Origin of the sequence: Streptomyces sp. NPDC052036, from assembly GCF_040680495.1 — a bacterium.
Lineage (GTDB): Bacteria > Actinomycetota > Actinomycetes > Streptomycetales > Streptomycetaceae > Streptomyces.
The window spans coordinates 283,317-339,080 of sequence record NZ_JBFAWW010000004.1 but is presented as its reverse complement, the minus strand read 5'-3'; the positions used below and the strand labels follow the sequence as shown (position 1 = coordinate 339,080).

At 71.8% G+C, this 55,764-nt stretch carries 51 protein-coding genes and 1 riboswitch (2 of these 52 running past the window's edge); of the genes, 27 read left to right on the top strand and 24 right to left on the bottom strand.

Going from position 1 to position 55,764, the window contains the following annotated elements:
* Nucleotides 1–235, bottom strand: partial view of an ABC transporter ATP-binding protein gene (locus AB0L95_RS09815; RefSeq protein ID WP_365159590.1) — the beginning only. The gene continues 563 nt to the left of window position 1, outside the view; only the first 235 of its 798 coding nucleotides appear in the window; its start codon is at nucleotides 233–235; its stop codon lies off the left edge, out of view.
* A 151-nt stretch (nucleotides 236–386) separates the two neighbouring features.
* On the opposite strand from AB0L95_RS09815, the gene AB0L95_RS09810 reads away from it, so the two are divergent.
* A complete protein-coding gene (locus AB0L95_RS09810) occupies nucleotides 387–1,169 on the top strand; it encodes a hypothetical protein (protein ID WP_365159587.1) in 783 nt (260 codons plus the stop codon).
* Nucleotides 1,170–1,244: 75 nt separating this feature from the next.
* Here AB0L95_RS09810 and AB0L95_RS09805 read toward each other — a convergent pair whose 3' ends face one another.
* The 3 genes from AB0L95_RS09805 to AB0L95_RS09795 form a co-directional block, all read right to left on the bottom strand.
* Nucleotides 1,245–1,490 carry a chaplin gene (locus AB0L95_RS09805; RefSeq protein ID WP_365159584.1) on the bottom strand — a complete coding sequence of 82 codons (246 nt, stop codon included), beginning with the start codon at nucleotides 1,488–1,490 and terminating at the stop codon, nucleotides 1,245–1,247.
* 119 nt (nucleotides 1,491–1,609) lie between these two features.
* A complete protein-coding gene (locus AB0L95_RS09800) occupies nucleotides 1,610–2,251 on the bottom strand; it encodes a response regulator transcription factor (protein ID WP_365159581.1) in 642 nt (213 codons plus the stop codon).
* Entirely contained in the window at nucleotides 2,244–3,389 is a 1,146-nt protein-coding gene (locus tag AB0L95_RS09795; RefSeq protein ID WP_365159578.1) for a GAF domain-containing sensor histidine kinase, read from the bottom strand. The genes AB0L95_RS09800 and AB0L95_RS09795 overlap by 8 nt, the downstream gene beginning before the upstream one ends.
* Before the next feature lie 802 nt (nucleotides 3,390–4,191).
* On the opposite strand from AB0L95_RS09795, the gene AB0L95_RS09790 reads away from it, so the two are divergent.
* Nucleotides 4,192–4,911, top strand: coding sequence for a transglycosylase SLT domain-containing protein (locus AB0L95_RS09790; protein WP_365159575.1), 720 nt, complete (start codon nucleotides 4,192–4,194; stop codon nucleotides 4,909–4,911).
* Between the two features lie 87 nt (nucleotides 4,912–4,998).
* Here AB0L95_RS09790 and AB0L95_RS09785 read toward each other — a convergent pair whose 3' ends face one another.
* The gene (locus AB0L95_RS09785; protein WP_365159572.1) at nucleotides 4,999–7,539 is read right to left on the bottom strand and encodes an FHA domain-containing protein; all 2,541 of its coding nucleotides are present in this window, start codon (nucleotides 7,537–7,539) and stop codon (nucleotides 4,999–5,001) included.
* Between the two features lie 240 nt (nucleotides 7,540–7,779).
* Here AB0L95_RS09785 and AB0L95_RS09780 point away from each other — a divergent pair, with 240 nt between their 5' ends.
* On the top strand, nucleotides 7,780–9,552 hold the full coding sequence (locus AB0L95_RS09780) for a streptophobe family protein (RefSeq protein WP_365159569.1): 1,773 nt from the start codon (nucleotides 7,780–7,782) through the stop codon (nucleotides 9,550–9,552).
* A 250-nt stretch (nucleotides 9,553–9,802) separates the two neighbouring features.
* On the top strand, nucleotides 9,803–11,014 hold the full coding sequence (gene serB / locus AB0L95_RS09775) for a phosphoserine phosphatase SerB (protein ID WP_365159566.1): 1,212 nt from the start codon (nucleotides 9,803–9,805) through the stop codon (nucleotides 11,012–11,014).
* Nucleotides 11,015–11,110: 96 nt separating this feature from the next.
* Here serB and AB0L95_RS09770 read toward each other — a convergent pair whose 3' ends face one another.
* From AB0L95_RS09770 to AB0L95_RS09755, 4 genes are all read right to left on the bottom strand, one after another.
* The gene (locus AB0L95_RS09770) at nucleotides 11,111–11,629 is read right to left on the bottom strand and encodes a histidine phosphatase family protein (protein ID WP_365159563.1); all 519 of its coding nucleotides are present in this window, start codon (nucleotides 11,627–11,629) and stop codon (nucleotides 11,111–11,113) included.
* A gap of 229 nt (nucleotides 11,630–11,858) precedes the next feature.
* Nucleotides 11,859–12,077, bottom strand: a complete 219-nt coding sequence (locus AB0L95_RS09765) for a hypothetical protein (protein WP_365159561.1) — start codon at nucleotides 12,075–12,077, stop codon at nucleotides 11,859–11,861.
* 173 nt (nucleotides 12,078–12,250) lie between these two features.
* Nucleotides 12,251–12,367 carry an SGM_5486 family transporter-associated protein gene (locus AB0L95_RS09760; protein ID WP_365159558.1) on the bottom strand — a complete coding sequence of 39 codons (117 nt, stop codon included), beginning with the start codon at nucleotides 12,365–12,367 and terminating at the stop codon, nucleotides 12,251–12,253.
* Nucleotides 12,368–12,537: 170 nt separating this feature from the next.
* On the bottom strand, nucleotides 12,538–13,887 hold the full coding sequence (locus AB0L95_RS09755; protein WP_365159555.1) for a CynX/NimT family MFS transporter: 1,350 nt from the start codon (nucleotides 13,885–13,887) through the stop codon (nucleotides 12,538–12,540).
* Nucleotides 13,888–13,987: 100 nt separating this feature from the next.
* Here AB0L95_RS09755 and AB0L95_RS09750 point away from each other — a divergent pair, with 100 nt between their 5' ends.
* Nucleotides 13,988–14,677, top strand: coding sequence for a FadR/GntR family transcriptional regulator (locus AB0L95_RS09750; RefSeq protein ID WP_365159552.1), 690 nt, complete (start codon nucleotides 13,988–13,990; stop codon nucleotides 14,675–14,677).
* Nucleotides 14,678–14,779: 102 nt separating this feature from the next.
* Here the strand turns inward: AB0L95_RS09750 and fabI are convergent, their stop codons facing one another.
* Complete coding sequence (gene fabI, locus AB0L95_RS09745) at nucleotides 14,780–15,547, bottom strand: enoyl-ACP reductase FabI (RefSeq protein ID WP_311698175.1); 768 nt, start codon at nucleotides 15,545–15,547, stop codon at nucleotides 14,780–14,782.
* 5 nt (nucleotides 15,548–15,552) lie between these two features.
* Nucleotides 15,553–16,257: a 3-oxoacyl-[acyl-carrier-protein] reductase gene (gene fabG, locus AB0L95_RS09740; protein ID WP_365159548.1), complete on the bottom strand. Its 705-nt coding sequence runs from the start codon at nucleotides 16,255–16,257 to the stop codon at nucleotides 15,553–15,555.
* A gap of 270 nt (nucleotides 16,258–16,527) precedes the next feature.
* On the opposite strand from fabG, the gene AB0L95_RS09735 reads away from it, so the two are divergent.
* The 3 genes from AB0L95_RS09735 (at nucleotide 16,528) to tyrS (ending at nucleotide 20,822) form a co-directional block, all read left to right on the top strand.
* Nucleotides 16,528–18,084: a TldD/PmbA family protein gene (locus tag AB0L95_RS09735; RefSeq protein WP_365159545.1), complete on the top strand. Its 1,557-nt coding sequence runs from the start codon at nucleotides 16,528–16,530 to the stop codon at nucleotides 18,082–18,084.
* On the top strand, nucleotides 18,081–19,475 hold the full coding sequence (locus AB0L95_RS09730) for a metallopeptidase TldD-related protein (protein WP_365159542.1): 1,395 nt from the start codon (nucleotides 18,081–18,083) through the stop codon (nucleotides 19,473–19,475). Before AB0L95_RS09735 ends, AB0L95_RS09730 begins: the two co-directional genes overlap by 4 nt.
* Nucleotides 19,476–19,553: 78 nt before the next feature.
* Nucleotides 19,554–20,822, top strand: coding sequence for a tyrosine--tRNA ligase (gene tyrS, locus AB0L95_RS09725; protein WP_365159539.1), 1,269 nt, complete (start codon nucleotides 19,554–19,556; stop codon nucleotides 20,820–20,822).
* 113 nt (nucleotides 20,823–20,935) lie between these two features.
* On the opposite strand, the gene AB0L95_RS09720 is transcribed toward tyrS, so the two are convergent.
* A complete protein-coding gene (locus AB0L95_RS09720; RefSeq protein WP_365159536.1) occupies nucleotides 20,936–21,214 on the bottom strand; it encodes a GlsB/YeaQ/YmgE family stress response membrane protein in 279 nt (92 codons plus the stop codon).
* A 243-nt stretch (nucleotides 21,215–21,457) separates the two neighbouring features.
* Here AB0L95_RS09720 and AB0L95_RS09715 point away from each other — a divergent pair, with 243 nt between their 5' ends.
* Both AB0L95_RS09715 and AB0L95_RS09710 read left to right on the top strand, forming a co-directional pair.
* Nucleotides 21,458–21,862 carry a DUF3099 domain-containing protein gene (locus AB0L95_RS09715; protein ID WP_365159533.1) on the top strand — a complete coding sequence of 135 codons (405 nt, stop codon included), beginning with the start codon at nucleotides 21,458–21,460 and terminating at the stop codon, nucleotides 21,860–21,862.
* A 260-nt stretch (nucleotides 21,863–22,122) separates the two neighbouring features.
* A complete protein-coding gene (locus AB0L95_RS09710; RefSeq protein ID WP_365159530.1) occupies nucleotides 22,123–22,359 on the top strand; it encodes a hypothetical protein in 237 nt (78 codons plus the stop codon).
* Between the two features lies 1 nt (nucleotide 22,360).
* On the opposite strand, the gene moaA is transcribed toward AB0L95_RS09710, so the two are convergent.
* The 3 genes from moaA to AB0L95_RS09695 form a co-directional block, all read right to left on the bottom strand.
* Nucleotides 22,361–23,350: a GTP 3',8-cyclase MoaA gene (moaA, locus tag AB0L95_RS09705; protein ID WP_365159527.1), complete on the bottom strand. Its 990-nt coding sequence runs from the start codon at nucleotides 23,348–23,350 to the stop codon at nucleotides 22,361–22,363.
* Between the two features lie 147 nt (nucleotides 23,351–23,497).
* Entirely contained in the window at nucleotides 23,498–25,117 is a 1,620-nt protein-coding gene (locus AB0L95_RS09700) for a cation acetate symporter (protein ID WP_365159525.1), read from the bottom strand.
* Nucleotides 25,114–25,470, bottom strand: coding sequence for a DUF485 domain-containing protein (locus AB0L95_RS09695; protein WP_311698166.1), 357 nt, complete (start codon nucleotides 25,468–25,470; stop codon nucleotides 25,114–25,116). Before AB0L95_RS09695 ends, AB0L95_RS09700 begins: the two co-directional genes overlap by 4 nt.
* A gap of 298 nt (nucleotides 25,471–25,768) precedes the next feature.
* Here AB0L95_RS09695 and AB0L95_RS09690 point away from each other — a divergent pair, with 298 nt between their 5' ends.
* From AB0L95_RS09690 to AB0L95_RS09680, 3 genes are all read left to right on the top strand, one after another.
* A complete protein-coding gene (locus AB0L95_RS09690; RefSeq protein WP_365159522.1) occupies nucleotides 25,769–27,298 on the top strand; it encodes a S8 family serine peptidase in 1,530 nt (509 codons plus the stop codon).
* Between the two features lie 133 nt (nucleotides 27,299–27,431).
* A complete protein-coding gene (locus tag AB0L95_RS09685) occupies nucleotides 27,432–28,865 on the top strand; it encodes a CoA transferase (protein WP_365159519.1) in 1,434 nt (477 codons plus the stop codon).
* 226 nt (nucleotides 28,866–29,091) lie between these two features.
* Nucleotides 29,092–29,253: a hypothetical protein gene (locus AB0L95_RS09680; protein ID WP_365159516.1), complete on the top strand. Its 162-nt coding sequence runs from the start codon at nucleotides 29,092–29,094 to the stop codon at nucleotides 29,251–29,253.
* Here AB0L95_RS09680 and AB0L95_RS09675 read toward each other — a convergent pair.
* Together AB0L95_RS09675 and AB0L95_RS09670 are read right to left on the bottom strand one after the other, a co-directional pair.
* Nucleotides 29,240–30,286 carry a zinc-dependent alcohol dehydrogenase family protein gene (locus AB0L95_RS09675; protein ID WP_365159514.1) on the bottom strand — a complete coding sequence of 349 codons (1,047 nt, stop codon included), beginning with the start codon at nucleotides 30,284–30,286 and terminating at the stop codon, nucleotides 29,240–29,242. The genes AB0L95_RS09680 and AB0L95_RS09675 overlap by 14 nt on opposite strands.
* A gap of 191 nt (nucleotides 30,287–30,477) precedes the next feature.
* On the bottom strand, nucleotides 30,478–31,188 hold the full coding sequence (locus AB0L95_RS09670; protein ID WP_365159656.1) for a VIT family protein: 711 nt from the start codon (nucleotides 31,186–31,188) through the stop codon (nucleotides 30,478–30,480).
* A 464-nt stretch (nucleotides 31,189–31,652) separates the two neighbouring features.
* Here AB0L95_RS09670 and AB0L95_RS09665 point away from each other — a divergent pair, with 464 nt between their 5' ends.
* The 5 genes from AB0L95_RS09665 to AB0L95_RS09645 all read left to right on the top strand — a co-directional run bounded on the left by AB0L95_RS09665 (nucleotide 31,653) and on the right by AB0L95_RS09645 (nucleotide 36,608).
* Nucleotides 31,653–32,681: a DEDDh family exonuclease gene (locus tag AB0L95_RS09665; RefSeq protein ID WP_365159511.1), complete on the top strand. Its 1,029-nt coding sequence runs from the start codon at nucleotides 31,653–31,655 to the stop codon at nucleotides 32,679–32,681.
* 93 nt (nucleotides 32,682–32,774) lie between these two features.
* Entirely contained in the window at nucleotides 32,775–33,008 is a 234-nt protein-coding gene (locus AB0L95_RS09660; RefSeq protein ID WP_365159508.1) for a hypothetical protein, read from the top strand.
* A gap of 48 nt (nucleotides 33,009–33,056) precedes the next feature.
* The gene (locus AB0L95_RS09655; RefSeq protein ID WP_365159506.1) at nucleotides 33,057–33,845 is read left to right on the top strand and encodes an SURF1 family protein; all 789 of its coding nucleotides are present in this window, start codon (nucleotides 33,057–33,059) and stop codon (nucleotides 33,843–33,845) included.
* A 217-nt stretch (nucleotides 33,846–34,062) separates the two neighbouring features.
* A complete protein-coding gene (locus AB0L95_RS09650) occupies nucleotides 34,063–35,847 on the top strand; it encodes a glycoside hydrolase family 15 protein (protein WP_365159503.1) in 1,785 nt (594 codons plus the stop codon).
* A 5-nt stretch (nucleotides 35,848–35,852) separates the two neighbouring features.
* On the top strand, nucleotides 35,853–36,608 hold the full coding sequence (locus tag AB0L95_RS09645) for an SDR family oxidoreductase (protein ID WP_365159500.1): 756 nt from the start codon (nucleotides 35,853–35,855) through the stop codon (nucleotides 36,606–36,608).
* Nucleotides 36,609–36,755: 147 nt separating this feature from the next.
* On the opposite strand, the gene AB0L95_RS09640 is transcribed toward AB0L95_RS09645, so the two are convergent.
* From AB0L95_RS09640 to AB0L95_RS09630, 3 genes are all read right to left on the bottom strand, one after another.
* The gene (locus AB0L95_RS09640; protein WP_365159497.1) at nucleotides 36,756–37,568 is read right to left on the bottom strand and encodes an enoyl-CoA hydratase/isomerase family protein; all 813 of its coding nucleotides are present in this window, start codon (nucleotides 37,566–37,568) and stop codon (nucleotides 36,756–36,758) included.
* 137 nt (nucleotides 37,569–37,705) lie between these two features.
* Nucleotides 37,706–37,927, bottom strand: a complete 222-nt coding sequence (locus AB0L95_RS09635; protein WP_010987827.1) for a helix-turn-helix domain-containing protein — start codon at nucleotides 37,925–37,927, stop codon at nucleotides 37,706–37,708.
* A gap of 367 nt (nucleotides 37,928–38,294) precedes the next feature.
* Nucleotides 38,295–39,893 carry an ABC-F family ATP-binding cassette domain-containing protein gene (locus AB0L95_RS09630; RefSeq protein ID WP_365159493.1) on the bottom strand — a complete coding sequence of 533 codons (1,599 nt, stop codon included), beginning with the start codon at nucleotides 39,891–39,893 and terminating at the stop codon, nucleotides 38,295–38,297.
* A gap of 325 nt (nucleotides 39,894–40,218) precedes the next feature.
* Here AB0L95_RS09630 and AB0L95_RS09625 point away from each other — a divergent pair, with 325 nt between their 5' ends.
* Nucleotides 40,219–40,647 carry a VOC family protein gene (locus tag AB0L95_RS09625; RefSeq protein ID WP_365159490.1) on the top strand — a complete coding sequence of 143 codons (429 nt, stop codon included), beginning with the start codon at nucleotides 40,219–40,221 and terminating at the stop codon, nucleotides 40,645–40,647.
* A gap of 7 nt (nucleotides 40,648–40,654) precedes the next feature.
* Here AB0L95_RS09625 and AB0L95_RS09620 read toward each other — a convergent pair whose 3' ends face one another.
* From AB0L95_RS09620 to AB0L95_RS09610, 3 genes are all read right to left on the bottom strand, one after another.
* Nucleotides 40,655–42,118, bottom strand: coding sequence for a hypothetical protein (locus AB0L95_RS09620; RefSeq protein WP_365159487.1), 1,464 nt, complete (start codon nucleotides 42,116–42,118; stop codon nucleotides 40,655–40,657).
* Between the two features lie 227 nt (nucleotides 42,119–42,345).
* Nucleotides 42,346–43,473, bottom strand: coding sequence for an alpha/beta fold hydrolase (locus AB0L95_RS09615; RefSeq protein ID WP_365159484.1), 1,128 nt, complete (start codon nucleotides 43,471–43,473; stop codon nucleotides 42,346–42,348).
* 103 nt (nucleotides 43,474–43,576) lie between these two features.
* Nucleotides 43,577–44,290: a class II aldolase/adducin family protein gene (locus AB0L95_RS09610; protein WP_365159481.1), complete on the bottom strand. Its 714-nt coding sequence runs from the start codon at nucleotides 44,288–44,290 to the stop codon at nucleotides 43,577–43,579.
* Between the two features lie 453 nt (nucleotides 44,291–44,743).
* Here AB0L95_RS09610 and AB0L95_RS09605 point away from each other — a divergent pair, with 453 nt between their 5' ends.
* The 4 genes from AB0L95_RS09605 to AB0L95_RS09590 all read left to right on the top strand — a co-directional run bounded on the left by AB0L95_RS09605 (nucleotide 44,744) and on the right by AB0L95_RS09590 (nucleotide 47,867).
* A complete protein-coding gene (locus tag AB0L95_RS09605; RefSeq protein WP_365159478.1) occupies nucleotides 44,744–46,018 on the top strand; it encodes an inorganic phosphate transporter in 1,275 nt (424 codons plus the stop codon).
* 15 nt (nucleotides 46,019–46,033) lie between these two features.
* Nucleotides 46,034–46,246, top strand: a complete 213-nt coding sequence (locus tag AB0L95_RS09600; RefSeq protein ID WP_365159475.1) for a hypothetical protein — start codon at nucleotides 46,034–46,036, stop codon at nucleotides 46,244–46,246.
* Nucleotides 46,247–46,496: 250 nt separating this feature from the next.
* Nucleotides 46,497–47,354: a helix-turn-helix transcriptional regulator gene (locus AB0L95_RS09595; protein ID WP_365159472.1), complete on the top strand. Its 858-nt coding sequence runs from the start codon at nucleotides 46,497–46,499 to the stop codon at nucleotides 47,352–47,354.
* Nucleotides 47,355–47,399: 45 nt separating this feature from the next.
* Nucleotides 47,400–47,867 (top strand): hypothetical protein, encoded by a 468-nt coding sequence (locus AB0L95_RS09590; protein ID WP_365159470.1) that lies wholly within the window; start codon nucleotides 47,400–47,402, stop codon nucleotides 47,865–47,867.
* Between the two features lie 268 nt (nucleotides 47,868–48,135).
* On the opposite strand, the gene AB0L95_RS09585 is transcribed toward AB0L95_RS09590, so the two are convergent.
* The gene (locus AB0L95_RS09585) at nucleotides 48,136–48,597 is read right to left on the bottom strand and encodes a DUF397 domain-containing protein (protein WP_365159467.1); all 462 of its coding nucleotides are present in this window, start codon (nucleotides 48,595–48,597) and stop codon (nucleotides 48,136–48,138) included.
* 103 nt (nucleotides 48,598–48,700) lie between these two features.
* Nucleotides 48,701–48,776: riboswitch (cobalamin riboswitch) on the top strand.
* Nucleotides 48,777–48,896: 120 nt separating this feature from the next.
* Here AB0L95_RS09585 and AB0L95_RS09580 point away from each other — a divergent pair.
* The 4 genes in view from AB0L95_RS09580 to AB0L95_RS09565 are tightly spaced (each overlapping or abutting the next) and all read left to right on the top strand, a layout consistent with a single transcriptional unit that may run on beyond the window.
* Entirely contained in the window at nucleotides 48,897–49,865 is a 969-nt protein-coding gene (locus tag AB0L95_RS09580; protein WP_365159464.1) for a cobalamin biosynthesis protein, read from the top strand.
* On the top strand, nucleotides 49,862–51,370 hold the full coding sequence (locus tag AB0L95_RS09575) for a cobyric acid synthase (protein WP_365159461.1): 1,509 nt from the start codon (nucleotides 49,862–49,864) through the stop codon (nucleotides 51,368–51,370). Before AB0L95_RS09580 ends, AB0L95_RS09575 begins: the two co-directional genes overlap by 4 nt.
* Entirely contained in the window at nucleotides 51,367–55,020 is a 3,654-nt protein-coding gene (cobN, locus tag AB0L95_RS09570; protein WP_365159458.1) for a cobaltochelatase subunit CobN, read from the top strand. Before AB0L95_RS09575 ends, cobN begins: the two co-directional genes overlap by 4 nt.
* Nucleotides 55,017–55,764, top strand: partial view of a putative cobaltochelatase gene (locus tag AB0L95_RS09565; RefSeq protein ID WP_365159455.1) — the start only. The gene runs 1,259 nt beyond the window's last position; the window shows 748 of its 2,007 coding nt (coding positions 1–748); it begins with the start codon at nucleotides 55,017–55,019; the stop codon falls past the right edge of the window. Before cobN ends, AB0L95_RS09565 begins: the two co-directional genes overlap by 4 nt.

Genomic DNA, 55,764 nt, shown 5'->3' with positions numbered 1-55,764 from the left:
GCAGCTCGAAGACGTCGGTGCCGGGCCTGCCGAGGGTCTCGCCGAGGATGGTGGCGGTGCCCTTGGTCGGGTAGAGGTAGCTGGAGGCGACGTTCAGAAGGGTGGTCTTGCCGGCGCCGTTGGGGCCGAGGATGACCCAGCGCTCGCCCTCCTTGACCGACCAGGAGACCTGGTCCACGAGAGCCCGGCCCTCGCGGACCACGGATACGTCCTCCAGCTCCAGAACATCGCTCATGAGCGCGTTGTCTCCCCTTGCAGTGTGGCCGGTGTCGGCTCTCGCGTACGCCTGTGGGCGTGGTCCGCCACGCCGGTGGGCGGGGCCCTCATGAAATCTACGCCACTGGTCGCCCGGCCGATTCCATAGGTCCGGTCCGTAGGGTGGAGGCATGCTCTCGGAACCACGCTCAGGTCGATTGACCGCATGGGGGAATGCCCTGTTGGCCGGATTTGTCTCGCCGGACGACGCCGCGTCCGCCATCGTCGGGGAGGACGCGGTGCACCGGGTGGAGGGGCTGCCGGATGAGTCGGCGCCCGTCGGTCTCACCCTCGCCCTGGGGCGGCTGCGCACGCTCGGGGTGACCGGTCTGCGGGTGGCGCTGCCCGCGCCGGGGCATCCGCTGGGGCTGAGCGGCCCGCCGGAGTTCAACGCGCGGGCGTTGGAGGCCGAGGAGGCGGTGGTCTGTCACGGGGCCGCGTTCGGGCTGGTGCCGGAGGTCCACGAGGCGGGGCCGGACGGCGATGTGCACGTCGAGGTCGTCTGGCACTGTCTGCCGGTGCGGGAGGCGCCGCCTGCCGATGTGCCCTCGCTCGGGGAGGCCGAGCGGGAGCTGGCGGAGGCACTGCGTGAGGCGACGGAGGTGTTGTCGCGGCTGGACGTGGCGGGGTCGGGGCCGGTGGCCGAGGCGGCGATCGACGCGTACCGGGCGCGGGCCGAGCGGGGGCGGGAGGTGCTGGCACCGGGGTATCCGCCGCGGGCGGTGCGGGTGCTGGAGCTGGCCCGGCGCGTGGGGCTGCTGATCTCGGTCGCGTACCAGAACGGGCAGGGGGGCGCGGTGAGCGCCTCCGAGATGGCGGCCCGCACCCAGGCGCTGCGCCCGGTGGAGCGGACGGCCCGGCGGGCTCAGGTGGCGGCGTACAACGCGATCGTGGAGCAGCGCGAGATGCGGTGATCTGTGGTCGCACCCGAAACCGGCCTCCCGGGAGTCCCCAGGAGGCCGGTCAGGAAGAGTGGACCGCCGCCGGACTCAGTGGTTGAGGCCCAGGTTGCCGAAGGCCGGGTTCAGGAGGCCGATCACGTTCACGGTGTTGCCGACCGCGTTGACGGGGATGTGCACCGGGGCCTGGATGACGTTGCCCGACACGACGCCCGGGGAACCCACGGCCCGTCCGCCGGCGTGAGCGCCGTCGTGGGCCGAGGCGAGGCCGGCACTGGCGGCGATCAGTCCACCGGCCACCATGGTGACGGCTGCGGCCTTCTTCAGGTTCTTCACTTCTGAGCCCTCTCCTTGCGATCGCTGCGGCAGACGCCGCAGCACGCCATGGAGAACGGCCGGGATCGACCGAGGATGCGCCACCCGGGGGACATACACCCGACGGTATGAAGATCCGCTCAGCCGTTAACACCGTGGCGGACGGCCCAGAGCGCGGCCTGGGTGCGGTCGGCCAGGTCCAGCTTCATCAGGATGTTGGAGACATGGGTCTTCACCGTCTTCTCCGACAGCACCAGCGCGCGGGCGATCTCCCGGTTGGACCGCCCGTCCGCGATCAGGCCCAGCACCTCCCGCTCCCGCTCCGTGAGCGAGCCGCCCCTGCCCTGTCCGGCGTTGGTCTCCTCCTGGGACAGCAGCGCGCCGGCCACCTCGGACTGAAGGAGGACATGGCCCGCGTGCACGGACCGGATGGCTCCGGCCAGGGCATCGGGGTCCACGTCCTTGTACACATAGCCGGCGGCGCCCGCGCGCAGGGCCGGCACCACCGTGCGCTGCTCGGTGAAGCTGGTGACGATCAGCACGCGCGCGGGGTGGTCCAGTTCGCGGAGCCTGCGGAGGGCGTCGATGCCGTCCATCCCCGGCATCTTGACGTCCATGAGGATGACGTCGGGGGTCAGCTCCTGGGCGCGGGCGACCCCTTCTGCGCCGTCGGAGGCCTCTCCGACGACCTCGATGTCGTCCTGCACCTCGAGGAAGGTGCGCAGTCCCCGGCGGACGACCTGGTGGTCGTCGACGAGCAGCACCTTGATTGTGTCAGCCACCAGGGACCTCCATCTCGATGGTGGTGCCCTTCCCGGGCGCCGATTCCACGGTCAGCATGCCGCCGACCCCGCTCGCCCGGTCGCGCATGGAGACCAGGCCGAGGTGGCGTCCCGCCCGGCGCACCGCCTGGGGCTCGAACCCGCCGCCGTCGTCCGTGACGCGCAGGACGGCGCCCGGGCCGCGCTTCCCCAGGGTCACCTCGACCCGCTCGGCACCGGAGTGCCGCAGGGCGTTGTGCAGGGCTTCCTGGGCGACCCGCAGCAGCGCCTCCTCCTGCGCGGCCGGCAGCGCGCGGACGCCCAGGCTGACGAAGGTCACACGCGCGCTGTGGGCGCGGTCGAGGACCTGGACCTGGGTGCGCAGGGTGTTGACGAGGCCGTCCTCGTCGAGCGCGGCGGGGCGCAGCTCGACCACGGCGGCCCGCAGTTCGTCGGCGGCCTCGGCGGCGAGCGCGGCCACCTGCTGCAGCTCGCCCTTGGCTCGCGCCGGGTCGCGGTGGACCAGGGCCGCCGCCGCCTGGGCGGTGAGCCGCAGGGAGAAGAGCTTCTGGCTGACCGCGTCATGCAGCTCGTGGGCCAGCCGGGAGCGCTCCTCGGCGATGGTCAGTTCCCGGCTGCGCTCGTAGAGGCGGGCGTTGGTGAGCGCGATCGCGGCGTGCTGGGCGAGGATCGAGAGCAGTTCCTCGTCGTCCTCGGTGAAGCCGCAGCCGCCCTCCTGTCTCGGGCACCTCTTGTTGGCCAGGAACAGCGCGCCGATGGTCTCGTCGCCGTTGCGGATGGGCAGGCCGAGGAAGTCCGACATCTGCGGGTGGGCGCCCGGCCAGCCCTCGAAGCGCGGGTCCTCGCGGACGTCGGCGAGCCGTTCCGGCTTCGCCTCGTGCAGCATCGCGGCCAGGATGCCGTGCTGGCGCGGGAGCGGTCCGATGGCCTTCCACTGCTCCTCGGAGACACCGTCCACGACGAACTGGGCGAAGCCCCCGTGGTCGTCCGGGACGCCCAGCGCCGCGTACTCCGCGTCGAGCAGCTCGCGGGCCGAGGCGACGATCGTCTTGAGGACGTCGCGCACCTCCAGATGCCTGCTCATGGCCAGCAGCGCGGAGCTCACCGCGTACAGGCCCGACCGGGGTCCATGGCTCATGACCTCACCGTACCGGCGAGGTGTGACAGGGCGTATCAGCCCGCGGACCACCGTCTTCTACGCCGGTGGGCCTAGGCCGGGCCCAGGCCGAAAGGCGCTGCTTCCTTGTGTCCTCGGCCGAGGCGGGCGGGGGTGCAGAAGCGAGCAGGTATAGAGGTGTGCCTCCCGGAGGGCGTACGGGGCCGCTGAGCCCGCGAGGCGCGAGGGTCCTGCCGCGCCCGTACGACACCGGCCCGCGCCCGTACGACAACCGTTCCGCGCCCGTACGGCGCTCTCGCGCCCGCCGCCGCCCCCAGGCGCTCGCGCGGCCGTAGTACCGGCTGCGATCACCGGGCCGTTCCTCCCCCGCCACGACCGTCCCGGGCGGTGACCGGCGTCCTCTGTATGCGGCCTGCACCGCGTCGGCACAGGCGGCCCGCACAGCCTCCGATCAGCCGCACGGACGCCCGCGATCCGGCCTGGACAGGCCCCTCACATTGAGCGTTGCTCCAGCAACTGGCAGTGAGACACGCCCGGTCTGAATGTGAGGCCGCGCATAGGACCCACATCACGTACGAAGGCGCATAGGAGACAAAGGAGCCCGTGATGAACGGGGCAGACAGGAGAATTTGTCCCGTTTTGCCCCGCCTGTGTCCACTACCGGGGATCGTACGTCACACCTTTGCCTGGCTTTTTTGCGGCAGCTAAGAATGCTCTCGTCGCTCGGCGTCGCAGGCTCCACCCGCGGCGCTTGTGCTGGAAACATCCGTCTTCCGCCGGCACCAGAAGCGACCTCCGCGCTCATACAAAGAGGTCCCTCAACATGCCCAAGAACATCACCGCTCTCCGTGCCCGTAGTCGTGAGCTGACCAAGGCTCACAAGATGTCCATCGCCGGTGTGGCCGCCCTCGGCTGCTGCGCCCTCGCGGTCACCGCCGCGCCCAGCGAGGCACAGAGCAAGGTCCAGGCGGCCCCCGCCGCCTCCGTCCCGGTGAAGCTCGGCAACCAGCCGGCCAAGGAGATCAAGGTCAGCGTGACCGACCAGATGGCTGCTCAGTCCCTGAAGGCCGAGACCATCGCCGCCAAGCAGCAGGCCGCCGTGAAGACGGCGCCCGTGCGGCAGGCCGTCGCGCAGCCGGTGCAGCAGCGTCCGGTCCAGCAGGCCGCCAGCCGGTCCGCGGCGCGCCCGCAGGTCCAGCAGGCCGCTCCGGCACCGAAGAGCTACAACAACCTCGACGGCTGGATCCGCCAGTCGCTCGACATCATGCACAGCAAGGGCATCCCGGGCTCGTACAACGGCCTGTACCGCAACATCATGCGGGAGTCCTCCGGCAACCCGATGGCCATCAACCTCTGGGACATCAACGCCCAGAACGGCATCCCCTCCAAGGGGCTGCTCCAGGTGATCCAGCCGACCTTCAACACGTACCACGTCGAGGGCACGTCCTGGAACATCTACGACCCGGTCGCCAACATCACCGCCGCCTGCAACTACGCGGCGCACCGGTACGGCTCGATGGACAACGTCAACAGCGCGTACTGAGGCCGGCGCGGGGCCTCTTCTCGCCTGAGAACGGAAAAGGGCGGCACCCCTTGAGGGTGCCGCTCTTCCGCGCGTCCCGGGGGACGGTTACTTCCGCATGACCTCCGGCTCATGGCGGCGCAGGAAGCGGGCCACCAGGAGGCCGCAGACCACGCCGAGCACGATCAGGGCGGCCATGTCCAGGGTCCAGGCCGACGCCGTGTGGTTCCACAGCGGGTCCGTGCTGGTCGGGTCGTCCGTGTTCGGGGCGATGTTGTTGAAGTCCAGCGTGGTGCCGGCGGCGCCGACCGCCCAGCGGGACGGCATCAGGTACGAGAACTGGTTGACGCCCATCGCGCCGTTCAGCGTGAACAGGCAGCCGGTGAACACGACCTGGATGATCGCGAACATGACCAGCAGCGGCATCGTCTTCTCGGCGGTCTTCACCAGCGAGGAGATGACCAGGCCGACCATCATCGAGGTGAAGCCCAGCGCCATGACCGGCAGGCACAGCTCGAACAGCGTGGCATGGCCGAGGATCAGGCCCTGGTCCGGGATCTCCCGGCTGGAGAAGCCGATCAGCCCGACCATCAGGCCCTGCAGCACGGTGATCGCGCCAAGCACGACCACCTTGGACATCAGATAGGCCGAGCGGGACAGACCGGTGGCGCGCTCCCGCTCGTAGATGACCCGTTCCTTGATCAGTTCGCGGACGGAGTTGGCGGCACCCGCGAAGCACGCGCCGACCGCGAGGATCAGCAGGACGGTGGTGGCCGTGCCGTTCGGGACGGGCACGCCGGTCTTCGGGCTGACCGGGTTGACCAGCAGGCCCTTGTCGCTGTCGATGAGCAGGCTGACCGCGCCGAGCACCGCCGGCAGGATCACCGTCAGCGCCAGGAAGCCCTTGTCGGAGGCTATGACCGAGACATAGCGCCGGATCAGGGTGCCGAGCTGGGAGAACCAGCCCTGTGGCTTGGCCGGCTTGATCGCCTGCGGCGGCGGCATATGGACCGACTGCGGGGCCACGGCGTCGATCTCCGCAGCGTACATCTGGTAGTGCTGCGAGCCCTTCCAGCGACCCGCCCAGTCGTAGTCGCGGTAGTTCTCGAAGGCGGAGAAGACATCGGCCCAGGATGCGTAGCCGAAGAAGTTCAGCGCCTCCTCCGGCGGGCCGAAGTAGGCGACGGCCCCGCCCGGCGCCATCACCAGGAGCTTGTCGCACAGGGCCAGCTCGGCCACGGAGTGGGTGACGACGAGGACCGTACGGCCGTCGTCGGCGAGCCCCCGCAGCAGCTGCATGACATCGCGGTCCATGCCCGGGTCGAGACCCGAGGTCGGCTCGTCCAGGAAGATCAGTGACGGCTTGGTGAGCAGTTCCAGAGCCACCGAGACACGCTTGCGCTGACCGCCGGAGAGGGAGGTGACCTTCTTCTCCTTGTGCACGTCCAGCTTCAGCTCGCGCAGTACCTCGTCGATACGCGCCTCACGCTCGCCGGCCGTGGTGTCGGCGGGGAAGCGCAGCTTGGCCGCGTACTTCAGGGCCTTCTTGACGGTCAGCTCCCTGTGCAGGATGTCGTCCTGCGGGACCAACCCGATGCGCTGGCGCAGCTCGGCGAACTGCTTGTAGAGGTTCCGGTTGTCGTAGAGGACATCGCCCTGGTTCGCGGGGCGGTAACCGGTGAGCGCCTTGAGCAGCGTCGACTTGCCGGAGCCGGACGGGCCGATGACCGCGATCAGCGACTTCTCCGGGACGCCGAAGGAGACGTCCTTGAGGATCTGCTTGCCGCCGTCGACCGTGACGGTCAGATGGCGGGCGGAGAAGGAGACCTCACCGGTGTCGACGAACTCCTCGAGCCGGTCGCCGACCAGACGGAACGTCGAGTGGCCGACGCCGACGATGTCGTTCGGGCCGAGCAGCGCAGAGCCGCCCTTGCCGATCGGCATACCGTTGACGAACGTGCCGTTGTGCGAGCCCAGGTCGCGGATCTCGAAACGGCCGTCGGGCGTAGCGTGGAACTCGGCGTGGTGACGGGAGACCTGGAGGTCGGAGACGACCAGGTCGTTCTCCAGCGCACGGCCGATGCGCATCACCCGGCCGAGAGCGAACTGGTGGAACGTGGTCGGGCTGCGGTCGCCGTAGACGGGAGGCGCCCCCGCGTCCGCACCGGCGCCCAGCTGCTGCGGGAGGCGGACGGCGGACTGCTGCGGCGTCTGCGGGCTCTGAGCGGGCGCCTGTTGGGGTGCCTGCTGCTGGGATGCCTGCTGTTGCGGGGCCGGCTGGGCCCAGCCGGCCCCCGCGCCCTGGGCCGCGTACGGCTGCTGCTGCGGTCCGGCTTGCGGGGCGGCCACCGCGGCCGCGGCACCGGACAGGTTCAGGCCGGGCCCGTCGGTCGCGTTGCCCAGGTGCACGGTCGTGCCCGCGCCGATCTCCACCTGCTGGATGCGCCGGCCCCCGACGAACGTACCGTTGGTGCTCCCCCGGTCCTCGAGGATCCAACTGCGGCCGTTCCAGCTGATCGTGGCGTGGCGCCAGGAGACCCTGGCGTCCTCGAGCACGATGTCCCCCTGCGGATCACGTCCGAGGGCGTACGGCCTGGACGCGTCGAGCGTCCAGCTGCGTCCATTGAATTCCACTACGAGTTCAGGCACTCCATGCCCCACTGAGTTGTCCCCCGAGTTACCCCCATCACGGGGAGTGTAGGGATGTCGAACATCGTGGGGAACTATTTCAGGCTCAGCGCTCTGACCGAAAGTCGGGCCTTGTGACAGGCGTGAACGGGCGTTTCGGCGCGCGCCGTTGACGGAGCTCAAACCCGGCCGGAGAGTGGTGATCCGACGCGAGGGGGACATCCGCGGTGGAACGCCGCGGGGCGGACCAGGGGGCGGGCGATGGGCGACAAGGCCGCGGAGGGCGGTGGGAGGCTGTCCTGGACGGATCTGCTGCTGTCCGCGATCGCCTCCGTGAGCTGGGCGTTGATCGGCATGGCGGGGACGGCGGCGCTCGGGCTGCATCTGCTCCGGGCGGATACGGACGGCTCGCTCGGGCCGATGACGGCGGCCGTCGTGGCGCTGGGGGCGAACGGGTCGGTCCGGCCGTCCGGGGATGTGTCGGCGTTCGGCCTGAAGGGAGCCGAGGCGACGACCGCCATCGACATCACGCCACTGGGCGTCGGACTGGTGGGTGCGCTGCTGCTGTCCTGGTTCTTCCTGCGGTCCCTGCGGGCGGCGGGAGCGGTGCTCGCCCCGTCGGAACTCCTCGCGCGTGCGGGCGCGGTGCTTGGGTTGTTCGTGGCGATGCTGGGCGGCCTCGCCTGGGTCGGCCACGACGTCGTCACCCTCGACGGGGGCTCGCTCGGGCTGGACGGACTGCCGGGCGGGAGCGGAGGCGGCGTCGATGTCCCGGGGCTCGGGAACATCGGCGGGCTGCTGCCGGACCGGATCGGGGACCTCGTCCGGGCGAAGGCCTCGGTCGGCTTCAGTGTCGAGACGGTGCCCACACTGCTCGGAGGTGCGGCTTGGGCGGCCGGTGTCCTGGTGATCGCGCTGCTCGCGTCCCGGCGCACGCCCCTGCCCCGGGGCTGGGAGGTCGTGCACCGGGTCGTGCGCCCGGCCGCGTCGTCGCTGGTGACGGTGGTGCTGGTCGCCGTGGTCGCCGGTCTCGCGGCGGCGGCGTACGCGGCGGTCGGCGACGACCATCCGGCGCGGATCGCGGGGGCTGCGCTGCTCGGGGCGCCCAACGGGGTGTGGCTGGGGATCCCGCTCGGCCTGTTCGTCCCGTGGGACGGCACGGCGACCGGCGCGCTGGCGACAGTGCTGCCGCACCCGCTGGACCGGCTGCTCGGCGCGCGGCCGCAGCAGCCGGTGACGTTGGAGCGGCTGGCCGGCCTGGACGGCAGGGTGTGGCTGCTGGCGGTCGCCGCGGCGCTCATGATGCTGTTCGCCGGCGTGCTGACCGCGGTGCGTACGCCTCTCGTACGAGCCGGGGATGCCGCGGCCGTACCGGGTACGACCGCCTCTGTCGTACGGGCCCTGGGTCCTCTCGGCTTCGCAGGGCGCTGTGCGCTTCGGCTCGGGATCGCGACGGCGGTGGCGCTGCCGTTCCTCGCCTGGCTGACGGACGTGTCGGTGGACGCCTCGCTGTCCGTGTTCGGATTCGACGCGTTCGGCGCCGGGATCGAACTGCACGGGTACCTCGGCGCGGCACTGTTGCTGGGCGCGGCGTGGGGTGCGGGCGCCGGGGCGGCCGGGGCGCTGCTCGCGTGGGCGACCGGGGCGGCGGGGAGCCGGGCGGCGCCCCGGGCACGGGGTGACACGACGTCGCGGGCGACTGCCGCACCCCCGTTCGCACCACGCCCGGCCGGTCCCTACGTTCCGGGCAACCCCTACCGCCCGCCGAACCCGGACACCAATCCCTATCTACGGCTGCCGGAGCAGCTCCGTGAGCCGGAGGACACACGGCCCGAGCCGCCGGACGGGGGCACGGGGTCCGCCGGGGCCGGCATGTACGGGGCGCCCACGGTGATCGGGCCGTTCGAGCGACCCGCTCCGCCGCCCGGACGTCGTCCCCGGGGGCCGCTGCCGCCCTCGGACCCGGGACCGCCCCCGCCGCCTCCCCCGCCCCCTGCGCCTCCGCCGCCCGAGCGGCCCCGGGGGCGCGGCTGACCGGCCGGCGAGGGCCCGTCTTCCCTGCCGCCCTCCGCGCTCAGGTCCGCGCTCTCCGGCCTCCCCTCCGCCCTCCGGCCCGCACTCCCCGGTCGGTCCGCTGCTCTCCCGTCCGCGCTCCCGCCCGTCCCATCCTGGGTCTTCGTCACCGGGCCAGCCGTTCGTCACCCACCCGCCATCCACTGTTCCGTGTCCGCCAGACGGACCGGGCACGCGGTAGGCACTGGGTGCCGGATACGGTGGAGACACCATGAGCGCTTCGCAGACCACCGACGCCCCGACTCTCCTTGTCAAGATCTTCGGCAAGGACCGGCCCGGCCTGACGGCCGGACTGTTCGACACTCTGGCCGCCTACGGCGTCGACGTCGTCGACATCGAGCAGGTCGTCACCCGGGGCCGGATGGTGCTGTGCGCCCTGGTGACGATGCCGCCGTCCGGGCTGGAGGGTGATCTTCGGGCGACCGTCCACAGCTGGGCGGAGTCCATGAAGATGCAGGCGGAGATCATCTCCGGGATCGGCGACAACCGTCCGCGCGGCCTCGGACGTTCCCTGGTCACCGTGCTCGGCCATCCGCTCACCGCCGAGTCGACGGCTGCCATCGCCGCCCGTATCGCCGACGCCGGCGGCAACATCGACCGTATCTTCCGGCTCGCCAAGTACCCGGTGACGGCCGTCGAGTTCGCGGTGTCCGGTGTGGAGACCGAGCCGCTGCGCACCGCCCTGGCGACCGACGCCGCGGCACTCGGTGTCGATGTCGCCGTCGTCGCGGCCGGTCTGCACCGGCGGGCCCAGCGTCTGGTCGTCATGGACGTGGACTCGACGCTCATCCAGGACGAGGTCATCGAGCTGTTCGCCGCGCACGCCGGGTGCGCGGCGGAGGTCGCCGAGGTGACGGCGGCCGCCATGCGCGGCGAGCTGGACTTCGAGCAGTCGCTGCACGCACGCGTGGCGCTGCTCAAGGGGCTGGACGCGTCGGTGGTCGACAAGGTGCGTGCCGAGGTGCGGCTCACTCCGGGCGCGCGCACCTTGATCCGCACGCTGAAACGACTCGGCTTCCAGGTGGGTGTCGTCTCCGGCGGCTTCACCCAGGTCACGGACGACCTCAAGGAGCGGCTCGGCCTGGACTTCGCGCAGGCCAACACGCTGGAGATCGTCGACGGGAAACTGACCGGCAAGGTCGTCGGCGAGATCGTGGACCGGGCGGGCAAGGCGCGGCTGCTGCGCCGGTTCGCCGCCGAGGCGGGCGTGCCGCTCGCGCAGACCGTGGCGATCGGGGACGGGGCCAACGACCTCGACATGCTGAACGCGGCCGGCCTGGGCGTCGCCTTCAATGCCAAGCCCGTGGTCCGCGAGGCCGCGCACGCCGCGGTGAACTTCCCCTTCCTGGACACCGTCCTGTATCTGCTCGGTGTCACGCGGGAAGAGGTCGAGGCGGCGGACATACACGACGACATCCTCTGAGGGCCGCTGAGCCGCACGGCGTCACCGCAGGCCATGGGGACTCCGCCGGGGGCGGCACCGTCACCGGTGCCGGCCCCCGCTGCCGTCCGTGAGGGGTTACTCGCTCGGCGCCCAGAAGTCGAGCAGGGTGGCCGTGCCCGGCTCCAGTGACTTCCAGGAGCCGTCGAGGGAGAGCACGACGAAGGCGGCGGCGGGGAAGCCACGTCGGCCCATCCGCTCAGCGGCCTCGTCCTCGGCTGTTCCCGAGAGGATCTCGGCGAGACCGTGGATGCCCGGATTGTGGCCGATCAGGACCATGTTCTGGACGTCGTCCGGGGTCTCGTTGAGCACGGCGATCAGCTCGCCGGGCGAGGCGTCGTAGATCCGCTCCTCATAGATGGTTTTCGGCCGGTGCGGAAGCTCCTGGACCGCGAGCTTCCAGGTCTCCCGGGTCCGTGTCGCTGTGGAGCAGAGGGCCAGGTCGAGGGGGATGCCGGTGTCGGCCAGCTTGCGGCCGGCGACGGCCGCGTCCTTGCGGCCTCGGTCTGCGAGAGGCCGCTCATGGTCGGCCACCTGCGGCCAGTCAGCCTTCGCATGCCGGAAGAGGACAATCCTGCGGGGTTCTGCGGAGCTCATGGGTCCCAGCTTTGCATGAAACAGGACAGGGAGCGCAGGGAGTTGACCCCGTCGGAAGCACACCCGCGGCCGGGCGTCCGACCTGGCCCTTCCGGGGCCTACCTCGGCAGACGTGGGCCGTCACCGGCGGGCATCGCAGGCGTCACCGCGCGTGGTAGGTGATCGGAGACGTCACCGCGCGTGGTGGGTGATCGGAGACGTCACCGCGCGTGGTGGGTGATCGGAGACGTCACCGCGCGTGGTGGGTGATCGTCTGCTGGATCCGCTCGACGAGATGGCCGAGGGCCGGGTCACCCCCCGCCCGCGCGTCCGCCGGATTGAGTATCAGCGCCAGCAGGAGCACGAAGGCCAGCGTGGGCAGCGCGAGGGCCCACCAGGGCAGCCGCAGGTCGAGGCCGCCCGTGCCCGTGGGCGCCGGGTGGGGCCGGGGGTGTGCAGGGGCCGACATGGGTGCCTCCGTGGGTCTTCGAACGGTCCGTGGTCCGCTGTTGGCGGCCACATCTCGAAGGTAGGGATTCGGAGGCCCTCAACCCATCCGGTGATCCACCCACTTGACCCTGACACTCACCCCCTAAGGGTTGCGGGGGACAACCCCCGCCCGCGGGCTGGGGACACCCCCCGTCAGGGCGAGGCGATCGTGGCGATGATGGCGATGATCACGAAGATGGCGAAGAACGCGCCGAAGACGAGCAGCATCTTCTTCTGGCCGTTCGGGGGATTCGGGTCGAGCACGGGCATGCGGTCAGTTTCGCACCCCTGCCCCACCCGGCCTCCGGCGGGGTCGCCACCGGTCGGCGGACCCACCGGACCGGTCCGCGCCCTTCCGGGCCACCCCGGCCGACGCGCCGGCGGACCGGAGCTGCTCGGGGTGCGTCCGCCCAGGTCGTCATGGACGCGGCGGCCGTGCCTCAGCGCACCGCCTCGTCCTCCACGATCCGGTCGCGGCCCGCCAGGACGCCCACCGCGACCTGCGGGACCATCAGCCCGGCCATCAGGGCGAGGGGCAGGCCCCAGCCGCCGCTGTGCTGGTAGAGGACGCCCACCAGCAGCGGCCCCGGGATCGACAGCAGATACCCGGTGCTCTGCGCGAAGGCCGACAGTTTGGTCACGCCCGCGCTCGTCCGGGCCCGCATGCCCACCATCGTCAGGGCCAGGGGGAAGGAGCAGTTGGCGATCCCGAGCAGCACAGCCCAGGCCCAGGCGCCGGCCGCCGGGGCCCAGTACAGGCCCGCGTACCCGGCGAGACCGCAGATGCCGAGCACGACCGCGATCGGCCCCTGGTGCGGCAGCCGGGTGGCCAGCCGCGGAATGACGAAGGCGAGGGGCACGCCCATCGCCATGGTGACGGCCAGCAGCACTCCGGCCGTGCCCGCGGACACCCCGGCGTCACGGAAGATCTGCGCCATCCAGCCCATCGTGATGTAGGCGGCCGTGGCCTGGAGCCCGAAGAAGACAGCCAGTGCCCATGCGGTACGGCTCCGGGTGATGCGCAGCCCGTCGGACTCGCCCCGGTCGGTGTCGGCGGTGGGGGCGCTCTGTACGGAACGGGCACCGCGCGGCTGTGCGGAACGGGCACCACGCACGCGGACGAACGGGATCCACGGCAGGACGGCCGCCGCCGACAGCACCGCCCAGAGCGCGAGACCCGGCTGCCAATGACCGCCCAGGGCGTCGGTCAGGGGGACCGTGGCCGCCGCCGCGGCGGACGTGCCGAGGGCGAGCGCCATCGAGTACAGGCCGGTCATCGAACCCACCCGGTCCGGGAACCAGCGCTTGACGATCACCGGCATCAGGACGTTGCTGACGGCGATGCCCATCAGGGCGAGCGCGCTGGCGGCCAGGAAGCCCGCGGTGCTCCCGGTGTAGGGGCGGATCACGAGCCCGGCGGTGATCGCGACCATTCCGGCGCAGACCACGGCGCCCGGGCCGAGGCGGCGGGCCAGTCGGGGGGCCATGACGCCGAAGACGGCGAAGCACAGCGGGGGGACGGAGGTCAGCAGTCCGGCGACGCTGCCGCTCATGCCGAGCCCGTCCCGCACCTCTTCGAGGAGGGCACCGAGGCTGGTGATGGCGGGCCGCAGGTTGAGCGCGGTGAGCACGATGCCGACGACCAGCACCCGCGTCGTCCACGCGTGCGTGCCGGCCGCCCCGCTCACGGGGTGCGCGCCCGCGCCGGCGTGTCCGGGGGCGGAGCCGGGGACCGGTGGGGACATGGGGACGGGTGCGGACGTCGTCGTCCCGGTCTCATCGAAAGCCATAGGGCTCATCATAGAATCATGGGATGAATCAGGGTCCACTTCCCTTGCGTTACGCTCCGGATTCCCCGGCCCCGCAACCAGGCCCGCACGAAGGACCGTCATGCCGCTGAGCCACCCCCGCCGATCCGCGTTGTCCGAACAGGTCATCGCCGAACTGCGGACCCAGATCACCTCGGGCGAATGGCCGGTGGGCTCCCGCATCCCGACCGAGTCCGAGCTGGTCGACCAGCTCGGGGTCGCGCGCAACACGGTCCGTGAGGCCGTCCGCGCGCTCGCGCACAACGGTCTGCTGGACATCCGCCAGGGGTCGGGCACCTATGTGGCGGCGACCAGCGAGCTGGCGGGCGTGATGCACCGGCGGTTCTCCGACGCCGACCCCACCCACATCGCCGAGCTGCGCTCCACCCTGGAGTCGGGTGCCGCCCAGCTGGCCGCCGAGCGGCGCACCGAGCGCGACCTCAAGCAGTTGGACGCGCTTCTGCTGCGTCGCGAGGAGGCCTGGCAGTCCGGGGACGCGGAGGCGTTCGTGACCGCCGACGCCACGTTCCACATGGCCGTGGTGGCGGCGTCGCACAACGACGTCATGACGGCGATGTACGCGGACCTGGGCGAGGTGCTGCGGGACTGGCTGCGCGACGACGTCGGCGGGGAGCTGACGCCGGAGACGTACATGGACCACACGGGGCTGGTGGACGCGATCCGCGCGGGCGACGCGGCCGCGGCGGCCGCGGAGGCGGCGAGCTATCCGTTCATGTGCCGTCCCGGCCGGTCACGGACCGCGAAGGGCTGACCGAACGGGTGATGCCCCGCTTCCCGCGCGCGGCGGGAAGCGGGGCATCGACCTCGTACGACGGGACCTGGGGCCCCACAGGCGACGTTCGCCCGTGACGGATCAGGCGCCGATGGCGTGCAGACCGCCGTCCACGTGGATGATCTCGCCGGTGGTCTTCGGGAACCAGTCGCTCAGCAGGGCGACGATGCCCCGGCCGGCCGGCTCCGGGTCCTTCAGGTCCCACTCCAGCGGAGAGCGGTTGTCCCACACGGAGGCCAGCTCGCCGAAGCCCGGGATGGACTTGGCGGCCATGGAGCCGAGCGGGCCCGCGGAGATCAGGTTGCAGCGGATGTTCTGCTTGCCCAGGTCACGCGCGATGTAGCGGCTGGTGGCCTCCAGGGCGGCCTTGGCCGGGCCCATCCAGTCGTACTGCGGCCAGGCGAACTGCGCGTCGAAGGTGAGGCCGACGACCGAGCCGCCGTTCTGCATCAGCGGCAGGCAGGCCATGGTCAGCGACTTCAGGGAGTACGCCGAGACGTGCATGGCGGTGGCCACGGACTCGAACGGCGTGTTCAGGAAGTTGCCGCCGAGCGCGTCCTGCGGCGCGAAGCCGATGGAGTGGACGACGCCGTCGAGGCCGCCCAGCTCCTCGCCGACGATGTCGGCCAGACGCCCGAGGTGCTCGTCGTTGGTGACGTCGAGCTCGATGACCTTGGTGGGCTTGGGGAGCTTCTTGGCGATGCGCTCGGTCAGCGTGGGCCGCGGAAAGGCGGTCAGGATGATCTCGGCGCCCTGCTCCTGGGCCAGCTTGGCGGCGTGGAAGGCGATGGAGGACTCCATCAGCACACCGGAGATCAGGACGCGCTTGCCCTCGAGAATTCCGCTCATGGTGATCAGTGACCCATTCCCAGTCCGCCGTCAACGGGGATGACGGCTCCAGTGATGTACGAGGCGTCGTCGGAGGCGAGGAACCGCACCGTCGCGGCGATCTCCTCCGGTCGCGCGTACCGGCCGAGCGGTACCTGCGACACGATGTTCTGGCGCTGCTCGTCGGTGAGCACCTTGGTCATGTCGGTGTCGACGAAGCCGGGCGCGACGACGTTGAAGGTGATGTTGCGCGAGCCCAGCTCACGGGCGAGGGAGCGCGCGAAGCCGACCAGGGCGGCCTTGGAGGCGGCGTAGTTCGCCTGCCCCGCGGAACCGAGCAGCCCCACGACCGACGAGATGAGGACGACGCGGCCCTTCTTGGCGCGCAGCATGCCGCGGTTGGCGCGCTTGACGACGCGGAAGGTGCCGGTGAGGTTGGTGTCGATGACCGAGGTGAAATCCTCCTCGGACATCCGCATCAGAAGCTGGTCCTTGGTGACGCCGGCGTTGGCGACGAGGATCTCGACCGGGCCGTGCTGGGCCTCGATCTCCTTGTAGGCCTGCTCCACCTGCTCGGTGTCGGTGATGTCGCACTTGACCGCGAGGAAGCCGGCCGGCGGCTCGCCCGAGCGGTACGTGATCGCGACCTTGTCGCCGGCGTCGGCGAACGCTTGGGCGATGGCGAGGCCGATGCCCCGGTTGCCTCCTGTGACGAGAACCGAGCGGCTCAACGGATCACCCTTTCGATAGCGGTCTGGAACCCCTGCATAGGCAGGCGCCTTCATCGAAAACCTATCGGTCCGGGCCGCCGCGCGGACAATCGGGCACCGACAGTGGCGTCGGGGGCTCGCTGTCGGATCCCTACAGAACCGGCCGCCGCGGGGTGAGCCGGGACGGTCCTGGGAGGCGAAGGTCCGGTCGCCGGACGCAAAGGTGTGGTCCGTACGGTCCCTCGGGAGACATGATCGGATCCGACAGGCCACGACAGCAGGGAGACCTCCGTGCCGCATTCCATCGACGAAGCCTTCACGGCACTGCCGCTGCGGGCCCTGGCCGACGCCGCGCTGGCACGCGCGCGGGCGCTGGGGGCCGAACACGCGGACTTCCGCTTCGAGCGGGTGCGCAGCGCCGCGTGGCGGTTGCGCGACGGCAAGCCCGCCGGATCGTCGGACACGACCGACCTGGGGTACGCGGTACGGGTCGTGCACGGCGGGACCTGGGGGTTCGCCTCGGGGGTCGATCTGACGCTCGACGCCGCCGCCAAGGTCGCCTCGCAGGCGGTGGCGATGGCCAGGCTGTCGGCGCAGGTGATCAAGGCGGCGGGGGCGGAGACGGGGGCACCTTCCACGCCTTTCGGGCAGTGGGGAAGGGTGGAGCTGGCGGCGGAGCCGGTGCACGCGGAGCGGACCTGGGTCTCCTCGTACGAGATCGATCCCTTCACCGTGCCCGACGAGCACAAGACGGGGCTGCTGGCCGACTGGAGCGCGCGGCTGCTCGCGGCCGACGGTGTCGACCATGTGGACGCCTCGCTGCTGACCGTCCACGAGAACAAGTTCTATGCCGATACGGCGGGCACCGTGACGACCCAGCAGCGCGTGCGGCTGCATCCGGAGCTGACCGCGGTCTCGGTCGACGAGTCCACCGGTGAGTTCGACTCGATGCGCACGCTCGCGCCGCCGGCCGGGCGCGGCTGGGAGTATCTGACGGGCACCGGCTGGGACTGGGACGCGGAGCTGGAGCAGATGCCGGAGCTGCTCGCCGAGAAGATGCGCGCGCCGAGTGTGCAGGCGGGTGTGTACGACCTGGTCGTCGACCCGTCCAACCTGTGGCTGACCATTCACGAGTCCATCGGTCATGCCACCGAGCTGGACCGGGCGCTCGGCTACGAGGCCGCGTACGCCGGCACCTCCTTCGCCACCTTCGACCAGCTCGGCAAGCTGCGGTACGGCTCCGAGCTGATGAACGTCACCGGCGACCGCACCGCCGAGCACGGCCTCGCCACGATCGGCTACGACGACGAGGGCGTCGAGGCCCAGTCGTGGGACCTGGTCAAGGACGGCACGCTGGTCGGCTACCAGCTGGACCGGCGCATGGCCCGGCTGACCGGGTTCGAGCGGTCCAACGGATGCGCCTACGCCGACTCGCCCGGGCATGTTCCCGTGCAGCGCATGGCGAATGTGTCGCTCCAGCCGGATCCGGCCGGGCTGTCGACCGAGGACCTGATCGGCAGCGTGGACCGCGGCATCTATGTCGTCGGGGACCGCTCCTGGTCCATCGACATGCAGCGCTACAACTTCCAGTTCACGGGCCAGCGGTTCTTCCGGATCGAGAACGGGCGGATCACCGGCCAGCTGCGCGATGTCGCCTACCAGGCCACGACGACGGACTTCTGGGGTTCGATGGCGGCCGTCGGCGGGCCGGGGACATATGTCCTGGGCGGTGCCTTCAACTGCGGCAAGGCCCAGCCGGGACAGGTCGCCGCGGTCTCGCACGGCTGCCCGTCCGCCCTGTTCAGGGGAGTCAACATTCTCAACACCACGCAGGAGGCCGGTCGATGAGCGCCCGTACGAACAAGCCGCACGAGATCGTCGAGCGCGCCCTCGCGATGTCCCGCGCGGACGGGTGCGTCGTCATCGCCGACGAGCACTCCACGGCCAATCTCCGCTGGGCGGGCAACGCGCTGACCACCAACGGGGTCACGCGCGGGCGCACCCTCACCGTCGTGGCGACCGTGGACGGCGTGCAGGGCACGGCGTCCGGGGTGGTCTCCCGCTCGGCCGTCACCGCGGACGAGCTGGAGCCGCTGGTCCGGGCCGCGGAGGCCGCCGCGCGCGGCGCGGGCCCCGCCGAGGACGCGCAGCCGCTGGTGACGGGGGTGGCGGAATCCCCGGACTTCGCGGAGCCGCCCGTGGAGACCTCCTCCGCCGTGTTCACGGACTTCGCGCCGGCGCTCGGCGAGTCCTTCGCACGCGCGCGTGCGGGCGGCCGCGAGCTGTACGGCTTCGCCAACCACGAACTCGTCTCGACGTACGTCGGTACGTCGACGGGGCTGCGGCTGCGCCACGACCAGCCGAGCGGCACCCTGGAGCTCAACGCCAAGTCCCCGGACCGCATGCGCTCGGCGTGGGCGGGACGTTCGACGCGGGACTTCAAGGACGTCGACCCGACGGCGCTGGACGCCGAGCTGGCGCAGCGGCTGGCCTGGGCGAAGCGCAAGGTGGAGCTGCCCGCCGGCCGGTACGAGACGCTGCTGCCGCCGACCGCGGTCGCGGACCTGCTGATCTACCAGATGTGGTCGTCGACGGCCCGGAACGCGGCCGAGGGCCGCACGGTCTTCAGCAAGCCCGGCGGCGGCACCCGCGTGGGCGAGCGGCTCTCCCGTCTGCCGCTGACCCTGCGCAGCGACCCGCACGAGCCCGGCCTGGAGGCGGCGCCCTTCGTCATCGCGCACTCCTCCGGCGACGACGCGTCGGTCTTCGACAACGGACTGCCGCTGACGGCCACCGAGTGGATCGGCGACGGGGAGCTGAGGCATCTGACGACCACCCGGCACAGCGCGGCCCTGACCGGCCTCCCGCTCGCCCCGGCGATCGGGAACCTGATCCTGGACGGCGGCTCCGACCGCTCCCTGGAGGAGATGGTCGCGGACACCGAGCGCGGGCTGCTGCTGACCTGTCTCTGGTACATCCGCGAGGTCGACCCGGCGACGCTGCTGCTGACCGGCCTGACCCGGGACGGGGTCTATCTCGTGGAGAACGGCGAGGTCACCGGGGAGGTCAACAACTTCCGGTTCAACGAGTCCCCCATCGACCTGCTGGGCCGCGCCGCGGAGGCCGGGCGCACGGAAAAGACGCTGCCGAGGGAGTGGAGCGACTGGTTCACTAGAGCTGCGATGCCGGCCCTGAGGGTGCCGGACTTCAATATGAGCTCTGTCAGCCAGGGCGTATAACCTCGTAGCCGGTGGTCGTTCGACCGCTGCCGACGTCATCCAAGGCCATCCAAGGTCATCCAAGGAGATACGAGAACCGTGACGGACATCGTCGACGAGCTGAAGTGGCGCGGGCTGATCGCCCTCTCCACGGACGAGGACGCATTGCGCAAGGCGTTCGCGGACGGTCCCGTCACGTTCTATTGCGGCTTCGACCCGACCGCGCCCAGCCTGCACCTCGGCAACCTCGTGCAGATCCTGACGATGCGCCGCATCCAGCAGGCGGGCAACCGCCCGCTGGGCCTGGTCGGGGGTGCCACGGGCCTGATCGGCGACCCCAAGCCGACCGCGGAGCGCACGCTGAACGACCCCGAGGTGGTGGCCGGCTGGGTGGCGCGGCTGCGCGGCCAGATCGAGAAGTTCCTCGACTTCGAGGGACCGAACGCCGCGACCATGGTCAACAACCTGGACTGGACCCAGGGCCTGTCGGCCATCGACTTCCTGCGGGACATCGGCAAGCACTTCCGCGTCAACAGGATGATCGCGAAGGAGGCCGTCGCCCGGCGGCTGAACTCCGACGCCGGTATCAGCTACACCGAGTTCAGCTACCAGATCCTGCAGGGCATGGACTTCCTGGAGCTGTTCCGGAGGTACGGCTGCACGCTCCAGACCGGCGGCAGCGACCAGTGGGGCAACCTCACGGCGGGCGCGGACCTGATCCACAAGGTGGAGCCGCACGTCGCGGTGCACGCGCTGGCCACGCCGCTGATCACCAAGGCGGACGGCACCAAGTTCGGCAAGACGGAGTCCGGCACGATCTGGCTCGACCCGGAGCTGACCACGCCGTACGCCTTCTACCAGTTCTGGCTGAACGCCGACGACCGGGACATCTCCAAGTTCCTGCGCATCTTCAGCTTCAGGTCCCGCGAGGAGATCGAGGAGCTGGAGCAGCAGACCGAGGAGCGTCCGCAGGCCCGCGCCGCGCAGCGCGGACTCGCCGAGGAGCTGACGACGCTGGTGCACGGCGCCGACCAGACGGCCGCCGTGATCGCCGCGTCCAAGGCCCTCTTCGGCCAGGGCGAGCTGGCGGACCTCGACGCGAAGACGCTGGCCGCGGCCCTCTCCGAGGTGCCGAACGTGCAGGTGTCCGAGCTGCCGTCGGTCGTGGACCTGTTCGCCGAGGTCGGCCTGGTGGCCAGCAAGTCGGCCGCGCGTCGCACGGTGAAGGAGGGCGGCGCCTACGTGAACAACGCGAAGGTCGTCTCCGAGGACGCGGTGCCCTCCCGGGAGGACCTGCTGCACGGACGCTGGCTGGTGCTGCGCCGCGGCAAGAAGAACCTGGCCGCGATCGAGGTCACGGGCGCCTGAGGCGCTCTCGCGCACAAGGGCCGGGTAGGTGATCCCGGCCGCGGAAGAGGGGCGTTCCCATCGGGGACGCCCCTCTTTCCCGGTGCTTCCGTGTCTTTGGGCTTCCCGTGCCGTCAGGCCCTCTCCCGGTGTCTGCCCTTCGTCGACATGTACGCCATCTCGCCCAGGAAGACGAGGACGACCGCGGCGGCGAGCTGCAGACCGTGGCGGCCCCAGTCGATGCCCCGGGTCTCCGCGATCCCGATGGCGCGGGCCACGGCGTTGCCGACGATGCCGCCGATCATGCCCATGATGGTGGTCAGCCAGAGCGGGCTGTGCTGTCTGCCCGGCAGGATGAGCTTGGCCAGCAGGCCCAGGATGAATCCGACGATGATCGCCCACAACCAGCCCATGGCTGCCTCCTCGTACGGCTCGACGCGAGCGGTAGGCCCAGTCTCGGGCGGTCCGCCATACGGCGCATGTCGGGTGCAGCCGTACGCGCGAGTGCACAGCGCGTACGCCCAGGCAGGGTGCCCCCGGTCTCGTGGCCGACGCAGGCGCGGCGTAACGTGGTGAGTGTTCGGGCTCGGCCCCTGACCGGGTACGGACCAGGTGCGGGCCGGGGAGAGTCCGATGCAGGCGGGTGGTGGAATGTGATGCGGAAGCTGCACAGCGGCGAGCAGGCCCAGGTGTACCGGATCACGGGCGCCCGGCAAGGGCTGGCGGCGGACGTACGCGGCCGGCAGCGTCGCTATGTCATCTCCATGACCATCCGTACGGTCGCGGTGATCCTCGCCGCCACGCTCTGGAACGTCGAGCGGCCGTTCGCCGTCGTCGCGCTGGTCCTGGGGGCGGTCCTGCCCTACGTCGCGGTGGTCATCGCGAACGCGGGCCGGGAGAACGCGCCGTCGCTGCCGTCGTCGTTCGTCAACGTCCCCGTGCGCCCGATGATCACGTCACCCGACGCGGACAAGCACACGGAATCCGTCCCGGAGGACGAGCCGACCGGTGCGGCCGGGCCCTCGGCCGACGTACGGGAAGAGCCGCGCGAGCGGGCCTGAGCCAGGCGGGCCGCCGGATACAGAATTCCGCCCTTCGCGAAGCTCAAGAAAAGCTCAGGACAATCATGTTGTTCCGGTGCCGGGCACCGGGTCACCCGTGACATACTTCGTACGCGCTCCGCATCCCCCGTCGGAGCGAAAGACCGACGCCGGGCAGCTCCCCCCGTGGCTGCTCGGCGTCGCCTTTCTGTGCCGTCGTGCTGTCACGTGTCGACCGGCTCATGGAGCGAGCGCGAAGGCACGTTAAGGTCGGGCATGTGATGCTCCCTGACCCCGATGCCCCCATCTGCTCCGCCAAGGGCTGCCGAGCCGCCGCCGTGTGGGTGCTCGCCTGGAACAACCCGAAGCTGCACACACCGGAGCGCCGCAAGACCTGGCTGGCGTGCGAGGAGCACCGCGAGCACCTGTCGAAGTTCCTGAGCGTACGAGGGTTCCTCAAGGACGTCGTGACGCTCGCGGAGTGGGAGTCCCCCGAGACCAGCCCGTCGGCGGACTGATTCAGCCGCCGATCGCGGACATCGGCCGCTCCGGCTGCAGGAACGAGGGGTCGTCCAGTCCCGAGCCCGCCTTCTTGCCCCACATCGCCAGACGCCAGATGCGGGCGATCTCCTCGTCGGGGGCGCCGGAGCGCAGCGCTTCGCGCAGATCGGTCTCCTCGGTGGCGAACAGACAGGTGCGTATCTGGCCGTCGGCCGTCAGCCGGGTGCGGTCGCAGGCCGCGCAGAAGGGTCGGGTGACCGAGGCGATCACGCCCACGCGATGCGGGCCCCCGTCGACGATCCAGCGCTCGGCCGGAGCGGCGCCGCGCTCCTCGGCGTTCTCGGGGGTCAGCTCGAAGCGGGTGCGCAGGGAGGCGAGGATGTCCGCCGCGGTGACCATGCCCTCGCGCTTCCAGCCGTGCTGGGCATCCAGGGGCATCTGTTCGATGAAGCGCAGCTCGTACCCTTCGCGGACCGCCCAGGCGAGCAGGTCCGGGGCCTCGTCGTCGTTGAGCCCCGGCATCAGGACGGTGTTGACCTTGATCGGGACGAGGTCCGCCTCGTGCGCGGCCCGGAGGCCGTCGAGGACGTCCCGGTGACGGTCCCGGCGGGTGAGCGCCTTGAAGACGTCGGGGCGCAGGGTGTCCAGGGAGACGTTCACCCGGTCCAGGCCCGCCGCTTTCAGGGCCGCGGCGGTGCGCTTGAGACCGATGCCGTTGGTGGTGAGGGACGTCTGGGGCCGGGGGGTCAGCGCGGCGACCCGCTCCACGATGCCGACCAGGCCGGGGCGCAGCAGCGGCTCGCCGCCGGTGAAGCGGACCTCGTCGATCCCGAGCGAGGTGACCGCGATGTCGATCAGGCGGACGATCTCGTCGTCCGTCAGCAGGTCGGGCTTGGCGAGCCACTGCAGGCCCTCCTCGGGCATGCAGTACGTGCACCGTAGATTGCACCGGTCGGTCAGGGAGACCCTCAGGTCGGTGGCCACCCGGCCATAGGTGTCGATGAGCACGGGGCCCCCTCCCTCGTCGCGGATCACTCTTCCGTCATCTGCGAGCCTACGTGACGGCGCCGACAACGGCAGCGGCCCGTCCCACGCGGTGCGCGACGACCGCGTCGCGGATGCGGCTTACTCCGCGACGCGGCCGTCGGCGGGCGGTCAGTGCGCCCCGGTGCCGGTCAGGGACCGTACCTCCAGCTCCGCGAACTTGCCGGGGTCCGGCTGCTCCTTGGACAGGAGCGTGCCGAGCCAGCCCAGCAGGAAGCCGACGGGGATGGAGATGATCCCGGGGTTCTCCAGCGGGAACCACTGGAAGTCGGCGTGCGGGAACATCGACGTCTCCTTTCCGGAGACCACCGGCGAGAACAGCACCAGGCCGACGGCGGTCACGAGGCCGCCGTAGATCGACCACAGGGCACCGGCGGTGGTGAACCTCTTCCAGAAGAGGCTGTAGAGGAGCGTCGGCAGATTGGCGGAGGCGGCGACCGCGAAGGCGAGGGCGACCAGGCCCGCCACGTTCAGGTCGCGTGCGAGGGCTCCCAGGCCGATGGAGACGGCACCGATGCCGACCGTCGCCCAGCGGGCCGCGTTCACCTCCTGCTTCTCGCTCGCCTGCCCCTTCTTGATGACGTTCGCGTAGATGTCGTGCGCGAACGACGAGGACGAGGCGAGGGTCAGGCCCGCGACCACCGCGAGGATCGTGGCGAAGGCGACCGCGGAGATGGAGGCCAGCAGGATCGCCCCCCAGTCGGAGTCCGTGCCTCCCAGGTGCAGGGCGAGCAGGGGCGCCGCCGTGTTGCCCGCCTTGTTGGAGGCGATGATCTCGTCGGGCTTGATCAGGGCGGCGGCGCCGAAGCCGAGGGCGAGGGTCATCAGATAGAAGGCGCCGATGAGGCCGATGGCCCAGTTCACCGACTTCCGGGCGGCCTTGGCGGTGGGCACCGTGTAGAAGCGGATCAGGATGTGCGGCAGGCCCGCGGTGCCGAGGACCAGGGCGATGCCCAGGGAGAGGAAGTCCAGCTTGCTGGTGCCGGTGGCGCCGTACTTCAGTCCGGGCTCCAGGAAGGCCGACCCCTTGCCGCTGTTGCTCGCGGCCTTGCCGAGCAGGTCCGAGAGGTTGAAGTGGAACTTCAGCAGCACCAGAAAGGTCAGCAGCAGGGCGCCCACGATCAGCAGAACGGCCTTGACCATCTGCACCCAGGTGGTGCCCTTCATACCGCCGACGGTGACGTAGACGATCATCAGGAGGCCGACCAGGGCGACGATGCCGACCTTGCCGCCGTCGCTGGTGATGCCGAGGAGCAGGGAGACCAGGACGCCCGCTCCCGCCATCTGGGCCAGCAGGTAGAAGATCGACACCACGATCGTGGAGGTGCCGGCCGCGGTGCGGACCGGGCGCTGGCGCATGCGGTACGCGAGGACGTCGCCCATGGTGTACCGGCCGGAGTTGCGCAGCGGCTCGGCGACCAGCAGCAGGGCCACCAGCCAGGCGACCAGGAAGCCGATGGAGTACAGGAAGCCGTCGTAGCCGAAGAGGGCGATGGCGCCCGCGATCCCGAGGAAGGACGCGGCGGACATGTAGTCGCCGGAGACCGCGAGTCCGTTCTGGAAGGCGGTGAACTGGCGGCCGCCCGCGTAGAAGTCGGCGGCGCTGCGGGTCTGGCGGCCCGCCCAGACGGTGATGACGAGGGTCGCCGCGACGAAGACCGCGAACAGCGTGATGATCAGTGGCCGGTGCTCGCTCGCCGCACCGGCGGCCAGGACGAGGGCCGGGCTCATGCGCCGCCCTCCATCCGGGACTTGATGGCCTCGGCCTTGGGGTCGAGCTGGGCGGCGGCGTGGCGCGAGTACCACCACGCGATCAGGAACGTGGTGAGGAACTGGGCGAGGCCGAGCACCAGGGCGACATTGACGTTGCCGAAGAGCTTGGTGCCCATGAACCCGTCCGCGTAGTTCGACAGCAGCACATAGGCCAGGTACCAGGCGATGAACGCCACGGTCAGCGGAAAGGCGAACGAGCGGTGGGAGCGGCGCAGTTCACCGAACTCGGCGCTCTCCTGGACCGCGATGAACGCGTCGGTGGACGGAAGACCTGTTCCGGTCTTGGAGGGGGGAGGTGCGTCGGTGGCCACGATGTCTCCTCGCATTGCGGACCTCACAGTGACATGGGTCACATCACCAGGTGCGACGGTAACGCTCCGGTGTGTGATCCGACAGGGGGCGGTGACCGCCGGGGTGCCCCCTGCCCGAGGTCACGGCGCGACTCATGGGCCGGTTCAACTCTCTTGGTTTCTTTTTTACGTGGTCCCCGCAATCTCATTGCCCACCGGTCGGGACCCGGATAGCGTCGCCCTGCACCACCCGTCATGTACCTGCCGGGATGCCACCGCGTTCCGGCTCGTTCACGTTTCCGGATGATGTGGAGATCCCATGGCTCATCTGCGTTCCAGACGCCGGCTCGCGCTCGCCGTGCCGGTCGTGCTGTCGCTCACCGCCTCCCTGGGCTTCCTGCCGAGCGCCGCGTCGGCCGCCCCGCGCACCGACACCGTGGTACGGACCGCGGACGGGCCCGAACTCGCCTACGTCGTCAACACCCGGACGGACCGTCACACGCTCGCCTCGGTGCAGCGGGCGATCACCGCTGCGGGCGGCTCGATCGTGGTGACGTACGACAGGATCGGCGTGTTCGTCGTCCACTCCGCGAACCCCGACTTCGCCGAGACGCTCCGTGGTGTGCACGGGGTGCAGTCCGCGGGCGCGACCCGGACCGCCCCGCTGACCGCGGCGGGCACGACGGACGAGGGCGCCGCGCAGTACCTGACGAAGGCGCAGGCGGCGAAGGCCGCGAGCGCCTCGGCGAGCGCGGGCGAGAGCGAGCCCCTCGAAGCCGATCAGTGGGATCTGCGCGCCATCGGCGCCGACAAGGCCGCGAAGATCGACCCCGGCAGCCGCAAGGTCACGGTCGCCGTCATCGACACCGGGGTCGACGACACCCACCCGGACCTCGCCCCGAACTTCTCCGCGTCGCAGTCCGCGAACTGCGTCGGCGGCAAGGCGGACACCTCCTACGGCGCCTGGCGCCCCGCGCAGCCCGACCACTACCACGGCACGCATGTCGCGGGTGAGATCGCGGCGGCCCGCAACGGCATCGGCGTCGCCGGTGTGGCGCCGAACGTCAAGGTCTCCGCGATCAAGGTGGCCGACCCGGTCAGCGAGCTGTTCTACCCCGAGAGCGTCGTCTGCGCGTTCGTGTTCGCCGCCGACCACGGCGTGGAGATCACGAACAACAGCTACTACGTGGACCCGTGGCTCTACAACTGCATGGACGACCCGGACCAGCGGGCCATCGTGGACGCGGTCGACCGGGCCCAGCGGTACGCCCAGCACAAGGGCACCCTCAGCATCGCCTCCGCGGGCAACTCCAACGACGACCTCGACTCCCCCTCCCTGGTCGACGCCTCCAGCCCCGACGACTCCACCGCGACGACCCGCACGGTCGACCCGCACGAGTGCTTCGACGTGCCGACCCAGCTGCCGGGTGTGGTCACGGTCAGCGCGACGGGTGTCACGAAGGCCAAGTCGTACTACTCCAGTTACGGCGACGGCGTGATCGACGTGGCGGCGCCCGGCGGTGACAAGTACCAGATCCCGGACACCCCGTCGAAGGACGGCCGCATCCTCTCCACGATGCCGGGCGGCCAGTACGCCTACCTACAGGGCACCTCGATGGCCTCGCCGCACGTCGCAGGTGTGGCCGCGCTGCTGAAGTCGGCGCATCCGCGGGCGACTCCGGCCCAGCTCCAGGCACTGCTCAAGGCCCAGGCCGACAACCCGGGCTGCCCGGCCGGTCCCTACGACGGCAACGGCGACGGGGTCGTGGACGCCACCTGCGTGGGCGGCAAGCGCGTGAACGGGTTCTACGGCTTCGGCGTCGTCAACGCGCTGCGCGCGGTGAAGTAGCCCCTCGGCCACCCGAGTTCACCGAAGGCCGCGGGCGTCCGCGCCGCCGACGGCAGGCCCCAGTGAAGCCGCTGCACTGGGGCCTGTCCCGGCCCCTCTGGTCATGATCCAGTTCACCGGGCATAGTCCCCCCATGACCGATACAGACGTGGCATGGGCGGCACTGGGCGGGGACCCCGCACTGACGCGCAAGATCTCGAACGTCGTGCGCGAGGGGACGCTGCCTTCGACGCTGCCGGTACGGGAGGTGGCGCGGGCCTGTGTCGGGGCCTGCGCGCTGGCCGCCGCCGAGTGGGGCGCACGGCGGGCCGGGCTGCCGGACGTGCCCGAGGTCCGGGTGGACGACGGAGCCGTGGCCACCGCCTTCCACAGCGAGCGCCAGCTGCGGGTCGACGGCCGCGCCCCGGTCAACTTCGCACCCCTGTCCCGGTTCTGGCGGGCGGCGGACGGCTGGGTGCGCACGCACGCCAACTATCCCCATCACCGCGGACGGCTGCTCGGCGCCCTCGGACTGGCGGCGGACGCGTCCGTGGAAACCGTGGCCGCCGTGATCGCGGAGCGGCCGGCCGTCGAGGTGGAGGACAGCGTGTACGCGGCCGGAGGGCTCGCGGTGGCGTTGCGCACGCCCGGACAGTGGGCGGCGCACGAACAGGCGCGTGCAGTGGCCGCACAACCGTTGGTGGGCCGTGAGCGGCTCGACAAGGCGCCCGTACGTCCCCTCGTCCCGCTCGTACGCCCCGCCGGCGAGCCCCTGCTGCCCGCCGCGGGACTGCGGGTGCTGGACCTCACCCGGGTCATCGCCGGCCCGGTGGCCACCCGCACGCTGGCGCTGCTCGGCGCTGACGTCCTGCGGATCGACAGCCCGCAGCTGCCGGAACTCCCCGATCACCACGCCGACATGAACTTCGGGAAGCGCTCCGCCGTCCTCGACCTGGCGGCGCCCGCTGACCGGCGGGCCTTCGAGGAACTGCTGGCGGAGGCGGACGTGGTCGTCACGGGCTATCGGCCCGGCGCGCTCGACCGCTGGGGGCTCACCGCCGAGCAGCTGGCCGAGCGGCGGCCCGGACTCGTGGTGGCGCAGTTGTCGGCGTGGGGGGCGTACGGGCCCTGGGGCGGGCGGCGGGGCTTCGACAGCCTGGTGCAGGTCGCCACCGGGATCGCGGTGACCGAGGGGTCGGTGGACGAGCCGGGGGCCCTGCCCGCCCAGGCGCTGGATCACGGCTCGGGGTATCTGCTGGCCGCGGCGGTCCTGCGGTCGCTCACCGAGCAGACGGAGGAGGGCGGCACCCGGCTCGTACGGCTGGCACTCGCACGGACGGCGGCCTGGCTGACGGACGGCACGGACCGGGCAGCCGAGGACACCGGGGCCGGGTACGACGGCCCGGAGGCCACGGCCGCTTACGACGGCCCGGAGCCCTGGCTCGCGGAGACCGACAGCGCCCTGGGGCGGCTGCGGTACTCCCTGCCGCCGGTGCACTTCACGGACGGACCGTCCGACTGGACACGGCCGCCCGGGCAGTGGGGACAGGATCCGGTCCGGTGGGCCACGGCGGCGTCGGCGGGCTGAAGGGGCCGGAGAGCGGGACCGGTCGCCGGGCCCCGGGCATCGGGTGAGGGGCGACGAGGGCTACGGGGCGGCGGGGCATACCGCTGCTCCGCCCTGCCTCCGCGCTGCACGGCACGGCACGGGAGAGGAGGGTGCCCACGGAGCGGGCGGGATGCGCCGGATGCCACCGGACACGTTCCTCGACCAGCTGACGTCCACGGCGTAGGGCCGCACCCTGATCGTCGCCGTGCTGCTGATGGCCCTGCTCGCCCTGAGCGCGCGGCGGCGGCTGCGGCGCACATCCGAGACGCTCGGCGCCGCCACCCCCGTGCGGAGATGGCGGCGCCGGGCCGGTCGTCGCGGTGTCCGGCTGCTGCCGGCGCTGCCGTTGCCGATCAGCCGGCCGTGACGAGCACCTTCAGGGCCGTGCGCTGGTCCATCGCCTTGTAGCCCTCGGGCACCCCTTCCAGGCCGACCGTCCGGTCGAAGACCGGCGAAGGGTCGATGGTGCCGTCGAGGACGTCGGGCAGCAGCTCGGGGATGTACGCGCGCACCGGGGCGACACCGCCGCGCAGGGCGAGGTTCCGGTCGAACATGATGCTCAGGTCGAGTCCGGTGCCGCTGCCGTGCGGAACACCGACGAAGCCGATGGCGCCGCCGTCGCGGGCGATGTTCACGGCGGTCCGCATCGACTGCTCGGTACCGACGGCCTCGACGACGGCGTGCGCGCCCTGACCGCGGGTCAGTTCCCGGACGGCCTCCACGGCCTCGTCGCCGCGCTCGGCGACGACGTCGGTGGCGCCGAAGCGGCGGGCGATGTCCGTACGGACCTGGTGGCGGCCCAGTGCGATGATCCGCTCGGCGCCGAGCCGCTTGGCGGCCAGCACGGCGCACAGTCCGACGGCCCCGTCACCGACCACGGCGACCGTGGCCCCCGGGCGGGCGCCCGCGCCGAGGGCGGCGTGGTGGCCGGTGCCCATGACGTCGGAGAGGGTCAGCAGCGCGGACAGCAGACGGTCGTCGGAGGCGGCCTCCTTGGGCAGCCGGACGAGGGTGCCGTCGGCGAAGGGCACGCGCACGGCCTCGCCCTGGCCGCCGTCGTAGCCGACGGAGCCCCAGAAGCCGCCGTGCTCGCAGGAGGTGGTGAGCCCCTCGCGGCAGTAGTCGCAGACGCCGTCGGACCACATGAAGGGCGCGACGACGAGGTCACCGCGCCGGACGCCGGTGACGTCGGAGCCGGTCTCCTCCACGAAGCCGAGGAACTCGTGCCCGATCCGCTGTCCCGGCTGCCGGGACGCCTCACCGCGGTAGGCCCACAGGTCGCTGCCGCAGATGCAGGCCCGCAGCACACGGACGATCGCGTCGGTGGGCTGGTGCACCACGGGCTCGGGCACGTCCTCCACCCGCATGTCGAAGGGGGCGTGGATGGTGGTGGCGCGCATGGCGAGGATCCTTCTCGTGCGATCGTTTCGGGTGCGCTCACAGGGTGGTCGAGCGCACTTCACGGTACGCCGTGACGGTCTTCGGTCGCGCGTCGAGGGGCCTCGGACCAGCGCCGCCGCACGGCGCACGCGGCCGGTGCGGGGCGCGGCTCCCTCACATTCCCGCGGCCCCCTCGCACCCCCGCGCCCCCTCACACCCCCGCGGCGCCCAGCAGCACCCCCGCCGCATAGGTGATCCCCATCGCCAGCGCCCCGCCCGCCACGTTCCGCACCACCGCGTGGCCCGGCCGCGCCGCGCCGAGGCGGGCGCTGGTCCAGCCGGTGATCACCAGGGCGGCCAGGACGGACAGGACCGTCACCGGGAGCCGCCAGGCCATGGGCGGCAGCACGATGGCGAGCAGCGGCAGCAGCGCGCCCACCGTGAAGGCGAGGAAGCTGGCCCACGCCGCGTGCCAGGGGTTCGCCAGTTCGTCGGGGTCGATGCCGAGCTCCACGCGCGCGTGGGCGCGCAACGCGTCCCGTGCCGTCAGCTGGGCGGCGGCCTCACGGGCCACCTCCCGCGTCAGGCCCCGACGCTCCAGCAGTCCGGTCAGCTCCTCCAGCTCCGCCTCCGGCTGCTCCGTCAGCTCCCGCCGCTCCAGGGTCAGCGCCGCCTTCTCCGAGTCCCGCTGCGTCGAGACGGACACGTACTCGCCCGCCGCCATCGACATGGAGCCGGCGAGCAGACCCGCGAGCCCCGCCGTCAGCAGCGCCCCGCGGTCGGTGGTGGCGCCCGCGACGCCGACGACGAGCCCCGCGGTGGAGACGATGCCGTCGTTGGCGCCGAGCACCGCGGCCCGCAGCCAGTTCAGCCGCGAGCCGAGCGCGCCCGCATGGGCCTCGTCGTGTGCCGGGCCGCCCATGGGCGCTCCACCGGGGACCTCATCACTCACGCCGGGAGGGTCTCATTCCGAGCGGGAAGGGACAGCGGGCCACGCCGACGGGCCCGAGGAGGACTCCGGTGCCGTCGTCCGCACCGGCCCCCGGCACGACGAAACGGGCGGCAGCGCACAGGAGTTCAGGGGTCGGTGTGAAGCTCCTCGCCCTCGGCACGCTCTGCCGGCGCCCTGTCGGCCGCCTCCGTAAGGGCGTTGTACGGCCCTCCGAGCACCCTCGGACGGAGGGCTCGACGGGGCCCCCGAGCGACCGTCATGAAAGCCCCACGGAAGGGCAACACGGACAGCGCGTGACGCGCGCCGGTCGGCCGGGGGTGAACTCCGGGGTGGGTCCGCGGGGTTGTGCGCACCCCGCGCGCGGGGTGCGCGACAGGCCCCGCCGGCCCGGGCAGGCACGCTGGTGTCAGTCGCGGCCCGTATCCTCAATGACCATGCTCGAAGACCGTACGACCGCAGGGTCCTCCCCCACACCGTGGCCGGCCGCGTATCCGATGGGTTACGCGGTCGTTGACGTGGAGACCACCGGCCTGGCCCGGGACGACCGGATAATCTCCGCGGCCGTCTACCGGCTGGACGCGCGCGGCGAGGTCGAGGACCACTGGTACACGATGGTCAACCCGGAGCGTGACCCGGGCCCGGTGTGGATCCACGGTCTGACGAGCGAGATGCTCCAAGGCGCCCCGCTCTTCGGGGACATCGCCGAGGAGTTCGGCTCCCGGCTGGCGGACCGGGTGCTCGTCGCGCACAACGCCGTCTTCGACTGGCAGATGATCGCGCGGGAATACGCGCGTGCGCGCAGCGAGGCGCCGGTGCGTCAGCGACTGTGCACCATCGCGCTCTCCAAGGAACTGGGACTTCCGCTGCCCAACCACAAGCTGGAGTCGCTGGCGGCGCACTTCGGCGTGGTCCAGCAGCGCGCCCACCACGCGCTCGACGACGCGCGGGTGCTGGCGGAGGCGTTCCGGCCCAGTCTGCGGGCGGCCGCGGCGGACGGTCTGCGGCTGCCGTTGCAGGAGTGCCGGGCGCTGACCGAATGGGCGGACCGGCCCGCGCCGCTCATCGGACAGCAGCCGGGCGGCTACGGCGGCTACCGGCCCGGCAGCTGGCGCCCCTCCCGCAAAAGGCCCGCATGCCCCTTCCCCAACCCGGGACGGTACGAAGAGGGCAAACCTCTCAAGCAGGGCATGCGGGTCGCCTTCTCCGGGGACACCTCGGTCGACCGGGAGCTGCTGGAGGACCGTGCGACGGAGGCCGGCCTGCATGTCTCGACGAGCCTGTCCCGGCTGACGAGCCTGCTCGTCACCAACGATCCTGACTCGGCCACGTCCAAGGTGGTCAAGGCGCGGCAGTTCGGCACGCCGGTGCTGGACGAGGCGGCGTTCGGCCAGCTGCTGCGAGACGTCGAGCCGGCGGCGGACAGAGCTGCCTCCGCCGCGGGGCGCGGCTCCGGCGGCCGCTGACGGACGGACGGGCGATCGGCGTCCGGGTGATTGCAGCGCGACTCGCCCGCCGCCCGCTCGCCCGCGCCGCGGCGACGGCTCACCCTGTGGCGCATGGCGAGATGCGAAGTATGCGGCAATGACTATGGAATGACTTTCGAGGTGCACGCGCAGGGCGAGGTGCACGTCTTCGACTGCTTCTCCTGTGCGATCCACCGTATGGCGCCGATCTGTGAACACTGTCGTGTGCAGATCATCGGGCAGGGTGTCGAGGCGGAGGGCCACTGGTACTGCGGAGCCCACTGCGCCCGCGCCGAGGGAAAGGCGGGGATCGTCGACCGGGTCTGAGGACACCCCCCTGACGGCTCCCCACGTACCGAGATGTACGGTCGTGGGGTGTACCGCTTCCTGTTGTCCCGGCAATGGGTGATCCTCACCCTTGTCGCCATCGCGCTCATCCCGACGATGATCGACCTGGGCTTCTGGCAGCTGCACCGCCATGAGCACAAGGTCGCGCTGAACAAGGTGATCACCGACTCGCTGGCGGCGACACCTGTCCCGGCCGAATCGCTGACCTCGCCCGGGGCGACGATCCCGCACGACGACCTGTACCGCCGGGTGACGGCCAAGGGCACCTTCGACACCGCCCACGAGGTCGTGGTGCGCCGTCGCACCAACTCCGACGGCGAGGTCGGCTACCACGTCCTGACCCCCTTCGTCCTGGACGACGGGAAGGTCCTCATGGTCAACCGGGGATGGATCCCGGCGAACGGCGCGCAGACCGCCTTCCCCAAGATCCCCGCGCCCGCGCAGGGCGAGACCACCGTCACGGGCCGGCTGATGCCGGACGAGACGACGGCGGAGAGCGGGATCAAGAACGTACAGGGGCTTCCGGACCGCCAGGTCATGCTGATCAGCAGCGGACAGCAGGCACAGAGTCTGGGCAAGCAGGTCCTCGGCGGCTATATCGAGCTGACCTCGCCCGCCCCGAAGGACGGCAGCCCCGAACTGCTGCCCGACCCCGAGCACAGCGACATCGGCCCGCACATGGCCTACGCCATCCAGTGGTGGCTGTTCTCGGCGGGCGTGCCCTTCGGCTGGTTCGTCCTGGCGCGCCGGGAGGCCCGCGACCGCGCCGAGGCGGCCGAGCAGCCGGAGGAGGAACCGGTACCGACACCGGCCTGACCGCGGCACCCGCGCCGGCCTGACCGCGGCACCCGCGCCGGCCTGACCGCCGCACCCGCGCCGGCCTGACCGCCGCACCGACACCAGCCTTACGGCCTACCGGCCACGACGCCTCCGGCCTCCGGCTCGGCCGGCGGAGCCGGAGGCCGGTAGGCCGACAGGGCCACCGGCACGATCAGGCTGATTCGACGCGGGATGCGCCGGGAACCCGCACCCCGTGCACCCCCGGATCGAGGATTACGCGCTCATCGGCGACGAGCAGAGCGCCGCCCTGGTCGGCCGCGACGGCTCCGTCGACTGGTTGTGTCTGCCCCGTTTCGACTCGCCCGCCTGCTTCGCCAGACTGCTCGGCGACGAGGAGAACGGCCACTGGACCATCGCCCCCGAGGGCGCCGGCTCCTGCACCCGCCGCGCCTACCGCCACGACACCCTCGTCCTCGACTCCGAGTGGGACACCCCCGACGGCTCGGTCCGCCTCACCGACTTCATGCCCCAGCGCGACCGCGCCCCCGACCTCGTCCGCCTGATCGAGGGCCTCGAAGGCCGCGTCACCCTGCACGGCCGGCTCCGGCTGCGCTTCGACTACGGATCCATCGTGCCGTGGGTGCGCCGGACCGACAGCGACCGCCTGGCCATCGCGGGACCCGACGCGGTGTGGCTGCGCAGCCACCCGGCGGTGCACACCTGGGGCAAGGACTTCGCCACCCACTCCGAGTTCACCGTCGGCAAGGGCGAGAAGGTCGCCTTCGTCCTCACCTGGCATCCCTCGCACCATCCCCGTCCCCCGCTCATCGACCCGTTCGAGGCGCTGGAGAACAGCGTCGACGACTGGCGGGCCTGGGCGTCCCGATGTCGTTACCGGGGCCCGCACCGGGACGCGGTGGTCCGCTCCCTGATCACCCTCAAGGCCCTCACCCACGAACCCACCGGCGGTATCGTCGCCGCCCCCACCACCTCGCTGCCGGAGTCGCTGGGCGGCGTTCGCAACTGGGACTACCGCTACAGCTGGCTGCGTGACTCGATGCTCACCCTGGAGGCCCTGCTGACGGCCGGTTACCACGAGGAGGCCGAGGCCTGGCGCGACTGGCTGCTGCGCGCGGTGGCCGGCGACCCGGCGGATCTGCAGATCATGTACGGGCTGTCGGGCGAGCGGCGCCTGCCCGAGTACGAGCTGCCCTGGCTGAGCGGATTCCAGGGTTCGGCGCCGGTCCGGATCGGCAACGACGCGGTGCGACAGCTTCAGCTGGACGTGTACGGCGAGGTCATCGACTCGCTGTCGCTGGCCCGGAGCGCGGGCCTGCCGCTCAGGCCGCACATGTGGCGGGTGCAGTGCGCGCTGATGGAGTTCCTGCGCACGGCCTGGCGCGAGCCGGACGCCGGGCTGTGGGAGGTGCGCGGCAAGCGCCGCCACTTCGTGTACTCGAAGGTGATGGCGTGGGTGGCCGCCGACCGGGCCGTCGGCGCCCTGGAGTCCGATCCCGGGCTCGGGGGCGATCTGGACGGCTGGCGGGCCATGCGGGACGAGGTGCACGAGGAGGTGTGCACACGCGGATTCGACCCCGAGCGCAACACGTTCACGCAGTACTACGGCTCGCGCGCGCTCGACGCCTCGCTGCTGCTGCTTTCACGCGTGGGCTTTCTGCCCGCGGACGATCCCCGGATCGTCGGCACCATCGACGCGGTGCGCTCGGAGCTGGCGGTCGACGGCCTCCTGCGCCGGTACAGCACGGAGGACTCCGATGTGGACCCGGTGCCCGGCGGCGAGGGCGCCTTCATCGTCTGCTCGTTCTGGCTGGCCCAGGCCCTGCACCGCGCGGGCCGCACCGACGAGGCCCGCGAACTGTTCGACCGGCTGGTGGGGCTCTGCAACGACGTCGGTCTGCTCGCCGAGGAGTACGACCCGGCGGCCGGCCGCCAGCTCGGGAACTTCCCGCAGGCGTTCAGCCACCTCGGTCTGGTGGGGACCGCCCTCGCCCTCTACGGGGACCGGACGGCAGGATAGGGACCATGGATCTTGGACTGAAAGACCGGGTGTACGTCGTCACCGGCGGCACCCGCGGGCTGGGCAACGCGGCCGCGAGGGAGCTCGCCGCCGACGGGGCGAAGGTCGTCGTCACGGGCCGTGACGAGCAGCGGGCCGCCGAGGCGGCGGCCGAGCTGGGTGCGAACGTGGTGGGGGTGGCCGTCGACAACGCCGACCCGGCGGCGCCCGCCCGGCTGATCTCCGCCGCGCGCGAGCACTTCGGCGGCTTCGACGGCATCCTCATCAGCGTCGGCGGGCCGCCGCCCGGCTATCTCGCCGACAACACGGACGAGCAGTGGACGACGGCCTTCGAGTCGGTGTTCCTGGGCGCGGTACGGCTGGCCCGCGCGGCCGCCGAGGAGCTGGCCGAGGGCGGTGTCATCGGATTCGTGCTGTCCGGTTCCGTGCACGAGCCGATCCCGGGCCTGACCATCTCCAACGGTCTGCGCCCCGGACTCGCGGGCTTCACCAAGTCCATCTCGGACGAGCTGGGCCCGCGCGGTATTCGTGCCGTGGCCCTGCTCCCGGCCCGCATCGACACCGACCGGGTACGCGAGCTGGACGCGCTCTCGGCGGACCCGGAGGCGACCCGGGCGGCGAACGAGGCCCGGATCCCGCTGCGCCGCTACGGCCGCCCGGAGGAGTTCGGCCGTGCCGCCGCGTTCCTGCTGTCACCGGCGGCCTCGTATCTGACGGGCATCATGCTCCCGGTGGACGGCGGCTTCCGGCACGGCTTCTGAGGCGAGCCGCCGCGCCGAACACCGTGATCACGCCGCCCCTCCGCGCCGGCCCGGGGCACACCCGACCGGCCGCCGCCCCCGCGCACCCGCCCGCCGCGTCGACCCGTCCGGTCGGCGGGCGGGCAGCGGAAAGCGGCCGTCGAGGCTTCAGTCGCCGCTGCCGGCCAGGTCCCGCAGGCGGCGGGCCTGCGCGGCCCGCTCGGCGGCGCGCTGCTCCTCGTAGGTCCGCTCCTGCGCCCCGCGCAGCAGTGTCTTGGTCTCGACGACCGCGTTGCGGTCCGCGGCGAGCAGGGCGGACGCCAGGTCGCGTACGGTGCCGTCGAGTTCCTCCCGCGGCACGGAGATGTTCGCGAGCCCGCTGGCCACGGCCTCCTGGGCCAGGACGAAGCGGCCCGTCACACAGATCTCCAGTGCGCGGGCGTACCCGACCAGGCTCACCAGCGGATGCGTGCCGGTGAGGTCCGGGACGAGGCCCAGGCTGGTCTCACGCATGGCGAACTGCACATCGTCCGCGACGACCCGCAGGTCACAGGCGAGCGCGAGCTGGAACCCCGCGCCGATGGCGTGTCCCTGCACGGCGGCGATGGACACGATGTCGTTGCGCCGCCACCAGGTGAACGCCTCCTGGAATCCGGCGATGGCCGCGTCCAGCTCGGTGTCGCTGCTGCGCGCGAGGTCGATGAAGTTCGGCTCGCCGGGGATCCCCTCGGGCGTGAACATCTGGCGGTCCAGCCCCGCCGAGAACGACTTGCCCTCGGCGCGCAGCACCACCACACGGACGGAACCGGGCAGCGCACGTCCGGCCTCCGCCAGCGCCCGCCACAGAGCGGGGCTCTGCGCGTTGCGCTTGTCGGGGTTGGTCAGCGTCACCGTGGCGATCGTGCCGTCGACGGTGAGCCGAACGCCGTCCGTGTCGAGTACCGGGCCGTCCTTGTCGAATTCCGGGTCGAGCGAGGCCATGCGGCGCCTCCGATGGGTGCGGTCAGGAGAGGATGTCGTCCGAGGACATCACATCCGTAAGTGACTGCACAGTAACCACCCGGCCGGTCACCCGACCGACCGGGTGGCCACCGTCGAAGCCGATGAGCCGCCCGGCGTCAGGCCGTCGTGGCCTTCTTGCCCCTTGTCGCCCCGCCACGCCCTCGCAGCGTGACGCCCGACTCGCTGAGCATCCGGTGAACGAAGCCATACGAGCGGCCGGTTTCCTCGGCCAGTGCCCGGATGCTCGCACCGGAGTCGTACTTCTTCTTCAGGTCTGCCGCGAGCTTGTCGCGCGCGGCGCCGGTCACCCGGCTGCCCTTCTTCAGAGTCTCGGCCACCCGTGCCTCCTCATGGGAAGTGCGCTCTGGTCTCCTCATGATCACCCCTCGGGGGCGTGATGGCCACCCATTCGGCAAGGTCCGTGCCACAAGGTTGTGACGGCAGGAGCGCATCCCCACGAGTGGAATCAGGGGTTCCGCCCGGTCGCGTCCGTACGCCCGAACGGGTTCATCCGGGAACCACCAGGTCAGCGACGCACCGCGGCCGAGCCCTTGGGACAAAAGGGCTCGGCCGCGAATTGCGTGTAGGACACACCTCGGTACGAGGAGATCTCACACAGATGATGGATCACGGATCGGCCGAATGATCCATGCGCAGGGGATCATCCGTGCGGTCAACCGGGGCTGACGCCCGCGGGTGCGGGCGTCAGGCGAGGGTGACGAGGTCGGCGTAGCCGGCGCCCCACAGGTCCTCGACGCCGTCGGGCAGCAGGATGATCCGCTCCGGCTGGAGGGCCTCGACCGCGCCCTCGTCGTGGGTGACGAGGACCACGGCGCCCTTGTAGGTGCGCAGCGCGCCGAGGATCTCCTCGCGGCTGGCCGGGTCGAGGTTGTTGGTGGGCTCGTCGAGCAGCAGCACGTTCGCCGACGACACCACGAGGGTGGCGAGGGCGAGACGGGTCTTCTCGCCGCCGGAGAGCACCCCGGCCGGCTTGTCGACGTCGTCGCCGGAGAACAGGAAGGAACCGAGCACCTTGCGGACCTCGACGAGGTCCATGTCGGGGGCGGCGGAGCGCATGTTCTCCAGGACCGTGCGGTCCGCGTCCAGGGTCTCGTGCTCCTGGGCGTAGTAGCCCAGCTTGAGGCCGTGACCGGGCACGACGGCACCCGTGTCCGGCTGCTCCACACCGCCGAGCAGCCGCAGCAGGGTGGTCTTGCCGGCGCCGTTGAGGCCGAGGATGACGACCCGGGAGCCCTTGTCGATGGCCAGGTCGACGTCGGTGAAGATCTCCAGCGAGCCGTACGACTTCGACAGGCCCTCGGCCATCAGCGGGGTCTTGCCGCAGGGCGCGGGCTCCGGGAAGCGGAGCTTGGCGACCTTGTCGGACTGGCGGGCGGCCTCCAGGCCGGCCAGCAGCTTGTCCGCGCGGCGGGCCATGTTCTGCGCGGCGACCGTCTTGGTGGCCTTGGCGCGCATCTTGTCCGCCTGCGCGTTCAGCGCGGCGGCCTTCTTCTCGGCGTTCTGCCGCTCGCGCTTGCGGCGCTTCTCGTCGGCCTCGCGCTGCTGCTGGTAGAGCTTCCAGCCCATGTTGTAGATGTCGATCGCGGCGCGGTTGGCGTCCAGGTAGAACACCTTGTTGACGACCGTGTCGACCAGTTCCACGTCGTGCGAGATCACGATGAAGCCGCCGCGGTAGGTCTTCAGGTAGTCGCGCAGCCAGACGATGGAGTCGGCGTCGAGGTGGTTGGTCGGCTCGTCGAGCAGCAGGGTGTCCGCGTCGGAGAACAGGATGCGGGCCAGCTCGATACGGCGGCGCTGACCGCCGGAGAGCGTGTGCAGGGGCTGGCCGAGCACACGGTCGGGCAGATTGAGCGCGGCGGCGATGGTGGCGGCCTCGGCCTCGGCGGCGTACCCGCCCTTGGTGAGGAACTCCGTCTCCTGGCGCTCGTACTGCTTGAGGGCCTTCTCGCGGGTGGAGCCCTTGCCGACGGCGATGCGCTGTTCGTTCTCGCGCATCTTGCGGATCAGCACGTCGAGGCCGCGCGCGGAGAGGATGCGGTCGCGGGCCAGCACGTCCAGGTCGCCGGTGCGCGGGTCCTGGGGCAGATAGCCGACCTCGCCGGAGCGGGTGACGGTGCCCGAGGCGGGGACGCCGTCGCCGGCGAGGACCTTGGTGAGGGTGGTCTTGCCCGCGCCGTTGCGGCCGACCAGGCCGATGCGGTCGCCCTTGGCGACACGGAAGCTGGCGTTCTCGATGAGGATGCGGGCACCGGCGCGCAGCTCGATACCGGAGGCGGAGATCACGGACAGACTCCAGGACTCGGATTCCCCTGCTCGCAGCATGGGCGGCGTGGGGGAGGGTGGCGGGATGGACGGCTGAGGACGTTCCCGCCGTCTAATGCGCGAGGAGAATGGCCATGGGCCCCAGTCTAACGGTGGCGTGCAAGCGCTTTTTCAGTACGCGGTCCTTCGGCACTGTGATGCTCCTTGCTGTCCGGTCGCCGCCCGGGCCGGGGCGTCGGCCCGGCCCGGGCGGTCCCCCGGCGCGCGGCGGGGCGTTGTCGGCGGCCGGTGCCAGACTGGATGACGGGCCGGGTCTCCGGCCGGGACTGCGGGAGGGGTGAGCGGGATGGCGGGCATGGACGGCAGGCGTCCGAGCATCTACCCGACGCTGCTGTACGCGGACGCGAAGGCGGCGATCAGACAGCTCACGGAGGCGTTCGGCTTCACGGAGCTGTCGGTCTACGAGACCGACGAACACGACGGACAGGCCGGCGCGGTGCTGCACGCCGAGCTGGTGCAGGGCAACGGCGCGGTGATGCTCGGCTCGAAGGGCCGCGGCGGCCCCTTCGACCAGGCCATGAAGGGGGCGGGCCCGAGCGCGGTGTACGTCGTCGTGGACGACGTCGACGCCCACCACCAGCGGGCCGCGGAGCACGGCGCGGAGATCCTGGTGCCCCCGACGGACCAGGATTACGGCTCACGGGAGTACATGGCCCGCGACGCCGAGGGCAACATCTGGAGCTTCGGCACCTACGCCCCCGAGACGGCCGTCTGAGCGGCGGTCAGCTGCCTCCGGTGTGCACCTGGAACGCGGCGCGGCGCACGGCCTTGGCGAGCGCCGGGTCCGGGTGCGCGGCAGCGAGCGCCACCAGGACCTGCACGGTGCGGGGGTGCCCGACCGCGCGGACCTCGTCGAGGAGCGCGGGCACGGTGGCCTGCACCGCGGACTCCAGGTGGCGCACCAGGAGCGGGGCCTCGCCGTGGTCGGCGACGGCCGCGGCGGTGTCGACCCACAGCCAGGTGGCCTCCTCCCGGGTGAGCACCTCATGGGCGTCCTCCGGGTCGGTGCCCTCCTGCTCGGCGAGCCAGATCAGGGCGTAGGGGCGCAGCGTGGTCTCCTCGGCCGCGGTGCGCACATCGGGTTCGGCCGGTGCCCCGACCACACGCAGCGCCTCGAAGGCCAGGCCGCGCAGCAGGGCGTCCTCGCCTCGGGCGGCGTCCAGGAGTTCGGTGACGGCGCTGCCGACGGGCCGGGCGGCGAGCCAGGCACGGTACTCGGCGCGGGCCGCGTTCGGGCGGAGTCCGGCGCAGCCGCGCAGCATGTCCTCCGCGTTCTGCTCGATGTTCCCGGCGGGGCTCTGCGCGGCGACGCAGATCTGCTCCAGCTTGACCCAGACCGCCCAGCTGCCGAGCGGGGTCAGGGTGGCCTGCCCGTCGGCGCAGGTCAGGGCGCCGACGGAGGCGAGCGCGTCCAGGGCCCAGTCGAGCAGAGGGGCGAGCGGGGTGTCCTCGGCCGGCTCCTGGGCGAGGCTCTGGACCGCTGCCGTCCCGGCAACCGCGGGAGTGGCGCGGAGCTGCTCCTCGTAGGGGTGCGCGGCGACGGGCGGGACGTAGTCGATCTCGCACCGTTCGGTGCGCAGCTCGGTGACTCGCTGGTCGAGGAGGTCGAGGAGCTGCTCGACGGGGACGGGCCCCGCGGACAGCTGCAGGAAGGAGAGCACCTGGGGCATGGCCGAGACGACCTCGGCGACAGCCGCGTGCTCGCGGTCCGCGGGCTCGGGGTAGGCGAGCGACCAGGCGTCGAAGAGGGCGACCCAGCCGCGCAGGACCGCCGAGTCGTCGCGGTTCCAGGCGCGCAGCCGCCAGCCGGGGCGGGCGATGTCGCCATGCACCTCGACGAGACCGGCCAGGCGCGCGGTGTCCCAGTCGGCACGCACCTGAGCGACGGTCAGACCGAGATCGGCGGCGGCCCGTTCGGCGGTCGTGTCGGAGAGGGTGCCCTTGCCGTCGGAGGTCGCGCCGTCACGGCCCGGCCCGAGCGAGCTGTCGGCCCAGCGGGCGACACGGGCCGCGCCGGCCAGGCGGGCACGGGCCATTCCGGCCAGCTCCGCGGGCGGGGGTGTGCCCTCGGGGGGCCGAGGGGCGGGGCGGCGCGAGCGGCCCTGGGCCACCGCTCGGGGGGCGGCGGCCAGAGGCCGCGGGCGGACGAGTCGGAGCCTGGAGTCGCGCGGGGTACGGGACGTCACAGGTGCAGTCTTCCGGTTGACGGTCCGAAAACCCAAACGGAATGTCACGGGCGGCGACAGGGCTGGCCAACGCACTGGGTCCGAAAACCGAGTGTGACCCGGGAGCGGCGCCTCAGGAGGGGCTAAGCGGAAGGGCGGCGACCGGGGCGGGGTGAGGTCTCGGGCGGGGCCGGGGTGCCGTCGCGGGCGGTGCGGCGGCGCGGTGGGTGCGGGGTCACACAGCGGGGTCACATCAGCGGGGTCAGGAAGCGCCGCAGGGCCTCTTCGTAGTTCTTGGGGTTCGCGTTCCACATCGCGGCGTGCGGGGCGTCCCGCACGGTGTGCAGGGTGACGAGGTCGGCGCGGCGTTCCGCGAGACGGCGTGAGGGCGCCCAGGGCGCGACGGCGTCGTCGGGGCCGTGGAAGATCAGGGTCGGCACCGAGAGCTGGTGCGGGTCCGCGGGCCCGTGGACGTGGTCGCCGTACAGTCCGGTGCGGCCCTGGGCGGCACGGACGGCCAGCGGCAGCAGTGCGCCCGGGGTGCGACGGGCCGCGGCGAGGGCACGCAGCGTGGCCTCCCAGTTGAGCACCGGCGAGTCCAGGACCAGCCCGGAGATCCGCCCGCGCAGCTCGGAGTACGCGGCGGCACGCAGGGCCATGGTGGCGCCGGTGGACCAGCCGTGCAGCACGACGCGCTCGGCGCCCTGGCGCACGGCATGGCGAATGGCGGCCTCCACATCGCGCCACTCGGTCTCGCCCAGGTGGTTCAGGCCGTCCAGGGGGCGCGGTGCCCCGGGGTCGCCGCGGTAGGCGAGGTCGAGCACCGGGAACTGGTGCCGGCTGAGGAACTCCATGATGTTCATCGGGTGTTCCCGGGTGGCGCCGAGCCCGTGCACGGTGATCACCCAGGTGTCGCGGGCGCCGCGCACGAACCAGGCGGGCAGTGCCCCGAGTTCGCCGGGCACCTCGATGTCGGCGTGGTCGAGGCCGAGGGCGGCGCCCGGGTCGCCGACGTACAGGTTCGGGGTGAGCCATGCCCGGTCGCCGGGTTCCAGCGTGCCCTTGATCACACGTTCGAGACGGCGTACGACGGTGTCGGCGGAGCGGGGGGCGGCGTTCAGCACCGGGCCGACGATGGCGTGGGAGTCGTCGCCGGACAGGCCGTAGACGCCGGGGCGCTGGGAGGACAGGGCGCGGGTGAGCGTGATCTGCCCGGCCGCCGTGGAGTGCACGGTGAGCCGCGGTTCGGTGGGCAGCGGGCGGCCCGGTGGCGCCTTGAGTGCGGCGTTGCTGGCGAAGCGACCGGCGACGACGCCGGCCGCGCCCGCGGCGATGGCTACGGTGGCGGCTGCGGCCGCCGCTTTCACGGTGCGCACTTGTCCAGTCTCCCGTCGGAGGTCGCCCCCGGCCAGCCGGAGGACCGCGCGGGCGCCGTGCGGGGCGCGCGGCGGTGCGGCCCTCCCGACGCGGCCTTCGGGTCTACTGCTGCCCGTACCCCCGCAAGCGCTCCTCAGCCTCCGCCAGCTGCGCCCGGGTGAGGAGGGCCGGGGTGAGGCCGGGCACCGACGACGCCGTCAGCCACACCCGGCACATCCACTCCAGCTGTGCCGTGCGGTCGTACGCCTGGGCGAGCGAGGACCCGTAGGCGATCGTGCCGTGGTTCTGCAGAAGGCACGCGGTGCGGTCCGCGAGGGCGCCGAGCATGTTCTCGGCCAACTCCTCGGTGCCGTAGGTCGCGTAGGGAGCCACCCGGACCGCGCCGCCGAGCGTTCCCGCCATGTAGTGGATCAGCGGCAGCTCCGGTACCAGTGTGGAGACGGCCGTCGCGTGCACGGCGTGGGTGTGGACGACGGCCCGCGCCCCGGTGGCGTGGTAGACGGCCAGGTGCATCGGCAGCTCGCTCGTCGGCCGCAGGGAGCCGAGCACCTGCCGGCCGTCGAGGCCGACCCCCACGACATCGCCGGGCGCCAGTCGCTCGTACGGCACTCCGGTCGGTGTGACCAGCACGGTGTCGCCGACGCGCACGGAGACGTTGCCGGACGTGCCGACGACCAGTCCGTCGGCCACGGTCCGGCGGGCCGTGGCGACCAGCTCGTCCCACGCGCGCGCCACCGCCTCCCCCGTCTCCGCTCCCCCGTGTCCGTCCTCCCGCGCATCCCGTGCGTCCCGTGCGTCGCGTCGCTGTTCCGCCATGCCGCGATCCTCCCAGGCGGGCGTCCGGCCCACCCCCGCCCGGGCGGACCGCAGGCCGTCGGCCGTACGTCCGTGGGGGAGCGCATCGACGTGCGTACGCCGCACTCCGGGATGACCGGCAGGCGACCGGCTTGCGAAGATCGCCCAATATCCTCTGGTTGAATTGTCGAACATGTCGGTATTTCTACGGTGTCCACCTGACGGGTGACCAAAGTCTCTTCAACGGCCCCCGGATCCAGCGGAGAACACCCACCGAGGGCCGGCCGGAAGCCCACCAAGGCTTCCGGAGGCCGATATTCCGGCTTTGTTCGACAACGTGACCGGCGCCACTTCACCCAAACGGAGGAATGGGACCCGGCTTGATACACCCTCAGGTACCTCCCAGTTCATCTTCCGTTCACCCAGGTTGCTTACGGTCAACCAGCCACTGACCTCCCACAGAAGCCTGGGTAAATGGAACACATCACGCTCCTCCTCGGAATCGTGATCGTCACCGCTCTCGTGTTCGATTTCACGAACGGTTTCCACGACACTGCCAACGCGATGGCGACGACCATCTCGACCGGCGCCCTGAGGCCCAAGACGGCGGTGGCGATGTCCGCCACGCTGAACCTCGTCGGCGCCTTCCTCTCCGTCGAGGTCGCCAAGACGATCTCCGGCGGCATCGTCAACGAACAGGGCATACGCGTCGAAGTCATCTTCGCGGCCCTGGTGGGTGCCATCCTCTGGAACCTGCTGACCTGGCTTCTCGGTCTGCCCTCCAGCTCCTCCCACGCCCTCTTCGGAGGTCTGATCGGCGCGGCCGTCTCCTCGGCGGGCTGGTCGGCGGTCAACGGCTCGACCATCATCACCAAGGTCCTGATCCCCGCGGTCGCCGCACCGATCGTGGCGGGACTCGCCGCGCTGCTGGCGACGCGCCTCTCCTACGCCATCGGCAACCGCGCCGACGAGAAGGCGACCGCCAAGGGCTACCGCGCCGGCTCGATCGCCTCGGCCGCCCTGGTCTCCCTGGCGCACGGCACCAATGACGCCCAGAAGACGATGGGCATCATCACCCTCGCGCTCGTCACCGGCGGTGTCATCGCCCCCGGTTCGAACCCTCCCACCTGGGTCATCGTCTCCGCAGGTCTCGCCATCGCGCTCGGCACCTACCTGGGCGGCTGGCGCATCATCCGCACCCTGGGCAAGGGCCTGACCGACCTGGCCCCGCAGCAGGGCTTCGCCGCCCAGACCAGCGCGGCGACCGCCATCCTCGCCTCCTCGCACATCGGCTTCTCGCTCTCCACCACCCAGGTCTGCTCCGGTGCCGTCCTCGGCGCGGGCGTCGGCCGCAAGGGCGGTGTGGTGCGCTGGTCCACCGCGACCCGGATGCTGGTCGCCTGGGTCATGACGCTCCCGGCCGCCGGCCTGGTCGGCGCGGGCGCCGAACTGCTCACCAAGCAGGGCACCTGGGGCACGGTCGCCACCGGTGTGCTGCTGGTCGCCGGCGCCGGTGTCATCTGGACCCTGGCCCGCCGAACGCCGGTCACGGTCGACAACGTCAACGACGTCGAGACGGAGCCCGCGGGCGTCGTCACGACGGCCATCGCCGCGGTGATCCCGCCGCCGGCGGGCCAGCTCACGGCGGACGCCGCGACGGCCCCGGCGACCGGCCCGAAGATCACCATCCCCGCCCAGGCCACCGGCCCTTCCACGGAGGCGGAGCCGACCCGCCCCGCGACGGTTTAAGGAAGCACACCCCTCATGAAGATCGACTGGGCAGCACTCGGCTCCGTCTTCGGCGTCAGCCTCGCGGTCACGGTGGCGCTGGTGAGCCTGTTCACCCTGGGCGTCGTGGGCCTCGCGAAGAAGGAGTCGCCCCGGGGCGGCGGCGCCCTCACGGTCACCGGCGCGTACGCCTGCTTCGCGGCGTGCGCGGCGGCGGTGGCGTACGGGATCTATCTGATCGTCTCCTGACCGGCGCACAACGGCGCCCGCCCGCGCCCTCGCATCAAGCCCCGCAGCGATCCTCGCTGCGGGGCTTGGTCTTTGGTGGGGGATATGCCGGTTTGCTACGTTCTACCCCGCATCGCGACCACGTCGAAAAGACAGGTGTCAGAACGCAGATGTCTGGCCGCCCACGCCCAACTCACCTAGTCTGGAGGGCGAGTTGCTGCTCGACGTCGGCCGCCCGACCACACGAAGACGACGTGTAGCAGGGAGCGACATGGCCAGGGACATCGATCCGAGCCTGAACCGACGCAGGCTCCGTATCGGACTGCGCAAGGCACGCGAGGGAGCCGGTCTCACCCAGCGAGAGGCCGCCGACGCGCTGGAGTGGTCCCTGTCCAAGCTGATCCGGCTGGAGGCCGGGACGGTCAGCCTGAGCGTCACCGACCTGCGCGCGCTGCTCCAGCTGTACGCCGTGACCGACCCCCCTCTGGTGGCCGAACTCGAAGGGGCCGCCCGCGGGTCGAAGGGACCGTCCTGGTGGGCGCCGTACAACGACATGGTGCGTCCGCAGTTCGCCCAGTACCTGGGCTACGAGAGCGCCGCGACCTCGATCCGCTTCTACCACCCCTCCGTCGTCTGCTCGCTGCTGCAGATCGAGGACTACACACTGGCCCAGCTCGCGCCCCGGGAGAACGGGGAGCTGGCCCGTCGCTCGGCGGAGCTGCGCACCACACGGCAGGAGCGGATCTTCGACGGGGACGGCGGCCCGGACGTGCACATCGTCCTGGACGAGGCGGTCGTCCGGCGGGTCATCGGCGGCCCGGGCGTGATGCGCCGGCAGCTGGATCACCTCAAGACGATGTCCCGGCACCCCCGGGTCAGCCTGCGTCTGCTGCCCTTCACGGCCGGCGCGCACTACAGCATGGGCGCCTCCTTCACCCTGCTCGGCTTCACGGACGGCGACGACCTGCTCTACCTCGAAGGCGCCACCGGCAGCGTGGCCAACCGTGACGACCTCGGCCTCACGGCCCGCTACCAGGAGTGCTTCGAGGACATCAGCACCAAGGCGTACGACGGCGACCGGATGATCGAGCTGATCGACGCGGTCAGGGAGAGTCTCGGCAACGGCTGAATCCCGGGAGGGACGGCCCGGGCGGACAACGGGGAGGAAAGGCCCATGGCGGTCCTCGGGTTCCTTGAGTGGTGGAGGCAGTTGCGCGCGTTCCGCTTCCCGGCCCCGGGCGGCCCGCCCGGCTCCCGCGCGGGCTCCGCCGCCCCGGCCGAGGCGGGCCCTCTCGCCGGGGAGGGAGGCTCCCCCGGCGAGGACGGGACAGGCCCGCGGGCGACCCGTCTGCTGCTCGGCACGACGTGCGGCAGCGTGCTGCTGCTCAGCATCGCCGTGTCGGCCCGGGTGGCGCCCAGGCTCGGCCCGGACCCCCTGACGCCCCTGACCGAGACGGTGCTGGGAGCGCTCGGAGCGGCCGTCGTCACCGCCCTCGCCGCACGCGTCGGCAGGGCGCTGCGCGGCCGCTCGGGAGCGGCGCGCGAACCGGGGGTCAGCGGGTCCCCGAGCCCCGTGGACGAACCGTCGCCGCAGCCCGGCCGAGAACGCCGAGAGCGCCGAGAACACGGCGACGTTCCATGACCGGGGTGATGCCCCACCACAGACCGGCGCCGGCCGCCGCGACGATGGTCACCACCAGCCAGACGAGGGCTCGTGCCGTCGACCCCGGCACGAGCAGTGCGGCCAGTGCGCCGACTCCCACCGCGAACACCCCTGTGGTCAGGGAGAAGAGCGTCAGCGGGACCGCCGCCGCCAGTGCGGATCGTGGAGTGCGGGATCCTCCCGCGCGCGCCGGAACTTCCCTGGCCCCGTCCCCCATGCCGGCTCCTCCCGTCCTTCGGACGGACTTTCAGAACGTGTCCACTGCCTGAACTGCCTGGTCATCGAGTCCAGCCAGCAAACCACACCACGCGACACGGCGAAAGGCGAGCACCGGGCCGGTGCGCCGTTTCGAGTCACGCACCAGTACGTGCGCCCCCTCGACGGCCACTTCGACACAGTCGGTGTTGTCACCTTCCGAATGACTGCTCTTTCGCCACACCCGCCCCGACGCCACCCTGCCGACCACACCGACCTCCGTCTCATCAGTCAGCGCACCGACCCGGCGTCCGCACCGCGACGCTCCCGAGCGCCGTGTCCCACCACTGCCGGGGCAGCAAAGGCCGGCCACACCAGGGTCGTCTCCCCGCAACGAATCACCCAATGCCGCTCGTCGGCGCTCTCCGCGTTCGTCCTGCCGCTGCCTTGAGTCTTCCCAGGTTCCGCGCCCGGAAAGAGAACAGAAGGCGCCGATTCGCGCGGCTGACGACATGTCAGCGATGTGGGGCTCGGCACACCGCTGCGTCGCAGGTCAAGAGCAAGTTGACGGGTGTTCGGGGGGCGTGGTGGACTGCCGGGGCCAATACGGCGGCAGGAGAGGAAGCCGGTGCGATTCCGGCGCGGTCCCGCCACTGTCACCGGGGCACCACATGCCCCGGGAGCCAGGAACTCTCGCCGCCGGTCTCGTCGAGCCAGGGCGTGGACACCCTGAGTGAGGACATATCGCCATGCGCGGCTGCCGATTGAGGTCCCGTACCCGGATCCTGCCCTTCCCCACGCTCGGCTGAGCCGATGGGTGCCGATCGCGTCTTCGCGTACGGTGCCGCCACCGGCCTCCTGGGCGACCTGCTGCTCGGCGATCCGCGCCGGGGGCATCCGGTCGCCGCGTTCGGGCGGGCCGCCGGTGCCGTGGAGCGGGTGCTGTGGCGGGACCATCGCGGGTGGGGTGCGCTGCACACCGCCGTGTGCGTGGGGGGTGCGGTGTCGGCCGCGGCGCTCGCCGCCGCGGCCGTGCGTCGCTCCCGTACCGCGTCCGTCGCGCTGACCGCCGCCGCCACCTGGGCCGTCGTCGGGGGGACTTCGCTGGCGCGTGAGGCCCAAACGATCGGGCACGCCCTCACGTCCGGGGATGTCGAGGGTGCCCGTGCGCGGCTGCCGCATCTGTGCGGGCGGGATCCGCAGGCGCTGGACGCCGACGGGATCGCCCGGGCCGTGGTCGAGTCCGTCGCCGAGAACACCTCGGACGCCGTGGTGGGCGCGCTGGTGTGGGGAGCCGTGGGCGGGGTGCCCGGGCTCGTCGGTTTCCGGGCCGTCAACACCCTTGACGCCATGGTCGGCCACAAGTCGCCGCGCCACCGTCGCTACGGCTGGGCCTCGGCGCGTCTCGACGACCTCGCGGGCTGGCCCGGGGCCCGGCTGACCGCACTCCTCGCGGCGACGACGGGCCCGGACCGGCGGGGAGCCCTGCGGGCGTGGCGGGCGGACGCCGGGCGGCATCCGAGCCCCAACGCCGGTCCCGTGGAGGCCTCGTTCGCGGGGGCGCTCGGGGTGCGGCTGGGCGGCACGTTGTCGTACGGGGGGCGCATCGAGCACCGGCCGCTGCTCAATGCGCCTGGGCGCGCCGTGCGCACCGACGACATCGAACGCGCGGTGCGGCTCTCCCGCCGTGTGACCGCGCTCGCCCTGGGTGCCACCGTCGCCGGCCGCCTCCTCGCCCGGCGGTTCACCCGAGGACTCCTCGCGAAGGGACGTACGTCATGAGCGGTGGTCTCCTCGTCGCCGGCACCACCTCCGACGCGGGCAAGAGCGTCGTCACCGCCGGGATCTGCCGCTGGCTGGTGCGGCAGGGAGTCAAGGTCGCGCCCTTCAAGGCACAGAACATGTCCCTCAATTCGTTCGTCACACGCGAGGGCGCCGAGATCGGGCGCGCCCAGGCGATGCAGGCGCAGGCCTGCCGTATCGAGCCGACCGCGCTGATGAACCCGGTGCTGCTCAAGCCGGGCGGTGAGCAGAGCAGCCAGGTCGTGCTGCTCGGCAAGCCGGTCGGCGAGCTGAGCGCGCGCGGTTACCACGGGGGCCGGCAGCAGCGGCTCCTCGGCACGGTCCTCGACTGTCTGGCCGAGTTGCGGGGCACGTATGACGCGGTGATCTGTGAAGGGGCCGGCAGTCCCGCCGAGATCAATCTGCGGCGGACGGACATCGTGAACATGGGCATCGCCCGCAACGCGCGGCTGCCCGTTCTGGTCGTCGGCGACATCGACCGCGGCGGGGTGTTCGCCTCCTTCTTCGGGACCGTCGCCCTGCTCTCCCGCGAGGACCAGGAGCTGATCGCGGGGTTCCTCGTGAACAAGTTCCGCGGGGACGTCTCCCTGCTGGAGCCGGGGCTCGACATGCTGCACGGGCTCACCGGGCGGCGGACGTACGGAGTGCTGCCGTTCCGGCACGGCCTCGGGATCGACGAGGAGGACGGGCTGAGGGTGTCCCTGCGGGGCGCTGTGCGCGAGTCGGCGGTGGCCGCGCCCGTCGGCGAGGACGTGCTGAGGGTCGCCGTGTGCGCGATCCCGCTCATGTCCAACTTCACCGATGTCGACGCGCTCGCGGCCGAACCGGGCGTCGTCGTGCGGTTCGTGGACCGGCCCGAGGAACTGGCCGACGCCGATCTCGTCGTCGTCCCGGGGACCCGGGGCACCGTCAGGGCCCTGGAGTGGCTGCGCGAGCGCGGTCTCGCGCAGGCCCTTGCCCGCAGGGCCGCCGAGGGGCGCCCGATCCTCGGCATCTGCGGCGGCTTCCAGATCCTCGGCGAGCACATCGAGGACGAGGTGGAGAGCCGCAGGGGTCAGGTGGACGGGCTCGGAGTGCTGCCGGTACGGGTGCGGTTCGCCCGCGAGAAGACCCTGACCCGTCCGGTCGGCGAGGCGCTCGGCGAGCATGTCGAGGGCTACGAGATCCACCACGGTGTCGCCGAGGTGACGGGCGGCGAGCCCTTCCTGGACGGCTGCCGGGTCGACCAGAGCTGGGGCACGCACTGGCACGGCTCCCTGGAGTCGGACGGTTTCCGGCGGGCGTTCCTGCGCGAGGTGGCGGCCGCCGCGGGCCGCCGGTTCGTGCCGGCCGCCGACACGTCGTTCGCCGCGCTGCGCGAGGAACAGCTCGACCGGCTCGGCGACCTGATCGAACAGCACGCGGACACGGACGCGCTGTGGCGGCTCATCGAGTCGGGCGCGCCGCAAGGACTGCCTTACATTCCACCGGGAGCGCCCGCATGAGCACAGTGTTGTTGTTGTCGACCGCCGACACCGATCTGCTGGCGGCCCGTGCCTCCGGCGCGCCCTACCGGATCGGCAACCCCGCCCGCTTGGATGCCGCGGAGGAGCTGCCGGGGCTGATCGAGGGCGCGGACATCGCCGTGGTACGGCTGCTGGGCGGAAAGCGCGCCTGGGAGGACGGGCTCGCCACGCTCAGGGCCTCGGGCATCCCGACCGTCCTGCTCGGCGGAGAGAGTGTGCCGGACGCCGAGTTGATGGCCGAGTCGTCTGTGCCGGCGGGCGTGGTGGCGGAGGCGCTGCGGTATCTGGTCGAGGGCGGTCCCGCCAACCTCACCGAACTGGCCCGCTTCCTGTCCGACACCGTACTGCTGACCGGCGAGGGCTTCACCGAGCCGCAGAAGATGCCCGAGTACGGCGCCCACGGGCAGCGTGCGTGTGCCGAGGGCCGTCCCACCGTGGGCGTGCTCTTCTACCGCGCGCATGAACTCAGCGGGAACACCGCCTTCGTGGACACGCTGTGCGACGCGATCGAGGAGCGGGGCGCCAACGCCCTTGCGGTGTACTGCGGTTCGCTGCGCGACGCCGATCCGGGGCTGTACGAGCTGCTCGCGAAGTCCGACGTGCTCGTGGCCACCGTTCTCGCCGCGGGCGGCACGCACGCCTCGCAGGCGTCGGCGGGCGGCGACGAGGAGGCCTGGGACATCGGGGCGCTCGCCGACCTGGACGTTCCCGTGCTCCAGGGCCTGTGCCTGACCTCCTCGCGCGCCGCGTGGGAGGAGTCCGACGCCGCGCTCTCCCCCATGGACGCGGCGATGCAGGTGGCGATCCCGGAGTTCGACGGTCGCCTCGTCACGGTCCCCTTCTCCTTCAAGGAGCACGGTCCGGACGATGTGCCGGTGTATGTCGCCGACCCGGAGCGGGCCGCGCGCGTCGCCGGAATCGCCGTGCGGCACGCCCGGCTGAAGCACAAGCCGAACGCCGAGAAGAAGCTCGCGCTCGTCTTCACCGCCTACCCGACCAAGCACTCGCGGGTCGGCAACGCGGTCGGCCTGGACACGCCCGCGTCGGCCGTACGGGTGCTGGACGCGCTCCGCGACGCCGGGTACGGCCTCACCGAGTACCCGGCGGGCGGCGACGAGCTGATCCACCGGCTCATCGGGGCCGGCGGCCACGACGTGGAGTGGCTGACGGAGGAGCAGCTGGCCGCTGCGCCCGCGCGGGTGCCGCTGGCCGACTACCGGGCGTGGTTCGACGCCCTCGAACCCGAGCTGCGGGACGCGATGCTCCAGGCCTGGGGCGAGCCGCCGGGCTCGCTGTACGTCGACGGCGACGACATCGTCCTCGCCTCTTTGCAGTTCGGGAACGTCGTCGTGATGATCCAGCCGCCGCGCGGCTTCGGCGAGAACCCGATCGCGATCTACCACGACCCCGACATGCCGCCGTCGCACCACTACATGGCGGCGTACCGGTGGCTGGAGAACTCGTTCGGCGCCGACGCGATCGTCCACATGGGCAAGCACGGCACCATGGAGTGGCTGCCGGGCAAGGGCCTCGGGCTGTCGCGCGGGTGCGCGCCGGACGCCGTCCTCGGCGAACTGCCCCTGATCTACCCGTTCATCGTCAACGACCCCGGCGAGGGCACCCAGGCCAAGCGGCGCGGGCACGCCACGGTCGTCGACCACCTCGTGCCGCCGATGGCGCGCGCCGACACCTATGGCGACCTGGCCAAGCTGGAGCAGCTCCTCGACGAGTACGCCCTCGTCTCCGACCTGGACCCGGCCAAGGCGCCCGCCGTACGGGCCCAGATCTGGACCCTGGTCAAGGCCGCGGAGCTGCACCACGACCTGCATGTCGACGAGCAGCCGGAGGACGGCGACTTCGACGAGTTCGTCATGCACATCGACGGCTATCTGTGCGAGATCAAGGATGTGCAGATCCGCGACGGTCTGCACATCCTGGGCGGCGGCCCGGTCGGCGAGCCCCGGGTGAACCTCGTGCTCGCCGTGCTGCGCGCCTCGCAGGTGTGGGGCGGGCAGGCGAACGCCCTGCCGGGGCTGCGGGCCTCGCTCGCCGAGCGCTTCGGGCTGGCGGAGAAGGAGCTGCTCGCCGAGCCGGGCGCGCCGGTGAAGGTGCCGGTGGAGCTGACGGATCTGGTGGACGGTCCCGCCCGGAGTGCCGCCGACGCCGTCGACCTGCTGGAGCAGCTGTGCCGACGGATCGCGGAGGGTATGGAGGAGCGTGCCTGGGACGCGGCCGCCGTGCCCGCGCTGGTGCGTGAGGTCCTGGGGACCGAACTGCCGAACGCCGTGGCCGTCCTGGAGTTCGCCTGCACCGAGGTCGTGCCCCGGCTCGCCCGTACCACCGACGAGATCGGGCACATCCTCAAGGCGCTCGACGGCGGTTATGTCCCGGCCGGTCCCTCCGGCTCCCCGACCCGCGGTCTCGTCAATGTGCTGCCGACCGGCCGCAACTTCTACTCCGTCGACCCCAAGGCCATTCCGTCGAGGCTGAGCTGGGAGGTCGGGCAGTCGCTGGCCGACTCGCTGGTCGCGCGGTACCTCCAGGACACCGGCGAGTACCCCCGGTCCGTCGGCCTCACCGTCTGGGGCACGTCGGCCATGCGCACCCAGGGCGACGACATCGCCGAGATCCTCGCGCTGCTCGGCTGCCGGCCGGTCTGGGACGACGCCTCGCGCCGGGTGACCGGTTTCGAGGTGATCCCCCTGGCCGAGCTGGGCCGTCCCCGGATCGATGTCACGGTGCGCATCTCCGGCTTCTTCCGGGACGCCTTCCCGCATGTGGTCGGCCTCATCGACGACGCCGTACGCGCTGTCGCCGAGCTGGACGAGCCCGCCGAGCAGAACTTCGTCCGCGCCCACGCCGACGAGGACACCGCCGAGCACGGTGACCGGCGGCGCGCGACGGCCCGTGTCTTCGGTTCCAAGCCGGGCGCGTACGGCGCCGGTCTGCTGCCGCTGATCGACGCCCGCAACTGGCGCTCCGACGCCGACCTCGCCGAGGTGTACGCGGTGTGGGGCGGCTATGCGTACGGGCGCGGGCTCGACGGGCGGGCGGCGCGCGGGGACATGGAGACCGCGTTCCGGCGGATCGCCGTGGCGGCGAAGAACGTGGACACCCGTGAGCACGACCTCGTCGACGCGGACGACTACTTCCAGTACCACGGCGGAATGGTCGCGATGGTGAGGCATCTGACCGGTGCGTCCCCCGAGGCGTACGTCGGCGACTCGGCCGTGCCCGACCAGGTGAAGACCCGCACCCTGGGCGAGGAGACCCATCGTGTCTTCCGCGCCCGCGTGGTCAACCCGCGCTGGATGGCGGCCATGCGGCGCCACGGCTACAAGGGCGCCTTCGAGATGGCGGCGACCGTCGACTACCTGTTCGGCTACGACGCCACGGCCGGAGTGGTCGACGACTGGATGTACGAGAAGCTCAGCGCGGAGTACGTCTTCGACGCCGAGAACCGCGACTTCATGAAGAAGTCCAACCCGTGGGCGCTGCGCGGTATCACCGAGCGCCTGCTGGAGGCCGCCGACCGCGGCCTGTGGGCCGAGCCGGACGCGGACACGCTGGAGCGGCTGCGCGCCACCTATCTGGAGCTGGAAGGCGACTTGGAGGGCGACGAGAAGTGAGTACCCCCTTTCCGTTCACGGCCGTCGTCGGCCAGGACGATCTGCGGCTCGCGCTGCTGCTGAACGCCGTGTCACCGGCGGTCGGCGGAGTCCTGGTGCGCGGCGAGAAGGGCACCGCCAAATCCACGGCGGTCAGGGCGCTGTCGGCGCTGCTGCCGCAGGTCGACGTCGTCGTCGGGTGCCGGTTCTCCTGTGACCCGGCTGCACCCGACCCGGCCTGTCCCGACGGGCCGCATGAGCCGGGGCCGGGCGCCCGCCGGCCCTCCCGGATGGTCGAACTCCCCGTCGGCGCCTCCGAGGACCGGCTCGTCGGAGCCCTCGACATCGAACGTGCGCTGGCCGAGGGCGTGAAGAGCTTCGAGCCAGGGCTGCTGGCGCAGGCGCACCGCGGCATCCTCTACGTCGACGAGGTCAACCTCCTCCACGACCACCTGGTAGACCTGCTGCTGGACGCGGCCGCGATGGGCGCGTCGTACGTCGAACGCGAGGGCGTGTCCGTACGGCACGCCGCCCGTTTCCTGCTCGTCGGCACCATGAACCCGGAGGAGGGCGAGCTGCGGCCGCAGCTGCTCGACCGATTCGGGCTGACGGTCGAGGTGTCCGCCTCGCGGGAGCCCGACCAGCGCGTGGAGGTCGTACGACGGCGGCTTGCCTACGACGACGACCCCCAGGGTTTCGCGGCGCGCTGGGCCGAGGAGGAGGCCGCCGTACGGGCGCGGATCGTGGCGGCCCGGGAGCTGCTGC

What these genes read in the sequence shown, in the direction of transcription:
- AB0L95_RS09645 (WP_365159500.1), top strand. Translation starts at nt 35,853, where the DNA reads ATGGATCTTGGACTGAAAGACCGGGTGTACGTCGTCACCGGCGGCACC.
- AB0L95_RS09660 (WP_365159508.1), top strand. Translation starts at nt 32,775, where the DNA reads ATGGCGAGATGCGAAGTATGCGGCAATGACTATGGAATGACTTTCGAG.
- AB0L95_RS09685 (WP_365159519.1), top strand. Translation starts at nt 27,432, where the DNA reads ATGACCGATACAGACGTGGCATGGGCGGCACTGGGCGGGGACCCCGCA.
- AB0L95_RS09720 (WP_365159536.1), bottom strand. Translation starts at nt 21,214, where the DNA reads ATGGGCTGGTTGTGGGCGATCATCGTCGGATTCATCCTGGGCCTGCTG.
- AB0L95_RS09675 (WP_365159514.1), bottom strand. Translation starts at nt 30,286, where the DNA reads ATGCGCGCCACCACCATCCACGCCCCCTTCGACATGCGGGTGGAGGAC.
- AB0L95_RS09640 (WP_365159497.1), bottom strand. Translation starts at nt 37,568, where the DNA reads ATGGCCTCGCTCGACCCGGAATTCGACAAGGACGGCCCGGTACTCGAC.
- AB0L95_RS09750 (WP_365159552.1), top strand. Translation starts at nt 13,988, where the DNA reads ATGCCGCTGAGCCACCCCCGCCGATCCGCGTTGTCCGAACAGGTCATC.
- AB0L95_RS09585 (WP_365159467.1), bottom strand. Translation starts at nt 48,597, where the DNA reads ATGTCGTCAGCCGCGCGAATCGGCGCCTTCTGTTCTCTTTCCGGGCGC.
- AB0L95_RS09760 (WP_365159558.1), bottom strand. Translation starts at nt 12,367, where the DNA reads ATGCCCGTGCTCGACCCGAATCCCCCGAACGGCCAGAAGAAGATGCTG.
- AB0L95_RS09795 (WP_365159578.1), bottom strand. Translation starts at nt 3,389, where the DNA reads ATGAGCCATGGACCCCGGTCGGGCCTGTACGCGGTGAGCTCCGCGCTG.
- AB0L95_RS09810 (WP_365159587.1), top strand. Translation starts at nt 387, where the DNA reads ATGCTCTCGGAACCACGCTCAGGTCGATTGACCGCATGGGGGAATGCC.
- AB0L95_RS09665 (WP_365159511.1), top strand. Translation starts at nt 31,653, where the DNA reads ATGCTCGAAGACCGTACGACCGCAGGGTCCTCCCCCACACCGTGGCCG.
- AB0L95_RS09790 (WP_365159575.1), top strand. Translation starts at nt 4,192, where the DNA reads ATGCCCAAGAACATCACCGCTCTCCGTGCCCGTAGTCGTGAGCTGACC.
- serB (WP_365159566.1), top strand. Translation starts at nt 9,803, where the DNA reads ATGAGCGCTTCGCAGACCACCGACGCCCCGACTCTCCTTGTCAAGATC.
- AB0L95_RS09605 (WP_365159478.1), top strand. Translation starts at nt 44,744, where the DNA reads ATGGAACACATCACGCTCCTCCTCGGAATCGTGATCGTCACCGCTCTC.
- AB0L95_RS09700 (WP_365159525.1), bottom strand. Translation starts at nt 25,117, where the DNA reads ATGAGCCCGGCCCTCGTCCTGGCCGCCGGTGCGGCGAGCGAGCACCGG.
- AB0L95_RS09780 (WP_365159569.1), top strand. Translation starts at nt 7,780, where the DNA reads ATGGGCGACAAGGCCGCGGAGGGCGGTGGGAGGCTGTCCTGGACGGAT.
- cobN (WP_365159458.1), top strand. Translation starts at nt 51,367, where the DNA reads ATGAGCACAGTGTTGTTGTTGTCGACCGCCGACACCGATCTGCTGGCG.
- AB0L95_RS09755 (WP_365159555.1), bottom strand. Translation starts at nt 13,887, where the DNA reads ATGGCTTTCGATGAGACCGGGACGACGACGTCCGCACCCGTCCCCATG.
- AB0L95_RS09730 (WP_365159542.1), top strand. Translation starts at nt 18,081, where the DNA reads ATGAGCGCCCGTACGAACAAGCCGCACGAGATCGTCGAGCGCGCCCTC.
- AB0L95_RS09690 (WP_365159522.1), top strand. Translation starts at nt 25,769, where the DNA reads ATGGCTCATCTGCGTTCCAGACGCCGGCTCGCGCTCGCCGTGCCGGTC.
- AB0L95_RS09580 (WP_365159464.1), top strand. Translation starts at nt 48,897, where the DNA reads ATGGGTGCCGATCGCGTCTTCGCGTACGGTGCCGCCACCGGCCTCCTG.
- AB0L95_RS09575 (WP_365159461.1), top strand. Translation starts at nt 49,862, where the DNA reads ATGAGCGGTGGTCTCCTCGTCGCCGGCACCACCTCCGACGCGGGCAAG.
- AB0L95_RS09610 (WP_365159481.1), bottom strand. Translation starts at nt 44,290, where the DNA reads ATGGCGGAACAGCGACGCGACGCACGGGACGCACGGGATGCGCGGGAG.
- fabI (WP_311698175.1), bottom strand. Translation starts at nt 15,547, where the DNA reads ATGAGCGGAATTCTCGAGGGCAAGCGCGTCCTGATCTCCGGTGTGCTG.
- AB0L95_RS09765 (WP_365159561.1), bottom strand. Translation starts at nt 12,077, where the DNA reads ATGTCGGCCCCTGCACACCCCCGGCCCCACCCGGCGCCCACGGGCACG.
- AB0L95_RS09595 (WP_365159472.1), top strand. Translation starts at nt 46,497, where the DNA reads ATGGCCAGGGACATCGATCCGAGCCTGAACCGACGCAGGCTCCGTATC.
- AB0L95_RS09715 (WP_365159533.1), top strand. Translation starts at nt 21,458, where the DNA reads ATGCGGAAGCTGCACAGCGGCGAGCAGGCCCAGGTGTACCGGATCACG.
- AB0L95_RS09710 (WP_365159530.1), top strand. Translation starts at nt 22,123, where the DNA reads ATGCTCCCTGACCCCGATGCCCCCATCTGCTCCGCCAAGGGCTGCCGA.
- AB0L95_RS09590 (WP_365159470.1), top strand. Translation starts at nt 47,400, where the DNA reads ATGGCGGTCCTCGGGTTCCTTGAGTGGTGGAGGCAGTTGCGCGCGTTC.
- AB0L95_RS09670 (WP_365159656.1), bottom strand. Translation starts at nt 31,188, where the DNA reads ATGGGCGGCCCGGCACACGACGAGGCCCATGCGGGCGCGCTCGGCTCG.
- AB0L95_RS09625 (WP_365159490.1), top strand. Translation starts at nt 40,219, where the DNA reads ATGGCGGGCATGGACGGCAGGCGTCCGAGCATCTACCCGACGCTGCTG.
- AB0L95_RS09770 (WP_365159563.1), bottom strand. Translation starts at nt 11,629, where the DNA reads ATGAGCTCCGCAGAACCCCGCAGGATTGTCCTCTTCCGGCATGCGAAG.
- AB0L95_RS09600 (WP_365159475.1), top strand. Translation starts at nt 46,034, where the DNA reads ATGAAGATCGACTGGGCAGCACTCGGCTCCGTCTTCGGCGTCAGCCTC.